Source organism: Empedobacter sp. UBA5036, from assembly GCF_002415215.1.
Taxonomy (GTDB): domain Bacteria; phylum Bacteroidota; class Bacteroidia; order Flavobacteriales; family Weeksellaceae; genus Empedobacter; species Empedobacter falsenii_B.
On record NZ_DICC01000060.1, the window covers coordinates 1 to 57671 of the forward strand.

54 protein-coding genes and 2 pseudogenes (1 of these 56 running past the window's edge) are annotated in these 57671 nt (G+C 32.1%); 35 read left to right on the forward strand and 21 right to left on the reverse strand.

The genetic code is table 11. The features are described 5' to 3' along the window. Window positions 1-170: 170 nt before the first annotated feature. The 8 genes from B4J88_RS11250 to B4J88_RS11285 form a co-directional block, all read right to left on the reverse strand. Entirely contained in the window at window positions 171-1805 is a 1635-nt protein-coding gene (locus B4J88_RS11250; protein WP_291067678.1) for a S8 family peptidase, read from the reverse strand. A 123-nt stretch (window positions 1806-1928) separates the two neighbouring features. After that, a complete protein-coding gene (locus B4J88_RS11255) occupies window positions 1929-3530 on the reverse strand; it encodes a S8 family serine peptidase (RefSeq protein ID WP_286494915.1) in 1602 nt (533 codons plus the stop codon). A 4-nt stretch (window positions 3531-3534) separates the two neighbouring features. Then, complete coding sequence (locus tag B4J88_RS11260) at window positions 3535-4140, reverse strand: WbqC family protein (RefSeq protein ID WP_291067679.1); 606 nt, start codon at window positions 4138-4140, stop codon at window positions 3535-3537. A gap of 99 nt (window positions 4141-4239) precedes the next feature. Continuing rightward, window positions 4240-5802 carry a signal peptidase I gene (gene lepB, locus B4J88_RS11265; RefSeq protein WP_180904453.1) on the reverse strand — a complete coding sequence of 521 codons (1563 nt, stop codon included), beginning with the start codon at window positions 5800-5802 and terminating at the stop codon, window positions 4240-4242. A gap of 26 nt (window positions 5803-5828) precedes the next feature. Continuing rightward, window positions 5829-6533 (reverse strand): 4-hydroxy-tetrahydrodipicolinate reductase, encoded by a 705-nt coding sequence (dapB, locus tag B4J88_RS11270; protein ID WP_180904452.1) that lies wholly within the window; start codon window positions 6531-6533, stop codon window positions 5829-5831. Window positions 6534-6542: 9 nt separating this feature from the next. Next, the gene (locus B4J88_RS11275) at window positions 6543-7121 is read right to left on the reverse strand and encodes a DUF5683 domain-containing protein (protein ID WP_180904451.1); all 579 of its coding nucleotides are present in this window, start codon (window positions 7119-7121) and stop codon (window positions 6543-6545) included. Beyond that, entirely contained in the window at window positions 7111-8001 is an 891-nt protein-coding gene (locus tag B4J88_RS11280; RefSeq protein ID WP_038330580.1) for a ParB/RepB/Spo0J family partition protein, read from the reverse strand. Before B4J88_RS11280 ends, B4J88_RS11275 begins: the two co-directional genes overlap by 11 nt. 5 nt (window positions 8002-8006) lie before the next feature. Continuing rightward, complete coding sequence (locus B4J88_RS11285) at window positions 8007-8780, reverse strand: ParA family protein (RefSeq protein WP_038330582.1); 774 nt, start codon at window positions 8778-8780, stop codon at window positions 8007-8009. Between the two features lie 415 nt (window positions 8781-9195). Between B4J88_RS11285 and B4J88_RS11290 the strand changes: the two genes are divergently transcribed. Together B4J88_RS11290 and B4J88_RS11295 are read left to right on the forward strand one after the other, a co-directional pair. Beyond that, complete coding sequence (locus tag B4J88_RS11290) at window positions 9196-10578, forward strand: decarboxylase (RefSeq protein ID WP_038330584.1); 1383 nt, start codon at window positions 9196-9198, stop codon at window positions 10576-10578. Between the two features lie 31 nt (window positions 10579-10609). Beyond that, window positions 10610-11584, forward strand: coding sequence for a deoxyhypusine synthase family protein (locus B4J88_RS11295; RefSeq protein WP_038330586.1), 975 nt, complete (start codon window positions 10610-10612; stop codon window positions 11582-11584). Between the two features lie 71 nt (window positions 11585-11655). Here the strand turns inward: B4J88_RS11295 and B4J88_RS11300 are convergent, their stop codons facing one another. After that, window positions 11656-12102 carry a KTSC domain-containing protein gene (locus B4J88_RS11300; protein ID WP_038330588.1) on the reverse strand — a complete coding sequence of 149 codons (447 nt, stop codon included), beginning with the start codon at window positions 12100-12102 and terminating at the stop codon, window positions 11656-11658. A 56-nt stretch (window positions 12103-12158) separates the two neighbouring features. After that, window positions 12159-12692, reverse strand: coding sequence for a hypothetical protein (locus B4J88_RS11305; RefSeq protein WP_115000382.1), 534 nt, complete (start codon window positions 12690-12692; stop codon window positions 12159-12161). 192 nt (window positions 12693-12884) lie between these two features. On the opposite strand from B4J88_RS11305, the gene B4J88_RS11310 reads away from it, so the two are divergent. The 5 genes from B4J88_RS11310 (at window position 12885) to B4J88_RS11330 (ending at window position 19996) form a co-directional block, all read left to right on the forward strand. Continuing rightward, window positions 12885-13445, forward strand: coding sequence for a hypothetical protein (locus tag B4J88_RS11310; RefSeq protein ID WP_291067680.1), 561 nt, complete (start codon window positions 12885-12887; stop codon window positions 13443-13445). Between the two features lie 229 nt (window positions 13446-13674). Next, a complete protein-coding gene (locus tag B4J88_RS11315) occupies window positions 13675-14169 on the forward strand; it encodes a GbsR/MarR family transcriptional regulator (protein ID WP_038330593.1) in 495 nt (164 codons plus the stop codon). A gap of 7 nt (window positions 14170-14176) precedes the next feature. Next, on the forward strand, window positions 14177-15418 hold the full coding sequence (locus B4J88_RS11320) for an efflux RND transporter periplasmic adaptor subunit (protein ID WP_038330599.1): 1242 nt from the start codon (window positions 14177-14179) through the stop codon (window positions 15416-15418). Window positions 15419-15431: 13 nt separating this feature from the next. Further along, a complete protein-coding gene (locus B4J88_RS11325; RefSeq protein ID WP_038330602.1) occupies window positions 15432-18587 on the forward strand; it encodes an efflux RND transporter permease subunit in 3156 nt (1051 codons plus the stop codon). 2 nt (window positions 18588-18589) lie between these two features. Next, on the forward strand, window positions 18590-19996 hold the full coding sequence (locus B4J88_RS11330; protein WP_286475983.1) for an efflux transporter outer membrane subunit: 1407 nt from the start codon (window positions 18590-18592) through the stop codon (window positions 19994-19996). Between the two features lie 56 nt (window positions 19997-20052). On the opposite strand, the gene B4J88_RS11335 is transcribed toward B4J88_RS11330, so the two are convergent. The 5 genes from B4J88_RS11335 to glsA form a co-directional block, all read right to left on the reverse strand. Continuing rightward, on the reverse strand, window positions 20053-21702 hold the full coding sequence (locus B4J88_RS11335; protein ID WP_291067681.1) for a B12-binding domain-containing radical SAM protein: 1650 nt from the start codon (window positions 21700-21702) through the stop codon (window positions 20053-20055). Window positions 21703-21731: 29 nt separating this feature from the next. Beyond that, complete coding sequence (locus tag B4J88_RS11340) at window positions 21732-22439, reverse strand: peptidylprolyl isomerase (RefSeq protein WP_280050969.1); 708 nt, start codon at window positions 22437-22439, stop codon at window positions 21732-21734. A 52-nt stretch (window positions 22440-22491) separates the two neighbouring features. Beyond that, window positions 22492-23451, reverse strand: coding sequence for a YeiH family protein (locus B4J88_RS11345; protein WP_291067682.1), 960 nt, complete (start codon window positions 23449-23451; stop codon window positions 22492-22494). A gap of 73 nt (window positions 23452-23524) precedes the next feature. After that, entirely contained in the window at window positions 23525-24418 is an 894-nt protein-coding gene (locus B4J88_RS11350) for a LysR family transcriptional regulator (RefSeq protein ID WP_219033970.1), read from the reverse strand. Window positions 24419-24424: 6 nt separating this feature from the next. Next, window positions 24425-25366 (reverse strand): glutaminase A, encoded by a 942-nt coding sequence (gene glsA / locus B4J88_RS11355; protein ID WP_414646628.1) that lies wholly within the window; start codon window positions 25364-25366, stop codon window positions 24425-24427. A 184-nt stretch (window positions 25367-25550) separates the two neighbouring features. Between glsA and B4J88_RS11360 the strand changes: the two genes are divergently transcribed. Next, entirely contained in the window at window positions 25551-26567 is a 1017-nt protein-coding gene (locus B4J88_RS11360) for a YCF48-related protein (RefSeq protein ID WP_219033968.1), read from the forward strand. 246 nt (window positions 26568-26813) lie between these two features. Further along, entirely contained in the window at window positions 26814-27230 is a 417-nt protein-coding gene (locus tag B4J88_RS11365) for an OsmC family peroxiredoxin (protein ID WP_115000360.1), read from the forward strand. A 51-nt stretch (window positions 27231-27281) separates the two neighbouring features. Here B4J88_RS11365 and B4J88_RS11370 read toward each other — a convergent pair whose 3' ends face one another. Continuing rightward, window positions 27282-29087: a CocE/NonD family hydrolase gene (locus B4J88_RS11370; protein WP_219034004.1), complete on the reverse strand. Its 1806-nt coding sequence runs from the start codon at window positions 29085-29087 to the stop codon at window positions 27282-27284. Window positions 29088-29305: 218 nt separating this feature from the next. Here B4J88_RS11370 and B4J88_RS11375 point away from each other — a divergent pair, with 218 nt between their 5' ends. The 8 genes from B4J88_RS11375 to B4J88_RS11410 are packed head-to-tail and all read left to right on the forward strand — an operon-like array spanning window position 29306 to window position 33579. Beyond that, on the forward strand, window positions 29306-29752 hold the full coding sequence (locus tag B4J88_RS11375; RefSeq protein WP_219033967.1) for an SRPBCC domain-containing protein: 447 nt from the start codon (window positions 29306-29308) through the stop codon (window positions 29750-29752). 21 nt (window positions 29753-29773) lie between these two features. Beyond that, the gene (locus B4J88_RS11380; protein ID WP_125350071.1) at window positions 29774-30181 is read left to right on the forward strand and encodes an SRPBCC family protein; all 408 of its coding nucleotides are present in this window, start codon (window positions 29774-29776) and stop codon (window positions 30179-30181) included. A gap of 12 nt (window positions 30182-30193) precedes the next feature. Beyond that, entirely contained in the window at window positions 30194-30586 is a 393-nt protein-coding gene (locus B4J88_RS11385; RefSeq protein ID WP_125350072.1) for a VOC family protein, read from the forward strand. 3 nt (window positions 30587-30589) lie between these two features. Beyond that, window positions 30590-31045, forward strand: coding sequence for an SRPBCC domain-containing protein (locus B4J88_RS11390; RefSeq protein ID WP_125350073.1), 456 nt, complete (start codon window positions 30590-30592; stop codon window positions 31043-31045). Beyond that, window positions 31000-31980: a DUF1801 domain-containing protein gene (locus tag B4J88_RS11395; protein ID WP_125350074.1), complete on the forward strand. Its 981-nt coding sequence runs from the start codon at window positions 31000-31002 to the stop codon at window positions 31978-31980. The genes B4J88_RS11390 and B4J88_RS11395 overlap by 46 nt, the downstream gene beginning before the upstream one ends. Continuing rightward, window positions 31980-32444, forward strand: a complete 465-nt coding sequence (locus tag B4J88_RS11400) for a DUF1801 domain-containing protein (protein WP_038330627.1) — start codon at window positions 31980-31982, stop codon at window positions 32442-32444. Before B4J88_RS11395 ends, B4J88_RS11400 begins: the two co-directional genes overlap by 1 nt. 3 nt (window positions 32445-32447) lie before the next feature. Next, the gene (locus B4J88_RS11405) at window positions 32448-33104 is read left to right on the forward strand and encodes a DUF2461 domain-containing protein (protein ID WP_038330630.1); all 657 of its coding nucleotides are present in this window, start codon (window positions 32448-32450) and stop codon (window positions 33102-33104) included. Between the two features lie 28 nt (window positions 33105-33132). Beyond that, window positions 33133-33579: a VOC family protein gene (locus tag B4J88_RS11410; RefSeq protein ID WP_280050962.1), complete on the forward strand. Its 447-nt coding sequence runs from the start codon at window positions 33133-33135 to the stop codon at window positions 33577-33579. Window positions 33580-33633: 54 nt separating this feature from the next. On the opposite strand, the gene B4J88_RS11415 is transcribed toward B4J88_RS11410, so the two are convergent. After that, entirely contained in the window at window positions 33634-35034 is a 1401-nt protein-coding gene (locus B4J88_RS11415; RefSeq protein ID WP_291067684.1) for an alkaline phosphatase, read from the reverse strand. Between the two features lie 64 nt (window positions 35035-35098). Then, window positions 35099-35680 (reverse strand): DUF6642 family protein, encoded by a 582-nt coding sequence (locus B4J88_RS11420; protein ID WP_291067685.1) that lies wholly within the window; start codon window positions 35678-35680, stop codon window positions 35099-35101. Between the two features lie 107 nt (window positions 35681-35787). Here B4J88_RS11420 and B4J88_RS11425 point away from each other — a divergent pair, with 107 nt between their 5' ends. The 14 genes and pseudogenes from B4J88_RS11425 (at window position 35788) to B4J88_RS11490 (ending at window position 48818) form a co-directional block, all read left to right on the forward strand. After that, window positions 35788-36441 carry a class I SAM-dependent methyltransferase gene (locus B4J88_RS11425; RefSeq protein ID WP_291067686.1) on the forward strand — a complete coding sequence of 218 codons (654 nt, stop codon included), beginning with the start codon at window positions 35788-35790 and terminating at the stop codon, window positions 36439-36441. Between the two features lie 105 nt (window positions 36442-36546). Further along, window positions 36547-38313, forward strand: a complete 1767-nt coding sequence (locus tag B4J88_RS11430; RefSeq protein WP_291067687.1) for an AMP-dependent synthetase/ligase — start codon at window positions 36547-36549, stop codon at window positions 38311-38313. Window positions 38314-38444: 131 nt separating this feature from the next. Beyond that, the gene (locus tag B4J88_RS11435; RefSeq protein WP_291067688.1) at window positions 38445-40220 is read left to right on the forward strand and encodes an AMP-dependent synthetase/ligase; all 1776 of its coding nucleotides are present in this window, start codon (window positions 38445-38447) and stop codon (window positions 40218-40220) included. Between the two features lie 545 nt (window positions 40221-40765). Beyond that, window positions 40766-42529, forward strand: a complete 1764-nt coding sequence (locus tag B4J88_RS11440; protein WP_221855060.1) for an AMP-dependent synthetase/ligase — start codon at window positions 40766-40768, stop codon at window positions 42527-42529. 85 nt (window positions 42530-42614) lie between these two features. Continuing rightward, window positions 42615-43148, forward strand: a complete 534-nt coding sequence (locus B4J88_RS11445; protein ID WP_221855062.1) for an STM3941 family protein — start codon at window positions 42615-42617, stop codon at window positions 43146-43148. A 27-nt stretch (window positions 43149-43175) separates the two neighbouring features. Next, window positions 43176-44483 (forward strand): DEAD/DEAH box helicase, encoded by a 1308-nt coding sequence (locus tag B4J88_RS11450; protein ID WP_180906721.1) that lies wholly within the window; start codon window positions 43176-43178, stop codon window positions 44481-44483. A 12-nt stretch (window positions 44484-44495) separates the two neighbouring features. Further along, window positions 44496-44792: a Dabb family protein gene (locus B4J88_RS11455; RefSeq protein ID WP_221855064.1), complete on the forward strand. Its 297-nt coding sequence runs from the start codon at window positions 44496-44498 to the stop codon at window positions 44790-44792. 119 nt (window positions 44793-44911) lie between these two features. Beyond that, window positions 44912-45166 (forward strand): type II toxin-antitoxin system Phd/YefM family antitoxin, encoded by a 255-nt coding sequence (locus B4J88_RS11460; RefSeq protein ID WP_221855065.1) that lies wholly within the window; start codon window positions 44912-44914, stop codon window positions 45164-45166. Next, window positions 45167-45422, forward strand: a pseudogene (locus B4J88_RS11465) (Txe/YoeB family addiction module toxin). A 136-nt stretch (window positions 45423-45558) separates the two neighbouring features. Then, window positions 45559-46320 (forward strand): type I methionyl aminopeptidase, encoded by a 762-nt coding sequence (map, locus tag B4J88_RS11470; RefSeq protein ID WP_291067689.1) that lies wholly within the window; start codon window positions 45559-45561, stop codon window positions 46318-46320. Between the two features lie 6 nt (window positions 46321-46326). Then, a complete protein-coding gene (locus tag B4J88_RS11475; RefSeq protein ID WP_125350083.1) occupies window positions 46327-46626 on the forward strand; it encodes a hypothetical protein in 300 nt (99 codons plus the stop codon). Between the two features lie 258 nt (window positions 46627-46884). Continuing rightward, window positions 46885-47415, forward strand: a pseudogene (locus B4J88_RS11480) (YceI family protein). A gap of 27 nt (window positions 47416-47442) precedes the next feature. After that, window positions 47443-48261, forward strand: coding sequence for a 4,5-DOPA dioxygenase extradiol (ygiD, locus tag B4J88_RS11485; protein ID WP_221855074.1), 819 nt, complete (start codon window positions 47443-47445; stop codon window positions 48259-48261). 38 nt (window positions 48262-48299) lie between these two features. Next, window positions 48300-48818 carry a YceI family protein gene (locus tag B4J88_RS11490; protein WP_125350085.1) on the forward strand — a complete coding sequence of 173 codons (519 nt, stop codon included), beginning with the start codon at window positions 48300-48302 and terminating at the stop codon, window positions 48816-48818. A 52-nt stretch (window positions 48819-48870) separates the two neighbouring features. On the opposite strand, the gene B4J88_RS11495 is transcribed toward B4J88_RS11490, so the two are convergent. Beyond that, a complete protein-coding gene (locus B4J88_RS11495; RefSeq protein WP_291067690.1) occupies window positions 48871-50334 on the reverse strand; it encodes an alanine/glycine:cation symporter family protein in 1464 nt (487 codons plus the stop codon). A gap of 235 nt (window positions 50335-50569) precedes the next feature. Further along, window positions 50570-52912 (reverse strand): ATP-dependent helicase, encoded by a 2343-nt coding sequence (locus B4J88_RS11500; RefSeq protein WP_291067691.1) that lies wholly within the window; start codon window positions 52910-52912, stop codon window positions 50570-50572. Between the two features lie 195 nt (window positions 52913-53107). Between B4J88_RS11500 and B4J88_RS11505 the strand changes: the two genes are divergently transcribed. Further along, window positions 53108-53560: a Fur family transcriptional regulator gene (locus B4J88_RS11505; protein WP_038331681.1), complete on the forward strand. Its 453-nt coding sequence runs from the start codon at window positions 53108-53110 to the stop codon at window positions 53558-53560. A gap of 61 nt (window positions 53561-53621) precedes the next feature. Here the strand turns inward: B4J88_RS11505 and B4J88_RS11510 are convergent, their stop codons facing one another. Beyond that, window positions 53622-54542 carry a Dyp-type peroxidase gene (locus B4J88_RS11510; protein WP_115000647.1) on the reverse strand — a complete coding sequence of 307 codons (921 nt, stop codon included), beginning with the start codon at window positions 54540-54542 and terminating at the stop codon, window positions 53622-53624. A gap of 244 nt (window positions 54543-54786) precedes the next feature. Between B4J88_RS11510 and B4J88_RS11515 the strand changes: the two genes are divergently transcribed. The 3 genes in view from B4J88_RS11515 to B4J88_RS11525 are tightly spaced (at most 39 nt apart) and all read left to right on the forward strand, a layout consistent with a single transcriptional unit that may run on beyond the window. Beyond that, window positions 54787-56460, forward strand: coding sequence for an OstA-like protein (locus B4J88_RS11515; protein ID WP_291048470.1), 1674 nt, complete (start codon window positions 54787-54789; stop codon window positions 56458-56460). A 39-nt stretch (window positions 56461-56499) separates the two neighbouring features. Next, window positions 56500-57051 (forward strand): hypothetical protein, encoded by a 552-nt coding sequence (locus B4J88_RS11520; protein WP_291067692.1) that lies wholly within the window; start codon window positions 56500-56502, stop codon window positions 57049-57051. Window position 57052: 1 nt separating this feature from the next. After that, window positions 57053-57671, forward strand: the 5' portion of a protein-coding gene (locus B4J88_RS11525) for an aspartate aminotransferase family protein (protein WP_221856827.1). Its footprint extends 569 nt past the window's final position; 619 of the gene's 1188 nt are visible here — the first part of the coding sequence; it begins with the start codon at window positions 57053-57055; the stop codon falls past the right edge of the window.

Consider the following 57671-nt stretch of genomic DNA (forward strand, 5'->3'; position numbering starts at 1 on the left):
CACAGTTTTTGGTACAGTGTCCCTAAAAATCACTCGAACTGACAATTTTTATTCAATCTGTACAAGAAATATCTTATACAAAAAAAGGTTAGACTCTAAAAAAAATAGAATCTAACCCAAGTTTATTTTGTTACTTAAATACTATAAGAAATGGTGATATTAAGATTTCCTTACTTCAATTTTTTAGCAACATACATTTTTTCTGCTAATTGAACAGCTTTGTACGCATCAACAACACCGCCTGTTACAGAAATATCTGTTAAAGCAGGGTTTTTATTGACAGATTCTAACAAAATTTGTTTGATATCTGTTGCAGTTAATTTAGGATAATGTGCCCAAACTAAAGCAGCAACTCCCGCTACAACTGGCGAAGCCATAGAAGTTCCACTTTCGTTTTTGTATTCCCCATCTTTATTAGGAACAGTAGAATATATTTCATTTCCTGGTGCAAAAACGTCTACAGACTTTTTACCAAAATTAGAGAAACTTGCTCTTAAATTGTTATTATCCATTGTATTTGCTCCAACTGTAATTACGTTTTTAGAAACTTCTGCACCTTTATTATCATAAACAGTAGGGAAGTGAATTTCGTCATCAATATTTACGTTTTCATTTCCTGCAGCTTTAATCAATAAAAGACCTTTTTTCTCAGCATATTTAAATGCATCCCAAACAATTTGTTTATCTGGAGAATAAGCTTTTCCAAAAGACATGTTCAAGATTTTTGCTCCATTATCTGTAGCATAACGAATGGCATTTGCAACGTCTTTATCGCGTTCGTCTCCATTTGGAACTGTACGAACTGACATGATTTTAACATAACCATTTCCTGCGATTCCATCCATTCCAATTCCGTTTCCAGATTTTGCCGCAATAATTCCAGAAACGTGCGTTCCGTGCATAGAATCAGGACCGTCTACATCATTATTTCCGTAAAAACGTTCTGATTTATCAGCATAATTATCGCCAACAATTGGACGAGGATCTAATTCTGTATTCAAGTTAATTTCAACTTGTTCTTTGTAATATTTTGTTCCTTCTGAAATTTCATTTCCAACTTCTGTTAAGAAGTCTTTCATCGATTTTCCTTCCCAAGCTTCTTTCGGAACCATACCAAAAATAATCATCCCTTGTTGTGCTTCTTTAGAAACAGGTTTAAAAGACATCATATTTTTTTCATTCAAATCTTTTTCGCCCCATTCTTTAATCAAAGCAGGAAATGCAACCGAGAAAACATCATTCATCTGCGTATATTGTGCTGCATTTTGTTTTGCTTCGGCTAATTTATCTTCGAATGCAGGTTTTATTTTTTCATATTCTTCAAATTCTTTTGGGAATTTTGTTTTGTTTGAAGCTGCATCTTTACTTTTTTCGAATAAATCGCGGTATTTTACAAAAAGACGTGTTAATTCTAATGTATCTCCATCAACATTTTTACCATCTTTTCCTCCGATAAAATTCCAACCGTGAATATCATCAACATAACCATTTTTATCATCGTCAATTCCATTCCCAGCAATTTCTTTGGTATTTGTCCAAATATTATCTTTTAAATCTGGATGAGTAATCTCAACTCCAGAATCTAGAACACCAACAATTAACTGTGAAGGTTTACGTTTTTTTGATTCTAAAAATTGCAACGCTTTTTGAGTATTAACACCATAAACACCACTTTCTTCGAAAGATTCGTGTTGCCAATATTTTTGATCAACTTTAGTTAAAGGTAGAGCAGTTGTCGTTTCTTGTGCGAACGATGCCCCACCAACAAACATGGCAACTGATATACTTAATAAGAATTTTTTCATAATTGATTTTATCTATATGTCGAGAAACAACCGAAATTGTTACATCTAAAATTATCCGGAGTTTAAACGCAAAAAAGGCTCCAAAATTTGAAGCCTTTTTATAATGTTGTGTTAAAATTAAAATTATTTCAACTTACGTTGTTTGTAAATTTCTTCAGCTTTTTGTACAGCTTTGTAAGAATCTACAACACCTCCAGCAACAGAAATCTCTTTTAATTGCTCATTTTTATTAACTGTTTCCATTAAGATATTACGAATATCTTCTGCAGTTAATTTTGGATAATGTGACCAAACCAACGCTGCAACACCAGCAACAGCAGGTGAAGCCATAGAAGTTCCGTTTAAGAAACGATATTGATCAACCCCTGGATATGTTGCATAAATCTCTTGTCCTGGTCCAAAAACATCTACCGATTTTTTACCATAGTTAGAGAAACGAGCTTTTAAAGCATTTGGATCTTTAGTAGAAGCACCAACCGTAAGAACAGATTTAGAAACAACATTTCCATTTCTAAAATTAGTTGGATAATGTACATGAACATCAATATCTTCGTTGCTATTTCCAGCCGCTTTAACGATTAAAACACCTTTATCAGAAGCATATTTGAACGCATCCCAAACTAAATCTGCATCAGGAGAATAAGGTTTTCCGAAAGACATATTCAAGATTTTTGCTCCATTGTCAACTGCGTAGTAAATTGCATTTGCAACATCTTTATCGCGTTCGTCTCCATTTGGAACTGTACGAACCGACATAATTTTTACATTATTTCCTCCAGTCGTTCCTTCAGAACCGATATTATTTCCTCTTACAGCACCGATAATTCCAGCAACGTGAGTTCCGTGAGAAGATTCAGGTCCGTTAGAATCACTGTTTCCATAAAAACGCTCTTTTTTATCATTTGGATTGTCAACATCTTTACGATCAACCAAATCTAAATTTAAGTGAGAAGATAAAGCATCTCCCTTCGCAGCACGACGAGCAGCTCCTAAATAGGTATTCGAAACTTCTTTCATCGTTTTCCCAACCCATTGCTCTTCTTTCAATTCACCAAAAATCCATAAAGCTTCTAAGATTTGAGAATCTGTTGGTTGGTAATTTTTTAAAATATCTTTAGTTAATTTAGTATCTCCAAATTCAAGAACCATTTTATTTACACCACCTTCAACAGCATTCAATTTAGATTGAGCAACTTGTTGGTTATATTTTGCTTTTCCTACAGCGCTTAAATATTCTTTTTCAATTTTTTGAAATTCAGCATATTCAGTAGGATTTTTTACAATAGCTTCATGATTTTTCTTTTGATCGAAAGTTGCGTATTTAGATGATAAAGCTTTGTAAACACGTGTTAATTCAGTGGTATCATCATTGTAATTGATTCCTTTTGCTGTTCCTAAAAAAGACCATCCATGTACGTCATCAATGTAACCATTTTTGTCATCATCGATTCCGTTTCCTGGAATTTCTTTTGGATTTGACCACATATTTGCTTTCAAATCTTCGTGAAAATTTTCAACACCGCTGTCCAAAACTCCTACAATAATTGTATTTGCTTTTCTTTTGTTGTCTTTTAAGAATTGTAAAGCTTGATCAGTATTTACACCATAAACACCTGTTTGTTCTACACCTGCATGATACCATTTTTCTTTTGGTACTTCTGTTGTTTGTGCTTGAACAAACCCTAATGTAAAGGCAAATCCTAAAGCAATAAATAATTTTCTCATGTTGTTATTTTATTAAGTTTTTTAAATATACTGCGGCACTTGGTCCTTCGCTAAAAAGTAAATCTAAGATACTCAAACCTTCTATAAACTCAAATTTATCATCAAAAACTTGTGCATATTCTGGTAGGTTATACTGAGGTGCTTTTTTAGCAGAAAATTGATTTCTGAAATCATTTTCAGGATTCAGATCTTGATAGGTTTCAGTTTTAGAAATCTCCAAATCTAAGCTTAATTTCTTGTTGATGAAATCAATTGTTTTTAGATTAAAATCTAAAAGAAATTTCTCTTTTTGTTCTAAAATTGGAATAATTTCATCTTCATAATATTCAAAATATGGAGAACTTTGATAAGCCGATTTCAATGATTTGATGTGTTCCTTTTGCCAATCGTATTCATAAGAAGGTTGTAAATCTTTGAACAAACGTGTTCCGTTGTGTAAGATTGGAATATTCAACATCAATTTACCGTTTGCGCCTAAAATATACATGCGGTTACGGTAAGTTTGTTTTTGAAAATTTTCTTGAACTTCGATGGCTAAAGTTTGGCTTTTTACCATTTCTGCATAGTAATCAATCGGTCCAAAATAAAAAGCTGCAAACGTATTTTTCATTCTATTATTTTATATGGAAATGTGCATTACAAGTAGCTTATAATGCACATTTATAGTGTTGTTAATTTTATAATTTAGAGGATTTTATCGCTCTTTTTATTAATATTTGTTTTTCTTCTTCTCTTTACGAGCTTTTACAATATCGTATCCAATCCAACCAATTAAGGCAATTAAAACATAAATTCCGTACGAAGTTTTGTCTGGATTATCATTATTGATTGATGTAAAGAAACGGTTCCAAATAAATTTCTTAGGAGCAGCAGGCTCGAACATTCCGTTCATATTTGCCCAAATCATAATTGGACGACCAATGATGTGATCTTCTCCAACATATCCAAAGAAACGCGCATCTAACGATTGATTTCTATTATCTCCCATCATGAAGTAATAGTTTTGTTTGATTTCGTATTTATTTGTTTTTTGATCGTTAATGTACACATCAAACTTACCATTCGCAGAATCTACACGCAAACTATTGTGCTCGTATTTACGAATTACATTGATGTATTGTGCTAAGGTTTCTTTGTTTACATCAACTACATCACCTTTTTTCGGAATATATAAAGGTCCATATTGATCTGTATTCCACGTTTTGTTTACAGGGAAAATCGTATTTGTACTATCAATTTTTCCATTTACAATGTGCTCTGTTTTTTCACCAACTGGTTGTAAAATTGGTTCAACAGAAACTACATTTGCATTAGATTTCATTGCTGTAACATGAGCATCAGTCAAAGCAGCAAATTGATAAATAAATGTTCCGTCAGCTTGTTTTGCAGCGTTATAATCAGTACTAATAATTCCGAAATTATCGTATAATAATTTATCGCTGAAAGGAGATTTTACAATAACTGTATACGCATGTTGAACTTGTGCATCTTTTTTCGGAATGAATTTTTTATCATTTACATATAAAACTCCATTACGAACTTGAATCGTTTCACCTGGTAAACCTACCAAACGTTTTACATACGCATCTTTACGATCGATAGCAGAATAAACAGAATCTGTAGGATAGTTGAAGACAACAATATCGTTCGATTTTAAATCTCTCCAACCTGGAAGACGCATATAAGGCAAACGCGCTTTGTCGATAAAACCATCACGGTAAATGAACTCAGAAAATGGAATTCCGATCGGCGTCATAGGAACGCGCGCTCCGTGACTTACTTTTTCTACAAATAAAGCATCACCAATTTTGATTGTATTTTCCATTGATCCTGTAGGAACAATCATTGGTTGAATAAACCAGTTATGAACCAAAGTTGCCAAAACAAGGGCAAAAATTAAGGAAGAAACAAATGTTGGTTTGCGTTTTTCTGGTCCTAAATATTTTGGATTATCAGAATAATTAACTGCAAAAATGTATAAACCTAAAGTCAAAACCATAATGACTTTGTCTTTTGTTTCAATTTTTCCGTAAGAATCTCCTAAATCAACAAAGAATACTAACCAAAAAATAGGACCAACAATTGGCAAATAAAATAGAATAATCCACCATTTTGGACGATGAATAATTTCTAAACCTTTCCAGATATTTAGAAAAGGAATATAAGCTTGAATTGCTTGCTTTCCAGCATTTTTATATAATTTCCAAGTTGCAGCTCCAAAGATTATATTGGCAATAATAAAACCAATTAACCAGTAAATTAGTACATGCATAAGTTTTTGATATTTAGTATTTTAATTTAGTTTAGTTCAAGTACATCTTTCATTGTGAAAACACCTTGTTTATTACAAATCCATTCCGCAGCAATCACGGCACCTAAGGCAAAACCTTTGCGAGAATGCGCAGTATGAGAAATCTCAATAGTGTCTACATCAGAGTTATATTGTACGATATGTGTTCCGGGAACATCCTCGATTCTTTTTGCTTCAACTGGAATAATGTCTTTTGCTTTTTCGTCCATCGACCAAGAATTATATGTTGAATTGTCAATAATTCCTTCGGCAATTGTAATCGCTGTTCCAGAAGGTGCATCAAGTTTTTGTGTATGATGAATTTCTTCTAGATTAATTTGGTATTCGTTACGATATTTATTCATCATTCGAGCTAAAATAGAATTTAATTCGAAGAATAAATTAACGCCCAAACTAAAGTTAGAAGCATATAAAAAAGCGGTGTTATTTGAAATTGCTAAATGATTAATTTCTTCTTGTTTATCTAACCATCCTGTTGTTCCACAAATTGTTGCGATTTTATTTTCAAGTAATACTTTAAGGTTGTCGTAAGCGAATTCTGGTCTCGAAAATTCTATTGCAACTTCAACATTATTTAATTCTTCCGCAAGTGGAGTACGAGATATTTTAAGTACAACTTCGTGTCCGCGTTGAATTAAAATTTCTTCAATGGCTTTTCCCATTTTTCCGTATCCTATTAATGCAATTTTCATCTGTAATTTCTAAAATTTTAAGTTAAATGCCAATCCTAAAACTGGCTCTAATGTCATTTCATCTTGAATGACTGTTGGTTTGAATGACATTTCTGTGTCATTACGAACTGTGAATAAATGCGCATCTACTGTTGCATCTACAATATTTAATAAATAAGCTAATGCAGTTAAAGCGACACTATAATCGCGTTTTCGTTTGTAATCATCTTGAATAACTGCCAATTGCTCTGCAGATAAAATTCCTGTGAATTCGTTTGGTGTTCCTTCTCTTACCGCAATATAAGCTTTTCGGTATTTTTTGTACAAATTATTGTAATAAATCGTAAAACCTGTTCCTGTACCTACTAAACCAAGCGCAATAGGTGCTTTTAACCATTTTTTGTTATACAATTGTCCAGCACCAGGTAAAATAGCCGAATACAAAGAGGCTCTAATTGGACTTTTCTCCATTAATGCTTCTTTAGTTACGCTCATTGTATCGTTTACAATAACATTATTTTCGACAACGACTAAAGAATCCGTTTTAACTTGACCGAAAGCAAACGTCGAAGAGATCGTTAATCCAAGTAAGAATGCTTTAATTCTCATTTAAAAATTTTCTTAATCGTTCAAACTCATCATCAGAAGTAAAATTCAAAATTATTTTACCTTTTCCATTATTTGCACGTTTTATTTCAACTTTCGTATTCAATGAATTTGAAATAGAACTTAATGCTTCTTTGTACTGAGAAGGTAATTCATTTGTTGCTTTTTTCTCAGGTTTACCTTCTTTTATCGATTTGATTAAACGTTCTGTATCGCGAACAGATAAATTGTTTTTGACAATTTTTTCGTAAATATCAAATTGTAAATCAGTATCATCAATAGCCATTAAAGCGCGACCGTGTCCCATTGAAATCATTCCGTCACGAATTCCTGTTTGGATAATCGGATCTAATTTCAATAAACGCAAATAATTGGTAATAGACGTTCTGTCTTTTCCAACACGTTTACTTAATTCTTCTTGCGTTAACTTGATTTCATCAATCAATTGTTGGTAAGAAAGTGCAATTTCGATCGCATCTAAATCTTGACGCTGAATATTTTCGACTAATGCCATTTCCAGCATTTCTTGGTCATTTGCTAAACGCACATAAGCCGGAATTGTTTTTTTACCAGCTAATTGCGAAGCGCGAAAACGTCTTTCACCAGAAATCAATTCATATTCACCTGTTGGTTTTTTACGAATCGTAATTGGTTGAATAACGCCTAATGTTTGAATAGACGAAACCAATTCCTCTAAAGCTTTTTTATCGAAATTCGTTCGTGGTTGCCAAGGATTCGCGGTGATTTTTTCTAAATCTATTTCCAAAATATTTCCAACCAATTTTTTAGCACCTTCATCTTGTGCAGTTTTTACAGTTGGTTCATCCTTTAATAGAGCAGATAATCCACGTCCCAAGCGATTATTTTTATTTGGCTTTGCCATTTTATTTAAACTGTATCGTTGTTGTTAATTAAAAATTCACGCGCTAAATTTAAGTAGTTTTCTGCACCTTTACTTGCTGCGTCGTACTGAATAATTGTTTCGCCAAAACTTGGTGCTTCTGACAAACGTACATTTCGAGTAATAATTGTTTTGAAAACCATTTGCGGAAAATGATTGTTCACTTCGTCTAAAACCTGATTAGAAAGGCGTAAGCGAGAATCATACATCGTTAACAATAAACCTTCGATATCCAGTTCCTTGTTGTGATGTTGTTGAATTCCTTTTATCGTATTTAATAATTTACCTAAACCTTCTAACGCAAAATATTCGCACTGAATAGGAATAATCACAGAATCAGCAGCTGTAAGCGCGTTCAAAGTAATCAAGCCAAGTGAAGGCGCGCAATCTATAATAATATAATCATATTGATCTTTGATTTCTGACAACGCGTTTTTTAACATGTATTCGCGGTTCTCGTAATCTACAATCTCAATCTCGGCAGCAACTAAATCTAAATGAGCAGGCATCAAGTCTAGGTTTGGCGATTCTGATTGTAAAATAGCTTTGCTTGCAAGTACTTCATTTTCCAATACTTCATAGGTTCCTGCTTCGATTTCATCCAAATCAAAACCCAAACCAGATGTTGCATTTGCTTGCGGATCTGCGTCAATTAATAAAACTTTTTTCTCTAAAACACCTAATGAAGCGGCAAGGTTTAACGAAGTTGTCGTTTTACCAACACCACCTTTTTGGTTAGCAATAGCAATAATTTTACCCATAATTTACGTTCAAAACGATTTCAAAAATACAATATTTAACCTTGCTAAACCTTAAAGAAAAAATAAATTTTTGAATAATTGTTGAATATTTGTTTTACATCATAAAACATCAGTTCTGTAAAGCTAAATTTTAATATTATTTTATCTTTTTAACAGAATTAAAAAACTTATATTTGCGACAAGTATTTTTATAATTTTTTTAATAAAAAAAGTTGATGAGTTTTAACCTTTTATTCGAAAGCGTTGAGAATAGAAAGAGCTTTAACGCAGTAGTTTTAATGAATAGAAACGAATTTAAGAATTATTCTTTCCCCTTATTGCTTCGCAATGTATATTATGCGATACGTCTGTAATACCCTAATTTTTTTGCAAAATTTTTAGAATTATTAAACACACGTAACATTTATAAAGCATAATGAAAACTAAATACATAGATTTAATCACGCAATCATTTGACTTTCCACAAGATGAATTTGAATTAGATGGAGAGTACTTAAAATTTAATGGAATTGACCTAAAAGCTTTGGTCGAAGAACATGGAACACCATTAAAATTCACATATTTGCCTAAAATTTCGCAAAACATTCAGAAAGCGAAAGGTTGGTTCGAAAAAGCGCGTGAAGAGTTAAACTATGAGGGAACTTACAATTATTGTTATTGTACAAAAAGTTCTCACTTTCGTCACATTTTAGGTGAAGCATTAAAAAACGATATTCACATTGAGACATCTTCTGCATTTGACATTAATATTGTCGAAAATTTGATTGGAGAAGGTTTGATTACAGACGATCAGTATGTTGTTTGTAACGGTTTCAAGCGTGAGGAATATGTAGAAAATATTGCTCGTTTGGTAAATAGCGGACATCGTAAAACAATCACAGTGATTGATAATTACGAAGAAGTTGATTTGTTTTCAGAAGCAATTGAAGGTGATTTTGAAATCGGAATTCGTATTGCATCTGAAGAAGAGCCAAAATTTGAGTTTTATACCTCTCGTTTAGGAATTGGGTACAAGGATATTGTACCGTTTTATCAAACAATGGTAAAACCAAATGAACGCATTAAACTGAAAATGCTTCATTTCTTTATCAATACAGGAATTAAAGACAATTCATATTATTGGAATGAGTTGACAAAATGTTTGAGAGTTTATGTAAACCTTAAAAAAGTTTGTCCAGAATTAGATAGTTTGAATATTGGTGGTGGATTCCCAATCAAAAATTCGTTGAATTTCGAATATGATTACGAATACATGGCGAAAGAAATCTTGTTGCAAATTAAAATGATTTGTGATGAAGAAGGAATTGCTGTTCCAAATATTTTTACAGAATTTGGTTCGTTTACAGTTGGAGAAAGTGGAGGAGTAGTCTACAAAATTCTTTATCAAAAGAAACAAAATGATAAAGAGTATTGGGATATGATCGATTCTTCTTTTATGACAACTTTGCCAGATGCTTGGGCAATTTCGAAACGATTTGTAATGTTGCCAATTAACCGTTGGTACGATAAGTATGAACGTGTATTATTAGGAGGTTTAACATGTGATTCTGATGATTATTATAACTCAGAACAGCATGTAAATGCCATTTATCTTCCGAAATATGATCAAGCAAAACCATTGTATATCGGTTTCTTTAATACAGGAGCTTACCAAGATAATATTAGTGGTTTTGGTGGAATTAATCACTGTTTAATTCCTCAGCCCAAATATATTTTGATTGACGAAAATTATGAAGCAAAAGTATATTCAGAAGAACAAACGCATCAAGATGTGTTGAATACTTTGGGATACAAATAATTGAATTTTAAATAAATAAAATACAAATAAAATGAGTAAAGGACCAATCAGTCAGTTTATAGAACATAACTATAGACACTTTAATGCAGCTGCTTTAGTTGACGCTGCAAAAGGATATGAGCAACACTTGTTAGAAGGTGGTAAAATGTTAATTTCTTTGGGTGGAGCAATGTCTACTGCTGAATTAGGAATTTCATTAGCTGAAATGATTCGCCAAGATAAAGTGCACATCATTTCTTGTACAGGAGCAAATTTAGAAGAAGACGTAATGAATTTAGTTGCGCATTCACACTATAAAAGAATTCCAAATTACCGTGATTTAACGCCAGAGGAAGAGCGCGAATTGTTAGATACGCACTTCAATCGTGTTACAGATACTTGTATTCCAGAAGAGGAGGCTTTTCGTCGTTTACAAGAGCATTTAGAGAATGTTTGGCATGCTGCTGAAGAAAAAGGTGAGCGTTATTTACCACACGAATTTTTATATCAAGTTGTAAATTCTGGAGTTTTAGAGCAATACTACGAAATTGATCCGAAAGATTCTTGGATTGTTGCTGCAGCTGAGAAAAATTTACCTATCGTTTGTCCAGGTTGGGAAGACTCTACAACAGGAAACATTTTTGCGTCTAACGTAATCAAAGGTAATTTAAAAGCGTCTACAGTAAAATCTGGAATTGAATACATGATTTACTTAACAGAGTGGTATCGTGCTAATTCTGATGGTAAAGGTGTAGGTTTCTTCCAAATTGCTGGTGGTATCTCTGGAGATTTCCCAATTTGTGTTGTTCCAATGATGTACCAAGATTTAGAGTGGACAGATGTTCCTTTCTGGGCATATTTCTGTCAAATTTCTGATTCTACAACATCTTACGGATCTTATTCTGGAGCAGTTCCAAATGAGAAAATTACATGGGGTAAATTAGATGTTGATACGCCAAAATATATGATAGAATCTGATGCGACAATCGTAGCGCCATTGATTTTCAACTATATTTTAGGAAACTAATCAATAGAATATTAAGCATAAAAAAAACCACTTCAATTGAAGTGGTTTTTGGTTTTATATTGTTCAGATAATTAATCTTTCATTGCTTCACCAGCTTTTCTATGTGTAAATTTTCCATAGATATGTCTTCTAGCAAAACGGCTTGGAGAGTCAGAATTTACCATTTTGATGTACGTGTTTTTAGGAACACCAAAATACTCGTAATGATTTCCATCTAAATGTTCTACTTTCAAAATTTGTTCATCCATATAAAAATCATGAATGTTAGATTTTGCAGTTGTAATCGTATATTCTTCTTTGTTTTTTTCGTGCGTTTCAGGATTAATACTTACTAAAAAGTGGTATGCTTCGATCACAACTTTACTTTTTTCTTCAGCTTCTATTTTACCTGCTTCGTCGTTGATAAATTTATCAGGATGCGCATCTTTCATCGTATTTCTGTAAATTGTTTTCAACTCTTTTAGAGTTACATTTTTATCAACTCCAAGTAATTTTCTGTGTTCTACAACGCTTTTCATAATTATAATCCTTTTTTCGGAGTGCAAAAGTACGGATTATAAATCACGAAATGCGCTTAATATCCATAAGTTTCGTTAAGGTTATGATAAATAATTTTCTTTTTGTTGAGAATTTGATATTCAATTCCAATACTATCCTTGTTTATAGAAATCAGTTTAGCTTGCTGAATAGGTTCGTTTTCGTATTCATATAGCTTTGGATCATCAGAATTAATATTTAATGTTTCAGAAACAATATCACTATAATCTGGTCTCGCGATATTGTTTGATTTTTCTAAAATAGGAAATTTAGATTCAGAATTATAGATATAAGCACGTTTCATTGCCATAACTTTTTTCGTAACTACTATTTTATATTCATCGTTTACTTTAATGGTTTGAATTGTATTCATATTGAATAAAAAACTAACGATAGATAGAAACAGAATTGCCATTGGTAAAATGCTCAATCCAACTAAAGCAAAAAGTAAAAAACCATAAATTTTGATATAGATAATTTTCCAAAATTTAATAACGATGTAAAAGGTGAAGATAATCGAAGTCCAAGCAAGAATATGATAGGTATATTCTCCTTTTAAATTCAAACCCATAAGGTTTAAACTCAATAAAAATAAAATGAGAACAACTGAAGAAATGATGTAGATTTTGAGTGATTTTGGCATTTAGGTTATGATTTATTTTTTCGAATATACATTATTTATATGATTTAATCGTTTTGTGTTAAATGAATTATCTCGAATATTTTTGTAATTTTAAACAAGCTAACAACAAACAAAATAAGTATGAAATTGAAAGACGTTCCTGAATTGAAAAATTCTATTTTAGATCTTCCTTCAAAAGAAAAAGATAAACTTCTTTTGCGTCTTATCAATAAAGATGAAACTTTAGTAGAACATTTGCATTTTCAATTATTAGAGAATGAAAATGATTTGCAAGATCGTGTAAAAAATATTTATGAAAAGATTGATTTTCAGTTTGAAAAGTCTCATCACTTAATTAATCAGATTAACATAAATAGAAGTCATCGTCAATTGTTGTTGACGTTAAAAACATTGAGTGGAATTGTGAACTATCATGTTCAAATTACGAAAGATAAAGTGTCAGAATTTGAATTGAGAAAATATATCATTCAAGAATCTTTTAGTCGTTATCCTTATCTTTTTGAAACTTATACAACAGGAGATAATGCAGAAAAATTATACAATTATCAACATGGCAGATTGAAATTGATTTTTTCTATTTTTGAAAAATTTCATGAAGATTTAAAATTTGATTACCAGAACGATATTGATGAAATTAATACTTTTTTAAGAAAAACTCCTATAAATTTTAAACTTCAATAGTTCTTTTAAACAAAAGGTTGCTTATCTAATATTGTATAAAATAATAATTAAATTTACTATAATTGACTTATTATTAATTGGTTTGGTCTATTTTTTGTTAGTCTTAAAAATAGTGGATTAACAAATTATTAATTTAATTTATTGTTAAATAACGAAAAAAGTATAGTTAGTTCTGTGTAAACCGAACTAACTATTTTATATTTGCATGGTTTTGTAGATTATACACATTATGAATATAAAAAATCAAGCATGTAATTCGGATCTTTTTTGCAGCTTTAGTGCTTTTTTGGAGAGAACTTACAGTTTTCCTCCATTGACAGCTAAGTTGCAAGCATACATGATTTTAGAGTCTGATGAGGAAGGATTCACGTTTGAAGAGCTTCTTGAGATTTTTAATGTTAGTAAAAGTTCCTTATCAAACTCTATTAACTACTTACTATCGATGAAACACATCGAGTACATAAATAAAATTAACTCTAGAAAAAGATATTTTAGATTAAATTTTAATTATTTGACAGAGAAATTAGATTTTTTATTTGAAATGATTTCTCAAGATATAGGTTATACAAATCGAATAAAAGAACATAAACTAGCGAATAATACGCTTTCTAAAAATGTTGAAAATAGAGTAGTTGATATCTATTTGGAACATCTTAATCAAACAAAAGTGATATTAGACGAAACAATACAAAAAATAAATAAAATTCAACTAGAAAATAAGTAAAAGTAATATGAAAAACGTTAACGTTATAATGGTTGGTGCTTTGGCAATAGCTTTGAGTTCTTGTGGAAAGAAAGACAATGCTGCTGCTCAACAAGCACAAGGTCCAACACCTTATCCGGTAGTTGATGTGCCTACGAAAGTGGTGACGAGTTATGATGAATACCCTGCAAATATTCAAGGTATCGTAAATAATGATGTTCGTGCAAAAATCCAAGGATACATTACAGAAGTTTATGTTGATGAAGGCCAATATGTACAAGCTGGTCAGCCTTTGTTCAAATTAGAAACAAATGTTTTAACTCAAAATGCGGATGCTTTAAAATCTGGTGTTGGTGCTGCGCAAGCTAATGTAAAAGCGGCTCAGGCTAATGTAAGTGCAGCGCAAGCGGCAGTGCAAGCAGCTCAGGTAGAGGTAAACAAATTAACTCCTTTGGTACAGAAAAACATTATTAGTAATGTACAATTAGAAACTGCAAAAGCTAATCTAGCAAAAGCACAAGCGAGTTATAATCAAGCTGTAGCTGCTAAGTCTCAAGCGCAGGCTGGTGTTACTCAAGCGCAAGCAAGTTATAAAGGAGCGCAAGCAAATGTTGACTATTCTGTTGTAAGAGCACCTATTAGTGGAGTAGTTGGTTCTATTAATTCTCGTCAAGGGACATTAGTTGGTCCTACGGATCAAACTCCAATTACTACAGTTTCAAATACAAGTAGAGTATATGCCTATTTCTCTATGAATGAGAAAGAATATTTAAACTTTATTTCTAAATCAGAAGGAGCTAGTTTAAAAGATAAATTAAACAAAATTCCAGCAGTAGAATTAGTATTAGCTAATGGAGATGTTTATCCTGAAAAAGGTAAAATACAAACTGTAACTGGTCAAATTAATCCAACAACAGGTACAATTGATTTCCGTGTAACGTTCAATAATGAAGCTAAGCTTTTGGCAAATGGTAACTCAGGACGTATTCGTGTTCCAAAAACTTATGTTGATGTATTGGTTGTGCCAGAGGCTGCAACATTTGAACAACAAGGTATGACTTATGTTTACAAAGTAACAAAAGATACAGCTTACGCAACTCCAATTACTGTTGTAGAAAGAGCTAACAATATGGCAGTTGTAAAAGACGGAGTGAAAAAAGGTGATAAAGTTGTAGCACAAGGTGTAGGTAAATTACGTGATAAAACAGCTGTTAAACCAACTCCAGCAAACTTTGATCAAATCGTAGAATCGACAAAAACGGTATTCTAAATTGTAAATAGATATGTTAAAAAAGTTTATTGAAAGACCCGTACTATCTACGGTAATTTCTATCCTTATATTGATATTGGGTATACTGGGGCTTATATCGCTTCCGGTAACACAATATCCAGATATTGCACCCTCTACTGTAAAAATTTCAGCTTCGTATCCCGGAGCGAATGCAAAGACAGTAATGGAGTCTGTAATTATTCCGATAGAGGAACAGGTGAACGGGGTTGAAGGAATGGATTATATTTCTTCTACTGCCTCTAATAACGGTTCTGCTTCTATCGATGTTGTATTTAAACCAGGTGTAGATGGAGATATCGCACAGGTAAACGTACAAAACCGTGTGGCACGTGCTACACCATTATTACCTTCGGAGGTAACTCGTTCTGGGGTTGTGACACAAAAACAACAGACATCAGCATTGATGTTTGCTTCGTTTAGTTCAACAAACCCTAAATATGATGAGATTTATCTTCAGAATTATTTGAACATCAACATTATTCCAGCCTTAAAACGTGTAAACGGTGTAGGGGATGCAACTGTATTTGGTGCGATGACTTATTCTATGCGTATTTGGTTAGATCCTTCTCGTATGGCAAGTTATGGTTTAGTTCCTTCTGAAGTTTCTGCAGCTTTATCTCAAGAATCTCTTGAAGCTGCTGCTGGTTCGTTAGGGGAAAACTCTGGACAATCATTCCAATATACAATCACATATTCTGGGCGATACAAGACAGAAGATCAATATCGTAATATTGTTATTAAATCTTTACCAAACGGACAGGTTCTTAGATTAAAAGATGTAGCGAATGTAGAATTTGGTGCTCAATCTTATGCAGGACGTTCTGCAATGGATGGAGATCCTTCTGCTGTATTTGCTGTTTATCAAACGCCAGGATCTAATGCACAAGAAATTATTGTAAACTTAAGAGCTGAGTTAGAAAAAGCTTCTAAATTATTACCAGAAGGAGTTTCTTACACTATCTTAATGGATACAAATACATTCTTAGATGCGTCTATTTCTAAAGTTGTTCACACAATGATAGAGGCGTTTATCTTAGTATTTATTGTTGTATATATTTTCTTACAAGATCTCCGTTCTACATTAGTACCATTGATTGCGGTACCAGTGTCTATTATTGGTACATTCTTTTTCCTTAATCTGGCAGGATTCTCGTTAAACTTATTAACGTTATTTGCCTTAGTACTCGCCATTGGTATTGTTGTGGATGATGCCATTGTTGTTGTGGAAGCGGTGCATGCTCGAATGGAGTCTCATCACGAAGCTCCTATGGATGCAACGAAAAATGCGATGGATGAAATTTCTGGAGCGATTATCTCAATTACATTAGTAATGTGTGCGGTGTTCGTACCAGTAACATTTATCTCAGGACCTACCGGAGTATTCTACAAACAATTTGGTATTACTTTAATTGTTGCCATTTTAATTTCGGCATTAAATGCCTTGACATTATCTCCAGCATTGTGTGCTTTATTCTTAAAACCACATCAAGAAGGAGAGCAAAAACGTAACTTTATTCAACGATTCTTTGATGCTTTCAATGCTTCATTTGATCGTATGACACATAAATATGGTAATTCATTCAAATTTTTAATTAAACACAAATGGATTTCATTCTTATTAATTATTCTTAGTGGAGTAGGAATTTGGGGTATTGGAAAAATGATGCCAACAGGTTTCGTACCAACTGAAGATAACGGATTTATTATTGGTAATATCGAATTACCAGCAGGTGCTTCTATGGACCGTGTGTATGAGGTTGAAAAAGAATTCCAGAAAAAAATTGAAAAAATTCCTGGATTAGATAAAGCAACAATTATCTCAGGTAACTCTATTATTTCTGGAGCTGGTTCTAACTATGGTATGATGTTCATTAAATTGAAACCATTCGAAGAACGTACAACAGATGCTTTATCAGTACAATCAATTATTGGACAATTATTTGGTGCTGCAGCTCAAATTCCTGATGCTCAAATGATTTTCTTCCAACCACCATCAATTCCAGGTTTTGGTATGTCTTCTGGTTTCGAATTGAAATTATTAGATAAAACAGGTGGAGATATTGCTGATTTTGATAAAGTTGCTAAGGAATATATTGGTGCTTTAATGCAACGTCCAGAAATTATGTATGCTCAAACTTCTTTAAATACAGGTTTCCCTCAATACGAAATCGATGTTAATATTGAAAGAGCAAAACAATCTGGTGTTTCAGTAAGTTCTATTTTCTCAACTTTACAAGGATATATTGGAGGATTATATGCAGCTGACTTTACACGTTTTGGTAAACAATACCGTGTGTACATTCAAGCTTCGCCAGATGATCGTATCAATGAAACAAGTTTAAATAAAATGTTCGTGAAAACGGATGCAGGTTCAATGACACCAGTTTCACAATTTGTGACTTTAAAACGTGTATATGGTCCTAACTCTGTTAACCGTTTCAACTTATTTACATCAGCTAATATTACAGGAGCTGTAAAACCAGGATTCTCTACAGGGGATGCAATTACAGCAATTAATCAAGTTTCTGAACAAACATTATCTACTTCTTACGGAACTGACTTTACAGGTCTTACTCGTGAGGAGATTAATTCAGGTTCTCAAACAGCAATGATTTTTGCTTTATGTATCGTATTCGTGTACTTTATTTTATCTGCACAATATGAATCTTATGTTTTACCATTCGCAGTATTATTATCTGTTCCTTGTGGTATGATGGGTGCATATTTATCTCAATGGTTAGCTGGATTAGAAAATAATATTTATTTCCAAATTGCCTTAATCATGTTGGTTGGTTTACTCGCCAAAAATGCCATTTTGATTGTAGAGTTTGCATTACAAAGACGTGTACACGGAATGTCAATTATTCAGGCAGCTATAGATGGAGCGAAAGCTCGTTTACGTCCAATTTTGATGACATCTTTTGCCTTCATTTTAGGATTAATGCCATTAGTATTTGCAACAGGTGTATCATCTGCTGGTAACCGTTCTGTAGCAACAGGAGCAGCATTTGGTTTATTAGTAGGTACAATTTTAGGTTTATTTGTTATTCCAGTATTGTTTGTTGTTTTCCAAACATTACAAGAAAAAGTTAAACCAATTAAATTTGATCGTCCACAAGAAGAAATTGAACATAATAATTCAATCTAAAAATGAAAAAGTACAGAATATTTAATATTACTTTAATCGCAGCTGGATTGTTTGCTGTTCAGTCTTGTTTCGTAGCAAAAGATTATCATCGTCCTGAAGCTGTTGTAAATGAAGCAAATTTCAGAACAGATGTTATTGCAAAAGACAGTGCTAGTGTTGCAACTGTTTCTTGGAAACAAATTTTTACAGACACTCAATTACAAGCTTTGATTAATCAAGGTTTACAAAATAATTTAGATATACGTTCGGCACTGCAAAATATTGCAGTCGCTGAGGCGTATGCTAAACAAGGTAAAGCAGGTTATTTACCAACTTTATCTGTTGGGCCAAAATATACGTTTACAGAAAACTCTCGTAACACTCAGTTTGGTGCATTGATGTCAAAACGTGCACAAAGTCAATACGAAGTTTCAGGGAACTTAAGTTGGGAAGCAGATATTTGGGGTAAAATTAGAAGTAATCAACGTGCATCTGCTGCAACTTATTTGCAAACTGTAGAAGCGCACAAAGCGGTAAAAACACAAATTGTTGCTTCTATTGCAAATGCGTATTACAACTTATTGGCTTTAGATGAGCAAAAAAGAATTTTAGATAAAACTTTAATCAACCGCGAGCAAAGTTTAGAAACAACGAAAGCTTTGAAAGAAGCTGGTAGTGTTACAGAAGTTGCAGTTAACCAAACAGAAGCGCAATTGTTCAATGTGAAATCATTATTGGTTGATGTTGAAAATGGAATTAAGATGAACGAAAATGTGATGAGTATTTTGTTAGGAACAAATCCTCAATCAATTAATCGTACAAACTTAGCTTCTCAGAAAATTAATGAAAAATTATCTGTTGGTGTTCCAGCTCAATTATTAGAAAATCGTCCTGATATCAAAGCTGCAGAGTTTGGATTGATGAACGCTTTTGAGAATGTTAACGTTGCGAATGCAAGTTTTTATCCTTCTCTTTCTATTACTGCAACAGGTGGTGTACAAGGAATTGATATCGATAAATTGTTTAGCGCGCAATCTTTATTTGCAACTGTGATTGGTAACTTAACTCAACCTTTATTACAACAACGCAAATTGCGTACGCAAAAAGAAGTCGCTTTAGCAAATCAAGAAAATGCTTTGATTAATTACAAAAGCAAAATCTTAAATGCAAGTAAAGAGGTTTCTGATGCGTTATACACTTACGATGCAGCAACGAAAAAAGCTGAATATAAACAAAAAGAATATCAATTATACAATCAAGCAATTACCTATTCTGAAGAATTGTTAAACTACGGTATGGCAAACTATTTAGAAGTAATTACAGCAAGAGACAATGGGTTAAATGCTGAATTGAATGTTGTTGATGCGAAATTATCATCTTTATCATCAATGGTCGAATTATATCGCGCTGTTGGAGGTGGATGGCAATAAGCAATTCTAATCTTAACAAAAAACCTCTCAAATAGTTGAGAGGTTTTTTTATGTTTCTATTTCTCTATAACTTCACAATGAATAATATTATGTGAAGTTCCTACAAATTCTATTAACCAATTTTCGGTAGTTTCTTCAATTCGATTTTCATCTTTCCAAATTAGATAATCAAATGAAATTGGAATCGAAACAAATTTACTTTTTGGATGAGAAGCAAGTTCACTCAAATCTTCTTCAATTTTTTGTTCCATTTCAAATAAATCTTTTGGTTTTGATTTATGAAAACTATAATAATCAATCGCGATTAATTCTAATATAATTTTGTCGTTTGTAAATGTTTGCGCAAAATCGTAAATCGTTTGAAAAACATCGTTCAAGGTATGTTTGTGAAACAAATGATGCTGCTCAAAATATTGTCCTAATCCCATCAAATAATCGAAAATAGAATACTTTTGACTAATATATTTCAGCGTTTCTGGCGTTCTTGGTTTGTTCCAATAAATCTCCAGAGCATTTTCTAAAGCAGTAATATTTTCTAAATCATTTTCACTTAAAAAATCACTTTTTATAATTTGATAAGGCGGCATTGGATCAAAATGGTAACCATAGTTTTCATATTTTTGACGAACTGGAGTCCCTTTCAGAAATTTCAGAAAACCTAATTGCAATTCTGGTGGATATAGTTTAAAGGTTTCTTCGAAACTAAATTTCAAATCATCAATATATTCCAAAGGTAAACCAACAATTAAATCTAAATGCATCTCAATACGATCTTTCAATTGATTGATAACATTTGACGTTTTTTCAAAATTTTGCTTGCGCGAAACTTCTCGATTACTTTGTTGATTAACGGTTTGAATTCCGATTTCGAAACGGAAAAGATTTTTTGGCACTTTTTCGTTGATGAATTTTATAATATCAGGATGAACAATATCTGCTGTAATCTCGAACTGAAAAACATTTCCTTCACGATAATGATCCAAAATAAATTGAAACAATTCAATCGTAAAATCTCGTTTTATGTTAAATGTACGATCCAGAAACTTGATTGTTTTCCCGTGTTTCATCAAATACAACAAATTTTCTTTGATGGTTTCCATCGGCAAATAGCGCATTTTATTGTCTAAACTTGCCAAACAAAACTCACATTTATAAGGACATCCACGAGAAGTTTCGATGTAACAAACCTTCTTTTCCAAATCCGCTGGATTATCGTATTGATAAGGATTTCGACCTTTTAATCGATTAATATCAAATTGAATATTTTGTACATTGTAAACAACTTCGTTCTCTTTTTTGTAAACTAAATTCGGTACATTTTCTATTGCGGGATAATTTGCTGCAAATTCCTCGAACGGAATTTCTCCTTCACCTACAATGATATAGTCGATATAATCATTTGCAATCACATCATCATATTCGTAACTAACTTCTGGTCCACCCAACAAAATTTTAGTTTCAGGAGAAATTTGTTTGATTCGTTTACAAACCTCTAACGTCTGCGTAATATTCCAAATGTAGCAACTAAAACAGATAATATTGTATTTAGCGCATTTTTCTGCAACTTCATCAAAGTCAGATTTAATCGTAAATTCTTTCCAAAAAATATTTCCACGATGATGATTCAAATCGTACAAAATACGAATTGCCAAATTGAGGTGAATATATTTTGCGTTTAAAGTCGTTAATAAAATTGATGGTTGCATAATTTGTAATTGATTTGCAAAAATAATAATTAAAAACCAATCGCTGTGCCGCCCAAAGAAACACTTGTTTTGTTATATTTTGTAGGCGTTTTTTTCTTTTTCACTTTGATTGAAAAAATAACAGGTTCTAATGGTAATTCGTTCTTTGTTTCAACTTCACTAATTTTCATGACTTTGTCTAAACCTTTTGTAATTTCTCCAAAAACTGTAAAATCATGATCTAAACGAGGCTGTCCGCCATTTTTTAAATATTCAGCGCGTTGTTCTGCTGTAAATTTGATTCCTTTTTTAGTTTCCAAATCATCTAATTCTTTCGCTGTAATTTTTTTTCCTACAACAAAATAAATTTGATTGTAATAAGAAGCTTTTTCTTTATTTCCATCTCGACCAGCACCTAAAGCTCCCATTTTATGAAAAGCTTTCGGATTAAATTCTGGCGCTAAACGAATCGGTTTTTGCTCTGGATGTTCGGCTTCTCGCGCCAAAATAGGATCATCTAATTCGCCTCCTTGAATGACGAAATCTTTCACAACTCTGTTAAATTGTGCATTTGTATAAGTTCCTTTATTAATCTCACTCAAAATCAAATCGCGATGTTTTGGTGTGAAATCGTATAACTTCACATCAAATTTTCCGTAATTCGTTTTGAATTTTAAAGTATAGGTTTGTGCAGAAACAAAACTCGAAATTGAAAATCCAATTCCGAGTGCAATATTTTTTAATAATCTATGATTCATTGTAAATTTTCTTGTTCTAAAGATAGCAACAAATATAGAAATCTGAATGATTTTAAGCTAAATTCATAATCATAATTAAGCTTCCAACTCCAATAATTACCCACAAAATAATAGCCATTAATAGAGGTTTGTAACCAATATTTTTCATCATTTTAAATGATAAACTTGTTCCGATTAAGAATAATGTAAGCGTAAGTGCAGCTTTTGATAAATCGATAATAATTGGGCTAAATTGATGAACAAAAGGTATATAGGTATTCACACAAATGGCAATTAAAAACAATCCAATAAACCACGGAATATTAATTTTTGATGTGGTGTTTTTGAAAAACAATAAGGTTAAAAACGACAATGGAATAATCCAAAGTGCACGTGCTAATTTTACTGTTGTAGCGACTTGTAAAGCTTCTTCTCCGTATTTATTTGCTGCTCCAACGACTGAACTTGTATCGTGAATGGCGATGGCGCACCACAAACCGAATTCGTGTTGAGATAAGTTGAATAAATGTCCAAGCGGTGGGAAAATCAATAATGCAATTGAGTTTAATGTGAAAACTACTGCTAAAGCAACCGAAATTTGATTGGGTTTTGCTTTTGTAATTGGCGCGATTGCAGCGATTGCACTTCCTCCGCAAATTGCTGTTCCAGCGGAAATTAGGTAGCCTGTAGCTTTTTCAATTTTGAAGAGTTTGGTAAATAAAAATCCTAAAATCATCAACGTAGAAATACTTACAACGGTGAATACAATTCCTTCTTTTCCTGCTTGTATAGCCGAAAAAATATTCATTCCGAATCCTAAACCTACCACAGCAACTTTCAGTAAAGTGTTTGATACTTTTCGTGATTGTACTTCGTATGGATTTCCAAATATTTGCGCAACAACAAATCCTAAAACTAATGCGATAGGAGAGCTTATAAAAGGCATTAAACATAGAAATGCACAAATTAAAAAGATAACTTTTTGTGTAGTGAATTGTTGAAATAAGCCTTTTTCTGAATGTATAATTTTCATGATTTGAATAATTTTATGGTACAAATTTCTTGTACTTATTATTCAAAAAGAAATGATAAAAAGTAATCTATTATTACTTTAAGTTATAACTATTGCAAAAATTAATAAACAAATTCACCAATTTAGATTGATCACCTTCTGGAATGATAAAATTGAAATTACGTTCTATCACAAGGTTTTTAATGTCAATAATAGTTAAAGTTTGATTTTTAAGTTCTTGTAAAATAGATTGAATTGATAAAAACGCTAAAGCATCAGAATGTAACACATACGATTTTATACTTTCTGTACTTCCCAATTGAATTTCGATATTGAGTTCATTTAGCTTTATATTTTTCGATTTTAAAGCTAAATCAATGGTTTCTAAAGTTCCAGAACCAGGTTCCCGAAAAACCAACGGAATGTTCTTTAAATCATCTAATTTGATATTATTTTTGGTAAAAATAGAATGATTTTGACGAGAAACTAACACAATTTCATCTTTCATAAACGGAAAATAATGAAACGTTCTATTTTTGATTTGAGCTTCAATTAAACCGACATCGATTTTATGATTTCCTAATAATTCTTCAATTCTTTCCGAATTTTGAATCACCAAACTCAATTGAATTTCAGGAAATCTTTTTCGAAATTCTGCCAAAATAGGAGGTAATACATATTGCGCAATTGTCGTACTTGCACCCAAACGTAAAATTCCTTTTTGTTTTTCTTGTAATTGCCCAATTTCAAATTCCATTTTTTGATAAACAGAAAAAATTTCTTCTGTATATTTTAATAGAATTTCACCAGCTTTGGTCAATTTTATTTTCGTCCCATTTCGTTCAAATAACTTAATGTTAAGATTTAATTCAATTTCTTTAATGTGTTTTGTAACAGCTGGTTGTGTTATGTTTAATTCGTTTGCTGCTTTCGTGAAATTCAATCGTTTAGCAACCGTATCAAAAACTTTTAATCTAAAATCGAACATAAGAAATTATTGAAATAAGCTTAAATTGTATTGCTTTACCAAATCCAAAATCATATGATATCCAGCTGCGGAATTCCCATGTTCGTCAAGTGCAGGACTGAAAACGCCGATACCAATTTTGTTTGGAACGGAAACGGTAATTCCGCCACCAACGCCAGATTTACTTGGTAAACCAACGGTGCGTGAATATTTGCCACTAAATTCATACATTCCAGCAGTCAACATTTGAGATTGAATTAACTGTGAGATTTCTGGATTTTTATACGTTGCATCACCATCAAAACGTGTGCATTGATGCGCAAAGAAATAACCAATTTTAGCTAAATCTTCGGCAGTTACTTCGATAGAACATTGTTTGAAATAGTTGTTCAACTTTTCTTCATCACCTTCAATCAAGCCATTATTTTTCATCAAATAAAACATTCCACGATTTTTGTGTCCCGTTTCTTTTTCAGAATTATAAACGGATTTGCTATAATCTATCGAATTATTTTTGGTGATGTAGCGAACCATTTCAAGGATTTTTTTGAAAGGAATTTCACCTTCACCATCAATCATAGAAGTTGTTAAAATCGCACCAGCATTCATCATTGGATTCAGAGGTTTTCCTGTCGTTTCAAGGTTTGCGTAATGATTAAATGGTTTATCTGTTCCGAAATAACCCATTTTAGAAAATACATTTTTCTCCCCTTTTTCTGTAATAGCAATCATCAACGCAATGATTTTAGAAATACTTTGAATTGTAAATTTTTGATTGATATCGCCAACATTTATCACTTTACCATTTTCATTAACTACAGAAAAAGCAATTTTATCCGCTTGCATTTTTCCTAATTCTGGAATATAATCGGCAACTTTTCCTTCTTTGTAAAAAGCTTTATTTCTCTCAAGAATATCGTTTAATGTTTTTTCATTAATCTGTAAACTTCTCGAACTATTTTTTGACATATTTTGTCCATAAACAGTTTGATTAATTGGATTAAAACATGTTAAAGTAAGACTTAGAAGTAATGTTGAGAATGTATATCGTTTCATTTTATTTGATGTAAAACACAAACTTAAAAAATATTTGGTTGATTCGCCGAGATAAAATAGTTTTATATAAAATGTAGAATCTAAAATTTATAAAAAAATGAAATATTTCGTCCTATTGTTATCGAGTTTGTCTTTTGCGCAAACCTATCAAGTGATTAATGAGGAAAATTCGTCTGTTAGTTACCGAGGTTTGGCTTTTCAGGATGCAAAAACGTTTATTGTTTCTGGCTCAAAAAATACAATTGGTAAAACGATAGATGGTGGTAAAACATTTAGTTGGATTAACCCGAAAGTTGTTGAAAATAGAGATTTTAGAGATGTAGAAGTTTTAGGAAAAGATAACTATTTAGCTTTAGGAATTGATTCTCCTGCTTATGTTTTGCAAACGAAAGATGGCGGAAAATCATGGAATAAAGTGTATGAAAATAATGAAAAAGGTATTTTTTTAGATGCAATTTATGTGGATAAAACTTCGAAAAAGATTATTGTCTTGGGCGATCCAATGTCGCCAGATAAACCATTTGTATTAACGTCTTCGATTACTGATCCGACAAAATGGGAAGTTGCAAAATCGCTTCATGGTCAACCTTTGCGTTTAAAAAATCCGAAAGAAGCTTTTTTTGCTTCAAGTGGAAGTAATTTGTATGTAGATGCAAAGCAAACCTTGATTGTGACAGGAGGAGAGCTATCGAATTTATACTATTATACGCCAAAAGGTGGTCAAATGTATGCGTTAGAGAAAACAAAAAGTTCTACTTCTGGAATTAATGGAATGGCTTATGACGCAACAAATAATGTAGGATATTTGGTTGGTGGAGATTTTACAAAACCAGAAGATTCGAGCTATAATTTCTATAAATTTAAGTTGACAAATGGTAAAATTGCTTTTCAAGATTCATGGAAATATCCAACAGGATATAAATCTGGCGTAACAATTATTTCAAAAGATAAAGTCTTGGTTTGTGGATATTCTGGAGTGGATTATTCAGCAGATGGAGGACATAATTGGACAACTATTACACAAGATAGTTACAATACGTGTACAGTTTCGCCAGATAAGAAATATGTGATTTTGGTTGGGAATAAAGGAAAGATAGGAAAAGTTACGTTATAAAGATTTTCTAAAATTAAAATTAGATTAGAAATTGATTTTCAATTTTATAAATATTAGTTTCTTAGTAAATTTGAATAACCTAATACAATTCATAGTAAAGGGTGGTTAGTAGTTTTTTTAGTAAAAGTTCAGATATTTTTTATCTGAACTTTTTTCGTTAAAATTATTCTTAAAGTTGAGAATTAATTCTTCTTATGATTTCATAATCTTTAACTTTAATAAAATTCAATCTAAAAAATATTCAAAATGAAAAGAAGTGCAAAAGCAGTTTGGAATGGTTCGGTTACAGAAGGATCAGGAACATTAACCACACAAAGTACAGTATTAGATAATACGCAATATTCGTTCAAAAGTCGATTTGAAGAAGGAGTAGGAACAAACCCAGAAGAACTTCTGGCAGCGGCTCATGCAGGTTGTTTTACAATGAAAACTTCTGCATTACTTGGAGACGCAGGTTATACAGCAGAAAAATTAGAAACCGATTGTAAAATTGTTTTTGAAGGAGGAAAAGTTGTTCGATCAGAATTAAGTTTAACAGCAAGTATTCCTTCGATTACAGATGAAGAATTTCAGAAAATAGCAAAAGAGGCAGAAGAAACCTGTCCGATTAGTGTTTCATTTAGTTTCGAAAAAGTGTTGATTTCTGCAGTTTTAGTTGAATAAATTGATAGAATCAAAATAGAAAATCCAACAAATTACTTGTTGGATTTTTTGTTATTTCAAAACTGGAATTTCGATGTAAGAATCGTGATAAATTCGTTGTGTTTGTTTCAAGAAATCTTTCGCGGTTGCTTCATAAACATTCATAAATTGTTGCGGATTGCGGTCTGCTAAAGGAAACCATGTATTTTGAACTTGAATCATAATACGATGTCCTTTCTTGAAAGTATGTCCAACATCTGGCATAGAATACGTTACATTTGTTTTCAGATTAGGAACCATTGCTTCGGGTTTTTCAAAACTATTGCGGTATTTTCCTCGCATAATTTCGGCACGAATCAAATTTTGATATCCAGCCATCAATTTCCCATTATATTTTGGTGTATCTTCAGGAAAAACATCAATCAATTTTACTACATAATCAGCATCTGTTCCTGTTGATGAAACAAATAAATGATTTATAATTGGACCTGTGATTGTCATATCTTCCGTTAAAATATCGGTTTGATAAACCATAACATCAGGACGAGTTGACGCAAATCGTTGATCATCGACCATATATTCTCGTGGACGACTTTCTAAAACACCACCTTGATATGGAACAGGATTATTTGGATCTGCTACATATTCATCAAAACTTGTATTATTAGTCTGTTGAAAAGATATTTTTCCGTTGGCTTGCAAATACATTTTCTGAGTTGTCACATTCTTTGGTGGCCAAGTATCAAACTGTTTCCATTCGTTAGAACCTGTGATAAAGATTTGCGCTTCTGTCGGTTTGAAATTTCCTTTATCTTTTAAATAATAATTGAAAAAAGGTAATTCAATTTGTTGCTGATAATATTCACCTGTTGGCGTTCCAAACTGCATATCGCCAAACGTATCGGCTTTAGAGCGAACCCAACCACCATGAAACCATGGTCCAGCGACCAAAATATTTGTCGCATTCGGATTTTGCTTTTCAATTGCTTTATAAGTTTCAAAAGCACCATAAACATCCTCTGCGTCAAAGAAACCACCAACCGTCATCACAGCAGGTTTCACATTGGTAAGATGTGGCAAAGGATTTCTATCTTGCCAAAATTGATCATAATCAGGATGTGCAAACAAATCATTGTAGAATTTGATATTATCTTGAAAATATTTATCCTTCAATTCCTTTACAGATCCACCTTCTAAATAAAAACGGTAATTATCTTTGATTGGATATTCTAATGATTTTGGACCTTTATCTGGCGTAATTGGTTGCGGACGTTTTACACCAAATGACGACATAAATTTGAAAGAATCATTCAGAAATAATACACCATTGTGATGAAAATCGTCGCCTAAAAACCAATTCGTAACTGGTGCTTGTGGCGAAACAGCTTTCAAGGTTGGATGCGAATTAACTAAACTCATTGTTGAATAAAAACCAGGATAAGAAATTCCATAGATTCCAGCTTTTTGGTTGTAATTTTTCATGTTTTTTGCCAACCATTCCAATGTGTCGTACGTATCTGTACTTTCGTCAATCGCTTTTTTATTTTTCGTTTTATTAACAGGTCGTACATCTTCAAATTCACCCTCGCTCATCCATTTTCCTCTCACATCTTGGTACACGAAAATAAAACCTTCGCGCATTTCTGCAGGGAAATTTCCAAGCGATTTTTTATACTCATTTGCTCCATAAGGCGCTACGGTATAAGGTGTTCGATTAAGTAAAACAGGATATTTTTTGGTTTGATCTTTTGGCGTATAAATAGCCGTGAACAATTTCGTTCCATCTCGCATCGGAATCAATTGTTCGGTCTTTTCATAATGCTCTCTAACATAGGCAGAATCTGCTTTTGCAACTTGCGCATAGCTAATTCCACTCATCAAAATAAGACTAAGTAGAGTTGCTTTTTGAGTAAATTTTTTCACGTGTTTATCAATTTTACAATACTATAAATGTAAAAAACTTTTAAATTTTACACTTATAAATCGAATTATTTTCTACAAATGATTTCAATATCGATAAAGTTTTAATTATTTTTTATGAATTTGAAAATTCGAACACTTTTTTTGACTAAATTAGTTAGCCAAAATCAATTGAAATGAAGTTAACTGCAAAAGCAACAATTCAAATTCAGAAACCTAAAAATGAAGTTTTTGATGCGATTGTTAATCCAAATAAGATGAATCAATATTTTATCGCTTCTTCTACGGGTGCTATCGAAACTGGAAAAATTGTTGAATGGAAATTCCCTGAGTTTGATGATATTTTTCCTGTAATGGGAGGCGATTTAAAACAAGATGAATACATTTCGTTTGATTGGAGTGGCGGTGTTGATGATATGTTGGTGGAAATTTTTCTTGAAAAAGGAGAAAATGATTCGACAATTGTCAAAGTCATTGAACATGAAATGAATGATGATGAAGCTGGAATTAAGCAATTGATGGGACAAACAGAAGGTTGGGCTAATTTCTTGGCTTGTTTGAAAGCTTATCTCGAATATGGAATTAATTTGCGCAAAGGTGCTTTTGATTTTATGAAACCTTAAAAATGAACAAAAGACATACGTATGATCACAATCGAAACAATAATAAATGCTCCAATAGATCAAGTTTGGAAAGCTTTTAATTCTCCTGAAGATATTGTAAAATGGAATCAAGCTTCTGATGATTGGCATTGTCCGAAAGCAGAAAATGATTTGCAAGTTGGTGGAAAATTAAAGAGTACGATGGCTGCGAAAGATGGCAGTTTTCAATTCGAATTTGAAGCTAAATATGATGAAATCATTCCAAATAAATTTATTCGTTATTACATCGCAGATGGTCGTAAGGTTGAAATTAATTTTCATGAAGAAAATAATTTAACCAAAATCACAGAAAAATTTGAACCAGAAAGTCAAAATCCTACTGAAATGCAACAACAAGGTTGGCAAGCTATTTTGAATAGTTTCAAAAATTATGTTGAATCAAATCGATAAAAATAGTAGAAGATGGAAGAAAATAAATCGAAAATTGGTCAAATGGTTTGGGCTGATTTAACTGTTGAAAATTCGACTGAATTAAAAGATTTTTACAAAGAAGTGATTGGTTGGGAAGTCAAAAATGTTGCGATGAAAGATGGCGAAGAAGAATACAATGATTATGCAATGATGTCTTCTCCAGAAAATGCGGCTGGTGGAGTTTGTACGAAACGTGGTATGAATAAAGGAATTCCTTCTCAATGGATTATGTACATTAGTGTAGAAAATGTTGCGGAAAGTTTACAAAAAGCGTTGGAAATGGGAGGGAAATCTATTCATGAGATTAAAAATAAAGAAGGAAATCTTCAATTTGCAATTGTAGAAGATCCTGCTGGAGCTGTTTTTGGATTAGCAAATGCTTAAAATATGAAAAAAGTATCGTTTACAGAAGTAATTTATGCGCAGCCTAAACATGTGCATAAAGTAATGATTGCGCCAGATTCGTATAAAATTTGGACGAAATCGTTTAGTGAAACTTCAGATTTTAAAGGAGATTGGTCCGAAGGTTCTCATGTTTATTTCACTTATGATACCGAGAAAGGTTCGGCAGCGATGATTGCTACAATAGATGAAAATATTATTGGAAAATCAATCAAAATGCGTCATATAGGAAAGCTGAATGAAGAAGGTCAAGAAATTTTTGATGGACCAGAAATTGATGCGTGGAAAAATACAGAAGAAACCTATAAAATGGAAGATGTAGAAGGTCACACACGATTAACCTGTTCGGTGGAGATAGATGATCAGGTTTTTCCAGAAACTCAAGTCAGAGAAATGTGGATAAATGCACTGCGCAAACTGAAAGAGATTTGCGAAGATTAATTATGATGACAGATAATTTCACAACTATTGATGAATATATTCTTGGGTTTGATCAAGCTAAACAGGAGATTTTAGAAAACGTAAGAAAAATTATTCATGAAGCTGTACCAAGAGCAATGGAAACGATTAATTATAAAATGCCAACATTTCGTTTGAATGGAAATGTGATTCATTTTGCGATGTTCAAAAATCATGTAGGGATTTATCCTGGAGCAGAAACAATCGAACATTTTAAAAATGATTTAACCGATTATAAAACATCAAAAGGTACAATACAACTTCCTTTGGATAAAGTTTTACCGAAGAAATTATTGAGAGAAATTGTGTTGTATAAAGTTAGTTTGATGAAAGATCAGAAAGCTGAAGAATGGACGAAATACAATGGTAATTGGGCAGAAGCGAATGAGAAAATTCAACAAGTTGTAAATGAAACGGAACTTGTAAAAGAGTTTAAATGGGGTGGAGATATTTATACGTTTAACAAGAAAAATGTGTTGGCATTTAGTGGTTTCAAAAATCATTTTGCGTTGTGGTTTCACAATGGCGTTTTCTTGAAAGATCAATATAAAGTTTTGGTGAATGCGAATGAAGAAAAAACGAAAGCTTTGCGTCAATGGAGATTTAATTCTGCCGATGAAATTGATGTCGAAAAAGTAAGAGAATATGTCTTAGAAGCGATTCAATTGGTGAAAGACGGAAAGGAAATAAAACCTCAAAAATCTGTACCAAAAGAAGTTGATGGGATTTTGAAAGAAACTCTAAATCAAAACAATAAATTATTTACTTCATTTAAAGCTTTAACTTCAGGAAGACAAAAAGAATACATCGAATATATTGATGAAGCAAAACAAGAGAAAACGAAAATTTCTCGCATCGAAAAAATAAAACCTATGATTTTAGAAGGAAAAGGTTTGAATGATAAATATCGAAAATAATGCAATATGAAGTCGCAAATTTAGAAGAATATTTAACGTCAATTCCAGTAGAAAGAAAAGAAGCTGTTGAGAAATTAATTAAAATTTTGGCAGATAAATTACCCACTGGTTTCGAGTTGCAGTTGAGCTATGGTCATCTTGGGTTTGTTGTACCGTTTTCACTTTATCCGAATGGTTATCATTGCGATCCGAAATCACCGTTGCCGTTTATCAATATTGCTTCTCAAAAGAATTTCATTGCGTTATATCACATGGGAATTTATATGGACAATAAATTGCTGAATTGGTTTGTTGATGAATATCCAAAATACTCAAAACGTAAATTAGATATGGGAAAAAGTTGTATTCGTTTCAAAAAAGTAGAGGATATTCCGTTTGAATTAATCGGAGAATTAGCGCAAAAAATTACGCCACAACAATGGATAGAAAATTATGAAAAAGTACTACTTAATCGAAAAAAATAAATCATGTCACAAATCGATAAATTTTTAAAAAAATTAGAAAAAAATAATAACCGCGAATGGTTTACAGAACATAAAGTTGAATTTGATACAGCGAAAGCTGAAGCAGATTCAATTTTCAATGTGATTTACCAAGAATTAAGTAAAAAGGAAGAATTAGAACCGCTTAAAATTTATAGAATTTATAGAGATGTTCGTTTTTCTCATGATAAAACTCCTTATAAAACTCATTTTTCTGCGCAAACAGGTCGCAAAAAGCCACTTAATAGAGGTGGGTATTATTTCCATATTCAACCGAATCATAATTTTATAGGTGTTGGTTTTTGGGGACCAGAGCGCGATGATTTGCTTCGTATTAGAAAAGATATTGAAGTTTCGGATGAATTAGCGAAGATTCTTCAATCCAAAACAATTATGAATGAGTTTGGAGAAATGCAAGGAGAAGAAGTGAAATCTGCTCCAAAAGGTTTTTCGAAAGATCATGAGCGAATTGAATTGTTGCGTAAAAAGCAATATTTATTTATCAAGAATTTCACGGATGAAGAAGTTTTAGCAAAAGATTTTCCGCAGAAAGTGGCGAAATCAATTCAGGTTCTTCAACCATTTTTGAATTATATGACAGAGGTTTTAACAACCGATGAAAATGGTCAACCATTATATTAAAAAAATAATCACAAAAAAACACTATATTATGGCTAAAGTACACGCTTACTTAAATTTTAACGGAGATTGCGAAAAGGCATTTCAGTTTTATGAAACTGTTTTTGAAACGCAAAATATTGGGATGTATAAAATGGTAGATATGCCGCCAAATCCAGAATTTCAGATTCCAGAAAGTGCAAAGGATAAAGTTTCGCATGTGGCATTGTTTATTAATGAAACAACAATGTTAATGGGTTCTGATATTATTGAAGAATTTGGACATCAATACAAAGCTGGAAATAATAATTACATTATGCTTGATGTTGATAATCCCGCAGAAGCGCATCAATTATATGATCGTCTTTCGGTAAATGCAAAATCGTTAGAAATGCCTTTGGCTGAGCAGTTTTTTGCTGAGCTTTATGCGTCTTTTATTGATCAATTTGGAACACCTTGGATGATTCATTTCGAAGGAAATAAAGCGCATTCGATGTAAAATATAGTTTAAGAATAAAACATAAAACCTCTCAACTTGAGAGGTTTTTGTTTACTATACATTTACGTTCGTTGCTTGTAACATAAGTTGATGAAGATCTGTATTTTTTACAAATGGCTTCAACAAATCACTTCCTGGTCCATACATAGCTAATTCTACATAATCGCCCCAGTGATCCATACTTATCCAACCTACATTGTTGTGTTTTTTCTGAATTTCAGAGAAAAATTTGAACGGAAGCTTTTTGAAATTATATAATCCTTCTTCTTTATCCAAACCTTTGTAAAAATCTAACATATGTTTTGCTTCATCATCAGTTAAACTAAAACCATTTGTTTCGACAATCCAATCTTTGATTTCTTGTATATTAAAATCTTCGTGAATTTCATTCAAAATATGTTCGTTGGTATATTTATAATTAACAATACTTTCAAATTTTTTGTTTACATCAGCTCCATAAATAGTTCCTGGATTTGCATTTCCGTGATCAGTTGTGATGATAACTAACGTATTTCCATCCTTTTCAGCAAAATCCATTACAGTTTTGATTGTTTCATCAAATGCAATTTGATCATTTATTAATCCTGCAACATCATTTGCATGTGCCGCCCAATCCACTTTTCCAGCTTCTACTTGCAATACAAAACCATTTTGATGATCTTTCAAATTATCAATCGCAACCTTAGTCATTTCGGCAAGTGTAGGAATAGATTTATTTTTTGAGAGATTTTTATGATCGATTGCGTAAGGAATTGCTCCAGTATTGAAAATACCTAATAGAGATTTATTGTTTTGAGATTTTCCTAATTCCTCCTTTGTTTTCGCAATTTGATAGCCTTTATTTTTATAAATAGCATACAAATCTTTCTTGTCTTCTCTTTTGGATGAATTAAAAAACTCATCACCACCACCTAATAAAACATCAATGCCAATTTCGGCATATTTTTCAGCTATCTCTGGTTCTGCATTTCTACTTGCAGAATTTATACAAAAACCAGCTGGAGTGGCATGAGTAATAGTAACTGTAGTCACACACCCTGTTCTTTTACCCGCTTTTTTGAACTTTTGCCAAATCGGAACATGATGTTCTCCATTCGTGCTAATATTTAATACGCCATTTTTCACACGAATTCCACCTCCAAAAGCTGAACTTGCAGCAGCTGAATCGGTAACAATAGAACTTGCAGAAGCGGTGTCCATTAAAGCTCTTTTTACTTTATTTTCTTCATAAAGATTTATCCAATTACCATTTTTTCCATGCAATTGTATGTTGTACAAATTAGCCATAGCAAGAGTTCCGGAACTCATTCCATCACTTATCATAAAAATAATATTCTTTGCAGAATTTGTAGAAAGATTAGGTTTGATTTTATTTTGAGCAAATAAATCGAAAGGATTTAGAATTAAGCCTGTAGAAATTAATGCCGATCCTCTAAGAAATTTACGTCTATCCATTTTATTATTTTTGTAAATGAATAGATTATTTCTGAGAAGTGTTTTAGCTTATTGTTAAATCTTATTAATGATACAATCTAAATCCTAATTTCAGGCATATATTGGCGTGTTTATCAAACAATGCATGTACAAGCTCTTCTTCGTCATCAATTTCTTTTGCTAAACAAAAATAATATTGATCTAAAATTGTACTCAAAATTGGAGAAGGGTTTACGTATCCTGATAAGGCTTTTGCGCCTGTCACATCAATAAAATATTGAAAACTTTCGTCTTCCAAATCTAAATTCATTGTATTCGCAAAATGAACAATTTTATCAGTTAATTTTCCTTGAAAAATTTCTGCTACTTCTTCCAAACTATAGTAATAATCATCAATTTGAATTTGATTTCCTTCGCCTTCAAAAACTAAATAAATGATTTTATAATCTCTAAAATATTTATCATGATAAAGAAGATTGGTCAAACTTTCCTCGAAACCTTCAAAGCTATCGGTCGTTTTATAAACATTTGTAATTTGAAATTCTCGCGCCAAATGTTCCAAAAATTCCAATAATTGCGAATCATTTTGCTCTTCAATATCTGCTACAGATTCCAAACAAAACAGTTTGAAATCATCTTCGTCTTCAGTTCGTATAATATCCTTCATCTATTTTACTATTTTTCAAAGGTAAGATGTAATTTTTAAATGATTAAAATCACGCGTATAATGATTAATATTTATTAATTTAGAATTATTCTATATAAATGAATTTAATGAAAAATAATATTGATTTACAAATCCTTGCGGAACAATTGAGTTGTCCAAATGGAGACGAGGGGATTGAAGTTGGTGAGCAAATGAGTGAAAGTAATTTTGGCATGACGAAAACGACAATAGATCATTTACAATTACAAAATCAAGAACAAATTTTAGAGTTAGGTCATGGAAATTGTAAGCACTTACCTTATGTATTGAATCAAGCAAAAGGTTTAGAATATATTGGTTTAGAACTTTCACAAGTCATGAAAAATAGTGCTATTATGAACAATTCTGATTATTTGAATTCAAATATTAGGTTTGAAATAATTATGGATGAAAGAATTCATTTTTATGAAAAACGATTTGATAAAATTTTTACGGTGAATACAATCTATTTTTGGAAAAATCCTAAACTTTTCTTGAGTGAAATTTATAGAGTCTTGAAATTCAACGGGAAATTTGCGCTTACTTTTGCTAAAAAAGAATTTATGGAAACATTGCCTTTTACTCAATTTGGCTTCAATTTGTACACAGAAGATGAAGTGATAAAACTATTGAAATCTGCTAAATTTTCGATTGAAGATACAAAAACATTTTCGGAAAGTGTAATTAGCAAAGCTGGCGAAAAAGTTGAAAGAGAGTATAGTATAATTATTGCAAAAAAGTAAAATGATTTTTATTGATAATAAACTTAATTTTTTTGAGAAAAGAATGAACAAATAATTTCTAAAGTAGAAAGAATTAGCAGAAATTTGTATCCTTATTTCAAGAATATGAAACAACCACAAAGAGTATTCGATTTACCTCGATTTCAAGAAAAAAATACACCTAACATTTCTATTTTTAATTACAAAGAAAAAGGAGAATGGAAGGGAATTTCGACAACAGATTTTATCAATCGAGTAAATAATATTTCGAAAGGTTTGATTGCAAATGGCGTTCAACCAAATGATAAAGTTGCGTTGATTAGCGAAAATCGTTTGGAATGGAATTTAGTAGATTTTGCAATTCAGCAAATTGGAGCTGTCGTTGTGGCAATTTATCCCAATATTTCGGACAATGATTACGAATTTATTCTAAATGATGCCGAAATCAAACTTTGTTTTGTGAGCAATGACGCGTTGTATCAACGATTATTAGGAATCAAAGATCGTATTCCAAATCTTGAACAAGTTTATACATTTAATACTTATCCGCATACTCCAAATTGGATTGAGTTAATTTCGAAAGGTATTTCTATTTCTGATGAGGTTTTACAAACAAATATGGATAATGTAAAACCAACTGATTTAGCAACTCTTATTTATACTTCTGGAACAACTGGAAATCCGAAAGGTGTGATGCTTTCTCACGAAAATTTATTGGCTGATGTTAATAGTTCCGAATATTCTTTTCCTGTAAAAGCGTATGATAAAGCGTTGTCTTTTTTACCTGCTTGTCATGCGTATGAACGCGTTTTTCAATATGTGTACATTAAAATGGGCTTACCAATTTATTTTGCGCAATCAATGGATTCGATTGGGCAAGATATGAAAGAAGTTCAACCGCATATTTTTTCGGCTGTTCCACGTGTTTTAGAGAAAGTTTACGATAAAATTATGGCGACTGGTGAACAATTAACAGGAGTTAAAAGAGCTTTATTCTTTTGGGCAATTTCGTTAGGAGAGCAGTATGATTTAGACGAATCGAAGCTTTCTGCTTGGTATAAATTTCAATTAAACATTGCTCGAAAATTAATTTTTTCGAAATGGAAAGCAGCGCTTGGTGGTAATGTAAAAGGAATTGCTTCGGGAAGTGCAACTTTACAAACTCGTTTATTGAAATTGTATTTAGCTGCCGGAATTCCAATTTACGAAGGTTATGGTTTAACAGAAGCTGGGCCTTGTTTATCTGTAAATTGTATCAAACGTGGAATGAAAATTGGAACTGTAGGGATTCCTTTGATTGATATTGAAATTAAATTAGCTGAAGACGGAGAAATCTTAGCAAAAGGGAAAAATATCATGCAAGGATATTATAAAAATCCAGTAGCAACTGCTGAAGTTTTGAAAGATGGTTGGTTGTATACGGGCGATATTGGCGAATGGGTTGATAATAAATTCTTAAAAATTATCGATCGTAAAAAAGAAATGTTCAAAACTTCTGGAGGAAAATATGTTGTTCCGCAACAAATTGAGAAAATTCTTTCAGAATCTAATTATGTCGAACAAATTATGGTTGTGGGAGAAGGACGAAAATTCCCAGCTGCTTTGGTTATTCCTTCATATGATAACTGCATTGATTGGGCAAAAACAAATGAATCTTCATTGATTAATTTACCTCGTGAAGAATTTTTAACGCATCCAAAAATTTATGAATTGATAGGAAATGAAATCAATAAATTAAATGTCAATTTTGGAAATTGGGAAAAGATTAAAAAGTTCCATTTATTGCCTTATGAATTCACAATTGAAGCGGGAGAATTAACGCCAACTTTGAAAATGAAACGTAAAATCATTTCAGAAAAATATAAAAAAGAAATTGACGGGATTTATCAATAAAAACATCAATTTTTTAGAAAAATAATGAAGCAAGATTTTTATTAATCTTGCTTTTTTCATGAAATAAAACTGATTTATGAAAATTTTGCACCAAATTTGCACTCTTTTTTATAAAGTTTAGTATTTAAAAAATGAATAATCCTACACGAATTTTTGACTTAGCTTATCGTCAACAAGAACTTTATCCCAATCATAATATGTTTGCAAGTAAAATAGATGGCGAATGGAAGTTTACAAAACCATCCGAATTTATTGCGCAAACAAGAGAAATCTCTAAAGGTTTATTGGCTTTGGGAGTTAAACCTGGCGATCGAGTAGGACTTGTATGTGAAAGCCGCTATGAATGGCATGTAATTGATTTTGCAATTCAGCAAATTGGTGCTGTTGTAGTAGCGATTTATCCAAATATTACAGATTTTGAATATCAATTTATTTTCAATGATGCAGAAATACAATTGTGTATTGTAAGTACAAAAAATTTGTATGAACGTATCAATAAAATGTTTGGCACAATTTATAGTTTAGAATACGTTTTTGCTATTAATGAGTTCCCAGATTCTCGAAATTGGTCAGAATTAAAAGAAATTGGAAAAGATATTACAGACGAATATGTAAATAACCTTAGTTCAATTGTCCGAAATTCAGATTTAGCAACTTTAATTTATACGTCTGGTACAACAGGAAAACCGAAAGGTGTAATGTTATCTCATAATAATTTGGTTTCGAATTTTATTGCGGCAAAAGAAATTGTAGTGTTAGAAGAAGGAACAAGAGGTTTGACTTTTTTACCGCCTTGTCATACATACGAAAGAACTGTAATTTATACTTATTTATATATTGGTGTAACGGTTTATTTCGCCGAAGGTTTTGAAAAAATTGGTGATAATATCAATGAAGTAAAACCTCATATCATGACTGCTGTACCTCGTGTAATGGAAAAAGTTTATGAGAAAATCCTAAAAACAGGTAGCGCTTTAACAGGAAAAAAACGAAAAGTTTTTGATTGGGCGATTAATATTGCTTCTCAATATGAACCTGATGCGAAGAAACGATCTTTGGTGTATAATGTGAAGTTAGCTTTAGCTCGAAAATTAGTTTTGAATAAATTTTATGAAGCGTTAGGAGGTAATTTCAAATATATTATTTCGGGAAGTGCTTCGTTGCAAGGTAAAATTGCGCGTGTTTTTATGGCGGCTGGATTACCATTTTTTGAAGGATATGGAATGACGGAAACTTCGCCTTTAATCACTGTAAATAATCCGCATAAATTAGGTGTTCGAATAGGGACTGTGGGTTCACCAATAAAAGATGTTAAGGTAAAATTAGCCGAAGATGGAGAAATTTTGGTTCAAGGTCCTAATGTGATGATGGGCTATTATAAAAATCAAAAAGCGACCGATGAGGTCATTATTGATGGATGGTTGCACACAGGTGATATTGGAGTTTGGGAGGAAGGAGAAGGTCATTTCTTGAAAATCATTGATCGTAAAAAGGAAATGTTCAAAATTTCTGGTGGAAAATATGTTGTTCCTCAACCAATTGAAACAAAACTTGTCGAATCAAATTTTATTGAGCAAGCAATGGTTGTAGGTGATGCGCAAAAATTTGCGTCAGCTTTTATTGTTCCGAATTATGCAAATCTGAAAGAATGGGCAAAAGAAAATGCACCTGAAATTAGTAATCTTTCTCGCGATGAATTCATAGCATCTACAGAAGTTCATAAAGTAATTAATCAAGAAGTTCGTAAAGCAAATCAGTTTTTTGGAAATTGGGAACAGATTAAGAAACCAGCAATTTTAGCGCATGAATTTACGATTGAAGGTGAAGAATTAACTCCAACTTTGAAATTAAAACGTAAAGTTATTCTAAAGAAATATCAGAAAGAATTCGAAGAAATTTATAAATAAAAAAATCCCTCAATTCATAATGAGTTGAGGGATTTTTTTATGGATTCATTCTTTCGTTAGTATAACCACGAATCACAGTATAATCTACTTTTTCAATACTATCCATAAAAGAAGCGTTATCGGTATATATAATAAAATCTACTTTCTCTTAGCTATTTCCATGAGTTTCAAATTCATTATAAAGTGAATTAACTTGAAGTTTACCATTATTCTCTCTTAAGAATAATTCAAAAAATGAATCATTTTCTCCTTTTGGAATAAAATAATTAGTTGGTAAATGTTTACAATCACAATTATCAGTGCTTAAATAATAGTGTCCAGAACATTGTAATTCATATAATTTAATATCTCCAATTATATAAGACTTTTTAAAATCAGAACTGCAAGAGTAAAATAATAAGAGAAATAAAATTAGATATTTCATAATTGTAATAGTTATGACGAATATAATTCTTTTTAAGTTGAAGATAAAATTTTTGAAAAACTCATCATTTTACGCTATTTTCGACGAATTCTTTTCAAAATTACAAAACTATAAGTACGCTATGGAAGCAACCAGAATTTTTGATTTACCAAAACGTCAGCTGGAAAAGTTTCCTGATTTATCCATGTTTGTATCCAAACAAAATGGAGAATGGAAACCAATGAAAACCACAACTTTTTTAGAACATGTTGATGCAATCTCAAAAGGATTAATCGCTTGTGGAGTTCAACCAGGTGAAAAAGTGGGATTAATCTCAGAAAATCGTGTCGAATGGAATATGATAGATTATGCGATACAACAAATCGGAGCTGTTGTGGTAGCGATTTATCCGAATATTTCTGACAGCGATTACGAATATATTTTTAGCGATTCGGCTATAAAATTGTGTTTTACAAGTAATCTCGATTTGTATACGCGAATCAATCAACTCAAAACAAAATTGCCTTCATTAGAGCAACTGTACTCGATTGATGAATTTGAAAATACAGAAAGTTGGAATGTTTTAATCGAAAAAGGAAAAACAATTCAACAAGAAGAAATAGACAAACGTGCCGCAAATGTAAAGCACGAAGATTTAGCTTTTTTAATCTATACATCAGGAACAACGGGAAATCCGAAAGGTGTGATGTTGTCGCACAAAAATATTATTGCAGATGTTATGGCTTGCGAATATTCAACACCACTTGATCCTTATGATCGTGCTTTGACCTTTCTTCCTGCTTGTCATGCGTATGAGCGAACAATTCAGTATTTGTATGTGTACATGGGGATTTCGATATATTTTGCAGAATCGATGGAGAAGATTGGCGATAATTTAAAAGAAATTAAACCGCATATGATTACGGCTGTTCCTCGTGTGATTGAAAAAGTTTATGAAAAAATCATGCAAACGGGAGCTCAATTATCAGGTTTTAAGAAATCTATTTTTGATTGGGCTGTAAAAGTTGGCGATGAGTTTGTGTTAGAAGATGATCAGCGTTCTACAATTTATAATTTGAAATTAGCAATTGCCCGAAAATTAGTTTTACACAAATGGTACGAAGGACTTGGTGGCGAATTAAAAGCCATTGTAACGGGAAGTGCAGCGATTCAACAACGAATTGTTCGCGTATTTTTAGCTGCCGAAATTCCAATTTATGAAGGTTATGGATTGACAGAAGCTTCGCCAGTAATTGCGGTGAATTGTTTTCGTCGAGGTAAAAAGATAGGAACTGTTGGACCTCCGTTGAAAGGTGTTGAAGTAAAATTGGCTGATGATGGCGAAATTTTAGTAAAAGGTGATATTGTGATGATGGGTTATCATAATTTACCAGAAAAAACTGCCGAAGAAATCAAAGATGGTTGGCTATACACGGGTGATATTGGAGAATGGATAGACAATAAATTCTTGAAAATTGTTGACCGTAAAAAAGAAATGTACAAAACTTCGGGAGGGAAATATATTGTTCCACAACAAATCGAAATGAAAATGGTAGAATCGCCATTCATCGAGCAATTGATGGTTGTTGGAGAAGGTGAGAAGTTTCCTGGAGCTTTTGTGGTTCCGAGTTATACAAATCTAAAAAAATGGTCGCAGTCAAATGCTCTTGAAATTGTAAATCTTCCTCATGATGAATTTCAGAAAAGCGATGTTGTCAAAAAGAAATTAGAAGAAGAAATCAATCAACTGAATAATCATTTTGGACATTGGGAACAAATCAAAAAGATTGCAATTATTCCAAATGAAATGACCGTAGAAGGTGGAGAATTAACGCCAACGTTAAAATTTAAACGTAAAATTATTTTAGAAAAATACAAGAAACAATACCAAGAAATTTTTGGATAATTAATAAGAGTCTCAGTTTTTTGAGACTCTTTTTTATAACCTTTAATTAAGATTAAAATCTATATTTTTGTAAAAACAAAATCAATTGAATTCAGTTAAAGTTTACGCAAAACAAACAAGCAATTGGGGATTATTATTCGGTAGTCTTTTATTTTTTGCTTGTTCAATTTATTTATTTCTAAACGCCAATCAAGTTAATTCTCCGCAAACTGCAAAAATTTTAAGCGGAGTTTTATTTGTTCCAAGTTTACTATTCATCATCGTTTCAATCAAAAAATTGATGAAAAAACAATTGATTTTATTGATTGATAAAAAAGGAATTGTTTACAAACCTACGGATCATTTGAATTATATTGAATGGGGAAAAATTTTAGAAATTGAAGAACTGAAATTGCCTCGCCAACGTGTCATTAATATAAAAATTATTGATGCAGACGATTTTATCCATAACGAAACGCAGAAATTCTTACAAGCACGTATGAGATTTTGGAATAAAATGTATGGCGCTGTTGTTTCGTTTGACGCAAATACTTTAGATAAAAATCACTTCGAAATCATGAATCTTTTTGATGAATTTATGGAAGATTATAAGATTTCTACAGCTTCAAAAAATGATTAATTCGAAAGAATAGACTATTTTTGCAGCATGCAAATCGATTTACTTTATAAAAATTTGGGCATCAAAGATATGAATGCAATGCAACGTTCAGCATTCAAAATGTCCGAAAATCAACGAGATTTAATTTTATTATCACCAACAGGATCTGGTAAAACATTGGCGTTTTTATTTCCGACTTTAAGAGATTTAAATCCAGATGTAAAAGGTGTTCAAACCTTAATTTTAGTTCCTGCGCGTGAGTTAGCTTTACAAATCGAAACAGTTTTCAAATCGATGAAGTCTGATTATAAAGTAACGTGTTGTTATGGAGGTCACAATACAAAAGTTGAGCAAAATACTTTGTTAGAAGCTCCAGCTGTATTAATTGGGACTCCAGGACGTATTGCGTATCATTTGCGTAACGAAAATTTTGATCCTTCGACTGTTCAAACTTTAATTTTAGACGAGTTTGATAAAGCGTTAGAATTAGGTTTTCAAGAAGATATGAGCTTTATTGTAGAGCAACTTTCTGGTTTGAAACAACGTATTTTGACTTCTGCTACAGAAATGGAAAATATTCCAGAATTTGTTGGATTGAATGACGAAAAAATTGTGAGCTATCTAAAACAAATCGAGGTAAAGCCTGATTTACATATGAAAGTGGTTAACACCATTTCAGAAGAAAAATTGGATACTTTATTTAATTTGATTTGCAAAATTGGAAGCAAACGCATGTTGATTTTCTGTAATCACCGTGATGCTGTCGACCGTATTAGTAATTTGTTGCATGAAAAAGGAATTGCGCGTGAAAGTTTTCATGGTGGAATGGAACAAGACGAACGCGAACGTGCGTTACTGAAATTCAGAAATGATTCGGTTCGAGTTTTAATTACAACAGATTTGGCTGCGCGTGGTTTGGATATTCCAGAAGTAGATTCGATTATTCATTATCAATTACCTGCAAAAGAAGCCGCTTTTATTCACAGAAATGGACGTACAGCACGTATGAATGCGAAAGGTTTTGTGTATTTAATTATTAGCAATGAAGAACATTTTCCGTTTGTAAATGAAAATTTACCTGTCGAAAATTTAGGTGGAACATATAAGATTCCAGAACGTACACCTTACCAAACGATTTATATTTCTGCAGGAAAAAAAGACAAAGTAAACAAAGTTGATATTGTTGGATTTTTGTTCAAAAAAGGAGGTTTAGAAAAAAACGATGTCGGAATTATTGAGGTAAAAGATACCACTTCGTATGTTGCGATTAACCGTAAAAAAGTTCCGGACTTATTGAAAAAATTGAACGGTCAAAAAGTAAAAAATAAGAAAGTAAAAATGCAAATTGCATATTAAAAATAGAATTTTATGTTAGCACACCACGTACTATTTTGGTTAAAAGATGACGCTACAGAAGCTGAAGTGAATACATTTCATCAAGCTTTGAAAGATTTAGAACCAATTGCTCCTTCAGTATTTTTTCATGTTGGAACACCAGCAAATATCGAAAGAGATGTTATCGACGCTTCGTATTCGTTTTCTTTGTTTGCAGCTTTCGAAACGATGGAACAATTTGAGACGTATCAAAAACATCCACAACATATCGAGTTTTTGAATGGTCCAAATAAATTAGCAAAACGAGTATTAATCTATGATGCAGATTAATCGTTAGAAAAATATAACCTTAAATCCGTCATTTGACGGATTTTTTTATTTTCTAAAACTTTATAAATCAAGTTTATTTATAATTAATTATACTTATTTTTGTACAAAATATTGTACATATGTTGATAACAAATATTTCTGAATTTAGAAAAGATATTAAAGAATATTTTGATCGTGTGACGAATAATTTTGAAACATTGATTATTAATCGTGGAAAAAATTCTGGTGTTGTTATTATGTCATTAGAAGAGTATAATTCGCTAATGGCTACGAATCATGAGCTTTCTTCTCGCAAAAATGAAGAGCGTTTGGATGCTGCAATTGAGAAATTAAAAACTCAGAAAACGTTTACAAAGGAGTTAATTGAAGAATAGATGAAAATCGTTTTTGTTGATGAATCATGGGAAGATTATTTGTATTGGCAAAAAACAGATAAATCTAAATTGAAAAAGATCAATGAATTGATTAAAGGTATTGCTCGAAATCCTTTTGATGGTCTGGGGAAACCAGAAGCTTTGAAATAAATATGCAGGATTTTGGTCGAGAAGAATAGATCATGAACATCGGTTAATATATCGTGTTGTAGAAGATGAAATTCAAATTGCGAAATGTCGTTTTCATTATGATTGATATACTTCTTTATCAATCAACAATATAATCTATCATACAATAATCACGAATTTCTATCAAAATAAGCAAATAATCGTTACAAATACCCGTAAATTTGCAAATGATTTCTGAAAAGGAAATCAATAGAATTTAAGCAATGATTATAGAGACAGAAGAAGAGTTAATCGGAATGAAAAAAGTCAGCGAAGCTGTAGCCGTTACTCTTAAAGAGATGAAAGATTATGTAAAACCTGGAATTTCAACAAAAGAATTGGACGATTTTGGTGCGAAGATTATGCACAAATTTGGTTGCAAATCAGCTCCTTTCGAGACGTATCAATTTCCTGGTTATACTTGCTTAAGCGTGAATGAAGAAATTTGTCACGGAATTCCAAGAGCCGATAAAATTTTGAAAGACGGAGATGTGATTAATATTGATGTTTCTGGAGAATTAGGTGGTTTTTGGGCTGATAATGGAGGTTCTATTGTTGTTGGAGAAGATGTGAATGGTTATCAAAAAATTGTTGATGCATCTATTTCTGCGCTTCAAAAAGCAATTGCGGCTGTAAAATCTGGAGTTAAAATCGCTGATATTGGTGGAATTATTGAGAAAGAAGCAAAAAAACATCATTATCATGTGATTGAGAATTTAACTGGTCATGGAGTAGGGCGTTCATTGCACGAAGAACCATTGGATTTGATGAATTTCAGAGACCCTGATGATAAACGTCGATTCCGTAAAAATTCAGTTATTGCATTGGAAACTTTTATTTCAGAAAATTCTTACGAAGCAATTGAGCAAGCGGATGGTTGGACAATGATAGGAAATGCACCTGGCGTTTTTGCACAACACGAACATACTGTTTTGGTTACTTCTGAAGGTCCTATGATTTTAACGCACATGAATGGTAATTGGTAAAATTATATGAAGAGAAACGAATATATTAAAGTAGACCGCGAAGTGGTCAAAAAAATGAGCGAAGATATTCAGGCTTATTTAACAGAAAATAAGTTGGAACGTGTAAAAACTAAGGATATGATGCCTTTCTTAATTGAAAAAGGATATTTTCCTCACGACCGTAAAAAAGGATATCCTTTGCGTCAGATTCTAACAGATTTGAAAAAATCGGAAGAATTACATTTATTACCGCAAGCATTTCCAGAATATTTGGAAATCGAGAATAAAAAAACATCTACCTACTGGTATTTTAGTCCAGTAAAATAATATTAAACACTTCTATTGAAGTGTTTTTTTTATTGCTAACAAATTCAAAATCTTTACTTTTTGGAATATTAATTGATACAATTTGATCGTTTATTAGATGAAAAATCAAGCTTTTTAATTTCTTATCTTATGTCAATGAAATCTCGCTGATGACTGAGCTAAATTTGTCCTATCAAAATAAATAATTAATTAAAAACAATCAAATAATCATTCGTTATGAAAAAATTATTATTCACGTTAATGTTATCAGCAGCTTCAATGTCTGCATTTGCTCAAAATTATACAAATGATAAAGCGCACTCAAAATTAGGCTTTTCTGTTTCTCACATGACAATTTCTGATGTTGAAGGACAATTCCAAAATTTTGATGTTCATTTAAACTTTACAAAAGAAGATTTAAGCGATGCAAAATTTCATGTAGTTGCAGATATCAATTAAATCAATACAGGAGTTGAGGCACGTGATAATCATTTAAAATCAGCAGATTTTTTCAATGCAGCAAAAAATTCAAAACTAGAATTCTCTTCAAAAGGAATTACACGTGTTAAAGGAAATCAATTTAAAATGGTTGGTGATTTAACATTAAACGGAGTAACTAAACCAGTTGCATTAAAATTAGTTTACAACGGAAGCATCAACAATAACGGAGTTAAAACGTACGGATTTACAGTAAAAGGAAATGTAAAAAGAAGTGATTTTAACATCGGTGGTAATTTCCCAGAAGCTGTTGTAGGTGATGTTGTTACATTAACATCAAACTTAGAATTTTCAGCTTCAAAAGCTAAATAATAATAAATAAAATATATTATAAAAATCGTGGATTTCAATACGTTAAAATCAATTACTTCAAGTTTTTCTACAACTGATAAAATGCCAGTTTTATTTTTAGGACATGGCTCTCCGATGAACGCAATCGAAGAAAATATTTTTGTAGAAGGATGGAAGAAGATTGGAAAAACAATCCCAAAACCAAATGCGATTATTTGTATTTCGGCACATTGGGAAACGAAAGGAACTAAAGTTACGGCTTTAGAACAACCCAAAACGATTCACGATTTTTATGGTTTTCCGCAAGCTTTATTCGATGTTGAATATCCAGCGCCAGGAAGTCCAGAATTAGCAACAGAGGTCAAAAATTTAATTAAAACAACAGAGGTTGATTTAGACAAAATGTGGGGATTTGACCACGGCTCTTGGAGTGTGATTAAATTTTTGTATCCAGAAGCAGATGTTCCGATGATAGAACTGAGTTTGGATGTTTATAAAACGCCAAAAGAGCATTACGAATTAGCGAAGGAATTAGACGCTTTGCGTAGTAAAGGGATATTAATAGTAGGAAGTGGGAATGTTGTACACAATTTGAGAGCATTAAATTGGAGTGAGCCAAATGCTGGTTATGATTGGGCTTATGAAGTGAATGATACATTCAAGAATATTGTTCAAACAGGTAATCACGACGAATTGTTCAATTTTGTACAAAAAGGTAGCGCATTTAATCTTGCTGTCCCATCTATGGAACATTATTTGCCAGCTATTTACGCATTAGCATTACAAGGAAAAGAAGAGGAGCTAACACTTTTTAATGATAAACTAATTTATGGATCATTAGGAATGTTATCATTCAAAATAGGATAAATAAAATCAATTTAAATAACAAATAAAAACAAAACATTATGGCAACAAAATGGAATTTAGACCCTTCTCATTCAGAAGTCCAATTTAAAGTAAAACACATGGTAATTTCTACAGTAACAGGAAATTTTGATCATTTCAATGCTGATGTAGAAGCTAATTCAGATGATTTTTCTGATGCAAAATTTGAATTTGATGCAAAAGTAGATTCAATCAATACAAAAAATGCAGATCGTGATGGACATTTAAAATCAGCTGATTTCTTTGCTGCTGAGCAATTTCCAGAAATGAAATTTGAAAGTACTTCAGGTATTCAAAACGGAAAAATTAATGGAACTTTAGAAATTCGTGGTGAAAAACAGCCAATTACATTAAATGCAGATTTTGGTGGAGTTATCACTGATCCATGGGGATTACAAAGAGCTGGATTCGAATTTTCAGGAGAAATCAACCGTAAAGATTACGGATTAGGATGGAGCCAAGTAACAGAAGCTGGAGGATTAGTGGTTTCTGATAAAGTAAAATTATTGGTGAATTTAGAGTTTACTCAAGCCCAATAATCATAATTTTTAATAGCAAAAAAACCACTTCAAAAGAAGTGGTTTTTTTGCGTTATTTATTTTTGTTCTCCCAAAAAGTAGCATTTTTAATTCCGATTTCAGTAGGATTGAAATCAGGATTTTTAATTCCTTTTTTACGTTTGTCTTTATAATCTTTCCAGACTTTAAGCCCAACTCCGCTTAATAATAAAATAGCAATAACATTTACCCAAGCCATCAGACCAACACCAATATCTCCAATTGCCCAAGCAGTTTCAGCAGTTTTGATTGTTCCGTAATACGTAGCACCTAAAAAACAAACACGTAAAATCCATACATATACTTTTCTATTTCCTTTCTTGAAAATGTATGTAATATTCGTTTCAGCATAATAGTAATAAGCCATAATCGTTGTAAAAGCAAAGAAAAACAAAGCAATTGCAACAAAACTATTTCCGAATGAAGGAAAATGACTTGAAACAGCAGCTTGCGTAAAACCTGTATAATCTACTCCAGGAAGATTTTGAGTAATGAAACTTCCCGCTTTTTCTGGGTGATTCACATTGTATTTTCCTGTAAATAAAATCATAAAAGCAGTTGCTGTACACACAAATAATGTATCGATGTAAACAGAAAAAGCTTGTACCAAACCTTGTTGTGCAGGATGGTTTACTTCCGCAGCCGCAGCCGCATGAGGAGCAGTTCCTTGACCAGCTTCGTTAGAATAAATTCCACGTTTAATTCCCCAAGCAATTGCAGATCCAAAAACACCACTATAAAGTGATTCTTGATTGAAAGCTGATGAAAAAATTAATCGTAAAACTGATGGAACTTGATGGATATTCATTCCAATAATAATGATTGCCATTAAGATGTAAGCGCCTGCCATAAAAGGAACGATAAATTCAGAAGCTTGTCCCAAACGTTTTACACCTCCAAAAATAATCAAGGCTAATAATCCAATAATGACGAATCCTACAATGTTGATTGGAATTCCTACAAAATTATAAATAGGAATATCAAACGCGTTATTCAAAGCAGATGAAATACTATTCGACTGAACGCCTGGTAATAATAATCCACAGCTCATAATTGTAATGATTGCAAACAAAACTGCGTACCATTTGATTCCTAAACCTTTTTCGATGTAATATGATGGTCCTCCACGATATTCTCCATTAATTTCTTGTTTGTAGACCTGGCCTAATGCAGATTCTATGAATGCAGATGCACTTCCTAAAAATGCGATAAACCACATCCAGAAAATTGCTCCAGGTCCTCCCATAGCAATTGCAGTAGCTACACCTACAATGTTTCCTGTTCCGACACGACCTGAAATGGCCAAAGAAAATGCTTGAAAAGGTGTGATTCCTTTGTCCGATTTTTCGCCACTAAATAGCAAGCGAACCATGTCTTTTAGGTAAACGATTTGTAAGAATCTGGTGCGAATAGAGAAGTAAATTCCTGTTAAAGCGCAAAGTCCAATTAAAGCATATGACCAGACGTAGCTACTTACGAGATTGATGATATCATCCATTTGAGTATAAAATTTTTGTTCTTGTGTTTATTTGTGATGCTAAAATGCTAAAAAAATCTTAATATATGATATTTATTATTTCTTTTTTTCATCAAAAGATTTGAACAATTTATACTCAATAAGTTAAAGGAGTTATTTATTAATGATTAAAGTTTAGGTTTATATTTTAGTGTTTAAATAATTGAAAACAAACAGAAAAAGGTTACAAATAGTTGTAACCTTTTTCTGTTTTATATTATGATCGAATGATTTTTAGTTTCGCAAAATTTAAGAGTAATTTTTTCTCTCCAGCATTATCAAAATGAATAATTGCTTTCATATCGCTTGGTTCTCCTTGCAAATCTTTCACAATTCCTCGTCCAAAACGATCGTGAACGACAACTTGACCAACTTGCAAACTTTGAGCATTCGCTGTTGATGAAGCACTACTTTTTGTTTGATTAACTGGTTTGAAATTTGATCTTGGTTGAGTTGGTTCTACACGAGCTCTCGGATTAGGTCGTGCAACCGATTTTTCACGTCGTTGATACTGTTGCGGCGTTGGTTCGTCTCCAAATAAATCAGCCGATAATCCACTATTGTTAGAAGCTCTTGCAGAAATATTAAGATTTTTCCAATCCAAGAAACTATCATCAATTTCTTCTAAGAAACGAGAAGGTTCGCAATCAATAATTTTTCCCCAACGAAAACGTGAAACAGAGTAGGTCATATAAGCCACTTTCTCGGCACGCGTCAAGGCAACATAAAATAAACGACGCTCTTCTTCTAATTCAGCACGCGTGTTAACACTCATCATAGAAGGGAAAAGATTTTCTTCTAAACCTGCAATAAATACAACAGGGAATTCCAACCCTTTTGCCAAGTGGACAGTCATCAAATTGACTTTGTTATCATCATCTTCTTCGTTATCCGCATCAGTTGCTAAAGCAATATTTTCTAAGAAACCACCTAAAGAAGCGTCCCCTTCGTCTAATTGTTGTTGTTCTTCGACATAACCTTGAATCGAATTCAACAATTCTTGAACGTTTTCTAAACGAGAAACACCTTCTGGAGTAGAATCTTCTTTCAACGCATTCAACAATTGTGTCGTTTTTGCCATTTCCATCGTCACTTCGTACACGTCATGCGATTTTAACATGACTTGGAAACGCTTAATCATCAACACAAAATCATTCAGTTTGTTTGCTGTTCCTGCATTTATACCAATTGTTGGAGCATACATTGCAATATTTTCAATCAAAGAAAATAAACTAATTTGATGTTGATCTGCCGCGACCAAAAGTTTAGAAATTGTTGTTTGACCAATTCCACGTGCTGGATAATTGATTGTTCGCAATAAAGCTTCTTCATCATTTTGATTAATCAATAATCTCATATAGCCAACCATATCCTTAATCTCTTTACGCTGATAGAAAGAGGTTCCGCCATAAACACGGTAATGAATTCCTCTTTTTCTCAAGGCTTCTTCTAATGCACGAGATTGAGCATTTGTACGATAAAGAATAGCAAAATCTTTTGGTTGAAGATGTTCATTGATCTGTCTTTCCCAAATTTGTGTAGCAATATAACGTGCTTCATCAGCATCAGAAAGTCCACGATAAACGGCTATTTTTTCACCAGTTTCATTCGCTGTCCAAACATTTTTTTCTAATTGATCTTGATTTTGTTTGATAATCTGATTCGCAGCTTCCACAATCATTTGCGTCGAACGGTAATTTTGTTCCAATGGATACAATTTCGCATCAGGATAATCGGATTTGAATGATAAAATATTTCGAATATTTGCACCACGGAAAGCATAAATAGATTGCGCATCATCACCAACTACACATAGGTTTTCGTAACGAGAAGCCAATGCTTTTACAATCAAATATTGAGAATGATTGGTATCTTGGTACTCATCTACCATAATGTATTTGAAACGTTCTTGATATTTTGCTAAAACCTCAGGAAAACGCGTCAAAATTTCGTTGGTACGCAACAATAAATCATCAAAATCCATTGCACCAGATTTGAAACAACGATCTACATAAGCTCTGTAAATATCACCCATTCGAGGGCGCATTGCTTCATTATCTGCTTCAATTAAAGCTTGATTATTGTGATAAGCTCTAACTGTAATCAAGTTATTTTTGTATTGAGAAATACGTCCCAAAACTTGTTTTGCTTTGTAAATATCTTTATCTAAATGCATTTCGTTAATAATCTTTGTCATTACAGAAACTGCATCTTGTTGATCGTAAATTGTAAAATCTGATGGATAACCTAAAAGCGGAGCTTCAACACGTAGAATACGCGCAAAAACAGAGTGGAAGGTTCCCATCCAAAGTGCTTTTGCATTCGCTTCACCAACCACATGTCCGATACGTTCTTTCATTTCTCGGGCAGCTTTATTGGTAAATGTTAAAGACAATATATTGAAAGCATCAACTCCTTTATTTAGTAAATGAGCAATGCGATAAGTTAACACTCTCGTCTTTCCAGAACCCGCACCCGCAATTACCATTACTGGACCTTCGGTAGCTTCTACAGCCAAACGCTGTGGTTCGTTCAGTTTTTCTAAATAATTTTCTTCCATCGTGTGCAAAGTTAACCTTTGTGGTGTAAAGGATAAAATAATTTTGAAAGATTATACGTTTTCTTATATAGATATATTGTTAATTATACGTTGTTATAAAGATTTACTATCAAGAGATAGAAAAAACGTACGAATTGAAAGTTGTTTCGTTACATTGATAAGGAAATATTCTGTATATTTACACAAATTTTTTATATGACAGACGAATCAGTAAAATCAAGTAATTACGAAATAGTAAAGCAAGTGTTTACGAATTTTTTGGAAGACAATGGACATCGTAAGACACCTGAACGTTATGCTATTTTAGAGGAAATTTATTTTACAGATGATCATTTTGATATTGATATGTTGTATATCAAAATGAAAAATAAGAAATACCGCGTTAGTCGTGCTACTTTATACAATACTATCGAGCTTTTGATGGAAGCAAAATTGGTGCGTAAACATCAGTTTGGAGATCAACAAGCGCATTACGAAAAATCATATTTCGACAAAAATCATGACCATATTATTTTGTCTGATACAGGAGAAGTATTGGAGTTTTGTGATCCAAGAATCCAATCTATCAAACAAACGATAGAAGATATTTTTGATATCAAAATTGATAATCATTCATTATATTTTTACGGAACTCGTAAGAATAAATAACCTTGATTTTATAAAATCAAAAGACCTTTTACGATTTCGTAAAAGGTCTTTTTTGTTATTTTTAATTAGAAAATTGATCTAACAAATCAAAAGAAGGAACAAAAAATAAAGTTCCAGTTTTAGCTTTACTAAAATCTAATATTCGATCATAGTTTCCGATAGGTTCACCAACAAACATGCGTTCTAACATTTCTTCTACAATGCTAAACTTTCTAGCATAAGCAATAAAATAGGTTCCCATTTCATTTGTCGACATATTTCCAAAAGGCATATTATCGCGAACAATTTTTTTGTCATCTCCAACATTTGCTAATGCAGAATGTGAATTCGAGGGTTTTTCATCGTCATTCATTTCAATATCATCAACTTTAGATCTTCCAATTACTTTTTCTTGTTCAGAAATTGGTAAATCTTTCCAAGCTTGCATATCATGAATGTATTTTTGCACAAATAAATAACTTCCATTTGTATAAGCAGAATCTTCATTGCCAATCAAACCAAAATTTATTCTTTCGTTACCTTGTGGATTTTCAGTTCCATCAACAAAACCTAAAATACTACGACCATCCCAATATCTAAAACCATGAATTTCTTCTTGACAAGTAGCAACATCATTCAATAAATCAGTCAAATTAGAAACAATATCAACGCAATAGCTTTGTTGCGTAGAGCGGATATGAAAATGAATATCGCCTTTTGTAGAAACGGCTTCATGCTTTTCTCCTTTAATGGCAACAAAAGGTTTTAATTCTTTCGGCAAAGGTTTTGGTAAATTTAATTTTATCCAAGCATCGTAACTAATTCCTAAAATAACGCTCGATTGCGTTTTCGGAAAACGTGTATTGGCTGAATGATTGAGATTGATAATTAAAGCGCAAAGCTTTTTGAAAGCATCTTTGTAAGCAGTATTTTCCTTAAAATTCCAAACCATAAAAATAGTATTGGTGTTTGGACTGTCTAATACATTTTGATATTGAGGCATTTAATAGATTTATAAAATTGAATATGAAGTTAAGAATTTTAAAACTGAATTTGATGAATAATCGTTATTTTTTTAATTAAATTAAGACTTGAAAATCTATCATATTGATTAAAATATTATGAAAATTTTAAGTATTAAAGCACGTTTTAACGTAATAATTAATTTTTAGGACTAAAAAAATAATACTAATTTTGGCTAGCACTTTTTTGAAGTGAAATAGAGATTAAATAAAAATAATAAGTAATTGTTAATTAATTATATAAATAGAAATAAAACAGGCTTGAAAGTTGCTTTTTTACTTTCATGTTTTATGACGATAAGTGCTTTTGCGCAACAGAAACCTAAAAAAGAAAAAGTTAATCTAAGGCATGCTGATTTAGTAGAACATGATCCGAAACGTTTTGAGGGAAATGATTTTTTATCAGGAAATGTTGTAATCGAATATAAAGGTGATGTAATTTCGGCTGATAGTGCGGTTTTGTATCGTGATAAAAACTTGGCTGTTGTTTGGTCGAATGCACGTTTGGTGAGCAAAGACAAAACAATTACGGCGCATAAAATGGAGTATGACGGAAACACAACAATTGCAAAAGCTTTCAAAGATGTGGTGTTGACTGATCCAAGTTCTCGTATTACGGCAGATTATATGGATTATAATCGTACAACCGAGATTGCGACTGGTATTGGGAAAGTAGAAGTGAAGATACCTACGCAACAAATAAGTTCTGAGAAAATGATTTACGAACGATTGACAGGAAATATTATTGTAAATGATACTTACAAAACAATTGGTTCTGATGGAACTTTAGTCGAAGGACGAAATGTTGTGTATAATGTAAAGTCTAAATCGGCAAATTTTGGTTCAGAAGTTTTTATTACGAATAAAGATTATACGATTTATTCGAGAAAAATGACGACGAATGATATTACGGGAATTACAACTTTCCGCGATTATTCTAAAATTACACGTCGAAATGATCCATCACAATATATCATTACTTCGGATGGAGATTTTAATAAAAAAACAGGTGAAGCTTGGTTAAGAGGAAATTCAAAAGTTTATTATCAAAACAAAACGTTGACGGCTAAAAAACTTTATTTCAACGATAAAACAGGTTTTGGTAAAGGTGAAGGCGATGTTTTTTTGGATGATCCATTAGAAAAAAGATTTTTGAAAGGTGATTACGGAGAAGCTTTTAAATACTTAGATTCGGCTTTTGTAACGAAGAACGCGTATGCTGTGAAAGCGTTTGATAAAGATTCGCTTTACATAAGTGCTGATACGTTGTTGGCGGTAAAACGTCACGATGTTGATTCGACTTCATTGGTGAAAGCTTTTCATAAAGCGCGTTTTTACAAATCGAATGCGAACGGAAAAGCAGATTCTTTGGTGTACAATCAAACTAAAGGATTGATGCAATTTTACAAAGATCCAATTTTATTTTCTGGTGATAACCAAGTTACAGGAGATTATATCGAAGCGTATACAAATGCGAAAACAGAAAAATTAGACTCGATGAAAGTGTTTAATAATGCTTTTGTGATTGCTAAAGTGGATTCGCTTGTGGAAAATGAATATCATCAAATCAAAGGAAAATATTTAACTGTTCTTTTTCAGGATGATAAAATTGATTTTATAAATGTAGAAGAAAATGCTGTCGCGTTGACGTACATGGATGATACGGATCAAAAAACGAAAGTGAAAGAACGTTATGGAGTTAATATTTCTTATTGCGGAATTATAGAAGTTGATGTTGTAGGAAAAGATGTTGAATTGGTTGCATGTCGCATAAAATCGGACGGAAAAATGTATCCATTGTCTAAATTTCCTGAAGAAATGCGTTATTTACCCGATTTTAAATGGCGAATTTCTGAACGATTAAACACTTGGCGAGATATTTTTATCGAATCGAAATAATCTTTTCATAAATTAATCGTTTAATTTCTAAAACTATAAATGAAAACTACATCTATCATATTATCTATTCTATTATTATCAAGTTGTTATACTTACAAAGCTTTTGATCCTGACGAATATGCTTTGGAAATGTCTAAAGGCAATAATCAGACGGCTAACTCTAATGAAAGAAGTCGTTCCAGAGCTGATATTGCTGAATTGAGAAGAGAACGCAAAAGTCCTAATGAAAATGCAATTAGTTCATCTCTTTCAGAAAGTAAAGAAAAATTAGCTGCATTAAAAGCTAAAAAACAAGAGAATAAAGAAGAGAAAGTAGCGATAGATCCTTCTCCAATTAATATTTCGGATGTTATCAAACCCGATCAATTTTATAAAGTAGATGCGCAAGGAAAAGAATATACAATAGAGGCAAAGCAATGGAAAGCTGATACCTTATATGCTGTTGTAAAAGGAACAGAAAAAGAATTGAAGTTTCATAAAAATGATATTTCATCGTTCAAAATAAGAAAATTTTCGAAAGGTAAATCAGATGCTCTTACTGTTGCAGCGTATGCAATGGGCGGTGCAGCTGTGCTTTTTTTATTAAAATAAAATGGGAACATTAAAAGAAGGATTTTTCAAATATCAGGCGCAAACAACAAATTTTGCATCTGGTTTTGAAGTCGATTACGCAAAGGGCTCTTATATCTATGGAAAGGATGGAAGAGCCTATCTTGATTTTGTGGCTGGCGTTTCGGTGAATACACTTGGACATAGCCATCCGCGTATCAATCAAGCGATTATAGATCAGGTAAACAAATATATGCATGTCGCTGTTTATGGTGAATATGCGCAAGAAAAACCAGTCGAATTATGCAAGCGATTGGTTGATTTAACACCAGAAGGATTGGATCAAGTTTATTTGGTGAATTCTGGAACAGAAGCGATTGAAGCTTCGCTTAAATTAGCGAAACGTTTTACAGGTCGTCGTCAATTGATTTCTTTTCGTAATGCCTATCATGGGAATACACATGGTTCATTAAGTGTTTCGGGTGATGAACGTAAGAAAGCTGCTTTCCGACCATTGTTACCAGAAGTTTATTTCATCGATTTTAATAACGAAGAAGATTTACAAAAAATTACCAAAGAAACGGCTGGTGTTATTGTAGAAAGTATTCGTGGTGCTTCTGGTTTTAGATTACCAGAAAATGATTTCTTTATCAAGTTGAAAA

What these genes read in the sequence shown, in the direction of transcription:
- B4J88_RS11430 (WP_291067687.1), top strand. Translation starts at nt 36,547, where the DNA reads ATGAAACAACCACAAAGAGTATTCGATTTACCTCGATTTCAAGAAAAA.
- B4J88_RS11400 (WP_038330627.1), top strand. Translation starts at nt 31,980, where the DNA reads ATGCAATATGAAGTCGCAAATTTAGAAGAATATTTAACGTCAATTCCA.
- B4J88_RS11495 (WP_291067690.1), bottom strand. Translation starts at nt 50,334, where the DNA reads ATGGATGATATCATCAATCTCGTAAGTAGCTACGTCTGGTCATATGCT.
- B4J88_RS11350 (WP_219033970.1), bottom strand. Translation starts at nt 24,418, where the DNA reads ATGTTCGATTTTAGATTAAAAGTTTTTGATACGGTTGCTAAACGATTG.
- B4J88_RS11435 (WP_291067688.1), top strand. Translation starts at nt 38,445, where the DNA reads ATGAATAATCCTACACGAATTTTTGACTTAGCTTATCGTCAACAAGAA.
- B4J88_RS11450 (WP_180906721.1), top strand. Translation starts at nt 43,176, where the DNA reads ATGCAAATCGATTTACTTTATAAAAATTTGGGCATCAAAGATATGAAT.
- B4J88_RS11365 (WP_115000360.1), top strand. Translation starts at nt 26,814, where the DNA reads ATGAAAAGAAGTGCAAAAGCAGTTTGGAATGGTTCGGTTACAGAAGGA.
- B4J88_RS11500 (WP_291067691.1), bottom strand. Translation starts at nt 52,912, where the DNA reads ATGGAAGAAAATTATTTAGAAAAACTGAACGAACCACAGCGTTTGGCT.
- B4J88_RS11455 (WP_221855064.1), top strand. Translation starts at nt 44,496, where the DNA reads ATGTTAGCACACCACGTACTATTTTGGTTAAAAGATGACGCTACAGAA.
- map (WP_291067689.1), top strand. Translation starts at nt 45,559, where the DNA reads ATGATTATAGAGACAGAAGAAGAGTTAATCGGAATGAAAAAAGTCAGC.
- B4J88_RS11460 (WP_221855065.1), top strand. Translation starts at nt 44,912, where the DNA reads ATGTTGATAACAAATATTTCTGAATTTAGAAAAGATATTAAAGAATAT.
- B4J88_RS11380 (WP_125350071.1), top strand. Translation starts at nt 29,774, where the DNA reads ATGATCACAATCGAAACAATAATAAATGCTCCAATAGATCAAGTTTGG.
- dapB (WP_180904452.1), bottom strand. Translation starts at nt 6,533, where the DNA reads ATGAAAATTGCATTAATAGGATACGGAAAAATGGGAAAAGCCATTGAA.
- B4J88_RS11370 (WP_219034004.1), bottom strand. Translation starts at nt 29,087, where the DNA reads ATGAGTGGAATTAGCTATGCGCAAGTTGCAAAAGCAGATTCTGCCTAT.
- B4J88_RS11490 (WP_125350085.1), top strand. Translation starts at nt 48,300, where the DNA reads ATGGCAACAAAATGGAATTTAGACCCTTCTCATTCAGAAGTCCAATTT.
- B4J88_RS11375 (WP_219033967.1), top strand. Translation starts at nt 29,306, where the DNA reads ATGAAGTTAACTGCAAAAGCAACAATTCAAATTCAGAAACCTAAAAAT.
- B4J88_RS11415 (WP_291067684.1), bottom strand. Translation starts at nt 35,034, where the DNA reads ATGGATAGACGTAAATTTCTTAGAGGATCGGCATTAATTTCTACAGGC.
- B4J88_RS11405 (WP_038330630.1), top strand. Translation starts at nt 32,448, where the DNA reads ATGTCACAAATCGATAAATTTTTAAAAAAATTAGAAAAAAATAATAAC.
- B4J88_RS11335 (WP_291067681.1), bottom strand. Translation starts at nt 21,702, where the DNA reads ATGCAACCATCAATTTTATTAACGACTTTAAACGCAAAATATATTCAC.
- B4J88_RS11310 (WP_291067680.1), top strand. Translation starts at nt 12,885, where the DNA reads ATGAAATTGAAAGACGTTCCTGAATTGAAAAATTCTATTTTAGATCTT.
- B4J88_RS11285 (WP_038330582.1), bottom strand. Translation starts at nt 8,780, where the DNA reads ATGGGTAAAATTATTGCTATTGCTAACCAAAAAGGTGGTGTTGGTAAA.
- B4J88_RS11475 (WP_125350083.1), top strand. Translation starts at nt 46,327, where the DNA reads ATGAAGAGAAACGAATATATTAAAGTAGACCGCGAAGTGGTCAAAAAA.
- B4J88_RS11520 (WP_291067692.1), top strand. Translation starts at nt 56,500, where the DNA reads ATGAAAACTACATCTATCATATTATCTATTCTATTATTATCAAGTTGT.
- B4J88_RS11280 (WP_038330580.1), bottom strand. Translation starts at nt 8,001, where the DNA reads ATGGCAAAGCCAAATAAAAATAATCGCTTGGGACGTGGATTATCTGCT.
- lepB (WP_180904453.1), bottom strand. Translation starts at nt 5,802, where the DNA reads ATGCATGTACTAATTTACTGGTTAATTGGTTTTATTATTGCCAATATA.
- B4J88_RS11315 (WP_038330593.1), top strand. Translation starts at nt 13,675, where the DNA reads ATGAATATAAAAAATCAAGCATGTAATTCGGATCTTTTTTGCAGCTTT.
- B4J88_RS11260 (WP_291067679.1), bottom strand. Translation starts at nt 4,140, where the DNA reads ATGAAAAATACGTTTGCAGCTTTTTATTTTGGACCGATTGATTACTAT.
- B4J88_RS11325 (WP_038330602.1), top strand. Translation starts at nt 15,432, where the DNA reads ATGTTAAAAAAGTTTATTGAAAGACCCGTACTATCTACGGTAATTTCT.
- B4J88_RS11320 (WP_038330599.1), top strand. Translation starts at nt 14,177, where the DNA reads ATGAAAAACGTTAACGTTATAATGGTTGGTGCTTTGGCAATAGCTTTG.
- B4J88_RS11250 (WP_291067678.1), bottom strand. Translation starts at nt 1,805, where the DNA reads ATGAAAAAATTCTTATTAAGTATATCAGTTGCCATGTTTGTTGGTGGG.
- B4J88_RS11340 (WP_280050969.1), bottom strand. Translation starts at nt 22,439, where the DNA reads ATGAATCATAGATTATTAAAAAATATTGCACTCGGAATTGGATTTTCA.
- B4J88_RS11305 (WP_115000382.1), bottom strand. Translation starts at nt 12,692, where the DNA reads ATGGGTTTGAATTTAAAAGGAGAATATACCTATCATATTCTTGCTTGG.
- glsA (WP_414646628.1), bottom strand. Translation starts at nt 25,366, where the DNA reads ATGTCAAAAAATAGTTCGAGAAGTTTACAGATTAATGAAAAAACATTA.
- B4J88_RS11390 (WP_125350073.1), top strand. Translation starts at nt 30,590, where the DNA reads ATGAAAAAAGTATCGTTTACAGAAGTAATTTATGCGCAGCCTAAACAT.
- B4J88_RS11295 (WP_038330586.1), top strand. Translation starts at nt 10,610, where the DNA reads ATGAGTAAAGGACCAATCAGTCAGTTTATAGAACATAACTATAGACAC.
- B4J88_RS11440 (WP_221855060.1), top strand. Translation starts at nt 40,766, where the DNA reads ATGGAAGCAACCAGAATTTTTGATTTACCAAAACGTCAGCTGGAAAAG.
- B4J88_RS11385 (WP_125350072.1), top strand. Translation starts at nt 30,194, where the DNA reads ATGGAAGAAAATAAATCGAAAATTGGTCAAATGGTTTGGGCTGATTTA.
- B4J88_RS11290 (WP_038330584.1), top strand. Translation starts at nt 9,196, where the DNA reads ATGAAAACTAAATACATAGATTTAATCACGCAATCATTTGACTTTCCA.
- B4J88_RS11255 (WP_286494915.1), bottom strand. Translation starts at nt 3,530, where the DNA reads ATGAGAAAATTATTTATTGCTTTAGGATTTGCCTTTACATTAGGGTTT.
- B4J88_RS11510 (WP_115000647.1), bottom strand. Translation starts at nt 54,542, where the DNA reads ATGCCTCAATATCAAAATGTATTAGACAGTCCAAACACCAATACTATT.
- B4J88_RS11505 (WP_038331681.1), top strand. Translation starts at nt 53,108, where the DNA reads ATGACAGACGAATCAGTAAAATCAAGTAATTACGAAATAGTAAAGCAA.
- B4J88_RS11345 (WP_291067682.1), bottom strand. Translation starts at nt 23,451, where the DNA reads ATGAAAATTATACATTCAGAAAAAGGCTTATTTCAACAATTCACTACA.
- B4J88_RS11300 (WP_038330588.1), bottom strand. Translation starts at nt 12,102, where the DNA reads ATGAAAAGCGTTGTAGAACACAGAAAATTACTTGGAGTTGATAAAAAT.
- B4J88_RS11410 (WP_280050962.1), top strand. Translation starts at nt 33,133, where the DNA reads ATGGCTAAAGTACACGCTTACTTAAATTTTAACGGAGATTGCGAAAAG.
- B4J88_RS11420 (WP_291067685.1), bottom strand. Translation starts at nt 35,680, where the DNA reads ATGAAGGATATTATACGAACTGAAGACGAAGATGATTTCAAACTGTTT.
- B4J88_RS11360 (WP_219033968.1), top strand. Translation starts at nt 25,551, where the DNA reads ATGAAATATTTCGTCCTATTGTTATCGAGTTTGTCTTTTGCGCAAACC.
- B4J88_RS11275 (WP_180904451.1), bottom strand. Translation starts at nt 7,121, where the DNA reads ATGAGAATTAAAGCATTCTTACTTGGATTAACGATCTCTTCGACGTTT.
- B4J88_RS11330 (WP_286475983.1), top strand. Translation starts at nt 18,590, where the DNA reads ATGAAAAAGTACAGAATATTTAATATTACTTTAATCGCAGCTGGATTG.
- B4J88_RS11425 (WP_291067686.1), top strand. Translation starts at nt 35,788, where the DNA reads ATGAAAAATAATATTGATTTACAAATCCTTGCGGAACAATTGAGTTGT.